Annotated in this window: 46 protein-coding genes (1 of these 46 running past the window's edge); 22 read left to right on the top strand and 24 right to left on the bottom strand. The window is 71.7% G+C overall.

Translation table 11 applies throughout. The features are described 5' to 3' along the window. A protein-coding gene (locus tag ACMXN5_RS34715) for a hypothetical protein (protein ID WP_439678870.1) crosses the window boundary here: on the bottom strand, nucleotides 1-636 show its 5' portion. It extends 498 nt beyond the left edge of the window; the window shows 636 of its 1,134 coding nt (coding positions 1-636); it begins with the start codon at nucleotides 634-636; its stop codon lies off the left edge, out of view. Next, nucleotides 633-1,706, bottom strand: a complete 1,074-nt coding sequence (locus ACMXN5_RS34710) for a hypothetical protein (RefSeq protein ID WP_439681344.1) — start codon at nucleotides 1,704-1,706, stop codon at nucleotides 633-635. The genes ACMXN5_RS34715 and ACMXN5_RS34710 overlap by 4 nt, the downstream gene beginning before the upstream one ends. Between ACMXN5_RS34710 and ACMXN5_RS34705 the strand changes: the two genes are divergently transcribed. Beyond that, nucleotides 1,615-1,908, top strand: a complete 294-nt coding sequence (locus ACMXN5_RS34705; RefSeq protein ID WP_439681451.1) for a hypothetical protein — start codon at nucleotides 1,615-1,617, stop codon at nucleotides 1,906-1,908. The genes ACMXN5_RS34710 and ACMXN5_RS34705 overlap by 92 nt on opposite strands. On the opposite strand, the gene ACMXN5_RS34700 is transcribed toward ACMXN5_RS34705, so the two are convergent. Together ACMXN5_RS34700 and ACMXN5_RS34695 are read right to left on the bottom strand one after the other, a co-directional pair. Beyond that, the gene (locus ACMXN5_RS34700; RefSeq protein WP_439678869.1) at nucleotides 1,869-4,439 is read right to left on the bottom strand and encodes a protein kinase domain-containing protein; all 2,571 of its coding nucleotides are present in this window, start codon (nucleotides 4,437-4,439) and stop codon (nucleotides 1,869-1,871) included. The genes ACMXN5_RS34705 and ACMXN5_RS34700 overlap by 40 nt on opposite strands. Nucleotides 4,440-4,561: 122 nt before the next feature. Beyond that, entirely contained in the window at nucleotides 4,562-6,805 is a 2,244-nt protein-coding gene (locus tag ACMXN5_RS34695; protein WP_439678868.1) for a protein kinase domain-containing protein, read from the bottom strand. Between the two features lie 215 nt (nucleotides 6,806-7,020). On the opposite strand from ACMXN5_RS34695, the gene ACMXN5_RS34690 reads away from it, so the two are divergent. Continuing rightward, entirely contained in the window at nucleotides 7,021-7,323 is a 303-nt protein-coding gene (locus tag ACMXN5_RS34690) for an SH3 domain-containing protein (protein WP_439678867.1), read from the top strand. 90 nt (nucleotides 7,324-7,413) lie between these two features. Here ACMXN5_RS34690 and ACMXN5_RS34685 read toward each other — a convergent pair whose 3' ends face one another. Beyond that, the gene (locus ACMXN5_RS34685) at nucleotides 7,414-8,187 is read right to left on the bottom strand and encodes a TIGR03084 family metal-binding protein (protein ID WP_439678866.1); all 774 of its coding nucleotides are present in this window, start codon (nucleotides 8,185-8,187) and stop codon (nucleotides 7,414-7,416) included. A gap of 261 nt (nucleotides 8,188-8,448) precedes the next feature. On the opposite strand from ACMXN5_RS34685, the gene car reads away from it, so the two are divergent. Together car and ACMXN5_RS34675 are read left to right on the top strand one after the other, a co-directional pair. Next, nucleotides 8,449-11,997, top strand: a complete 3,549-nt coding sequence (gene car, locus ACMXN5_RS34680) for a carboxylic acid reductase (protein WP_439678865.1) — start codon at nucleotides 8,449-8,451, stop codon at nucleotides 11,995-11,997. 198 nt (nucleotides 11,998-12,195) lie between these two features. Beyond that, the gene (locus tag ACMXN5_RS34675) at nucleotides 12,196-13,110 is read left to right on the top strand and encodes an aromatic prenyltransferase (protein WP_439678864.1); all 915 of its coding nucleotides are present in this window, start codon (nucleotides 12,196-12,198) and stop codon (nucleotides 13,108-13,110) included. Between the two features lie 45 nt (nucleotides 13,111-13,155). Here ACMXN5_RS34675 and ACMXN5_RS34670 read toward each other — a convergent pair whose 3' ends face one another. The 5 genes from ACMXN5_RS34670 to ACMXN5_RS34650 all read right to left on the bottom strand — a co-directional run bounded on the left by ACMXN5_RS34670 (nucleotide 13,156) and on the right by ACMXN5_RS34650 (nucleotide 18,157). Further along, nucleotides 13,156-14,412 carry an SLC13 family permease gene (locus ACMXN5_RS34670; RefSeq protein ID WP_439678863.1) on the bottom strand — a complete coding sequence of 419 codons (1,257 nt, stop codon included), beginning with the start codon at nucleotides 14,410-14,412 and terminating at the stop codon, nucleotides 13,156-13,158. Nucleotides 14,413-14,513: 101 nt separating this feature from the next. Beyond that, a complete protein-coding gene (locus ACMXN5_RS34665) occupies nucleotides 14,514-14,672 on the bottom strand; it encodes a hypothetical protein (RefSeq protein WP_439678862.1) in 159 nt (52 codons plus the stop codon). Nucleotides 14,673-14,754: 82 nt separating this feature from the next. Beyond that, nucleotides 14,755-16,074, bottom strand: a complete 1,320-nt coding sequence (locus ACMXN5_RS34660; RefSeq protein WP_439678861.1) for a serine/threonine-protein kinase — start codon at nucleotides 16,072-16,074, stop codon at nucleotides 14,755-14,757. A 152-nt stretch (nucleotides 16,075-16,226) separates the two neighbouring features. Next, a complete protein-coding gene (locus ACMXN5_RS34655) occupies nucleotides 16,227-16,691 on the bottom strand; it encodes a MarR family winged helix-turn-helix transcriptional regulator (RefSeq protein WP_439678860.1) in 465 nt (154 codons plus the stop codon). After that, nucleotides 16,688-18,157: an MFS transporter gene (locus ACMXN5_RS34650; protein ID WP_439678859.1), complete on the bottom strand. Its 1,470-nt coding sequence runs from the start codon at nucleotides 18,155-18,157 to the stop codon at nucleotides 16,688-16,690. The genes ACMXN5_RS34655 and ACMXN5_RS34650 overlap by 4 nt, the downstream gene beginning before the upstream one ends. 404 nt (nucleotides 18,158-18,561) lie before the next feature. On the opposite strand from ACMXN5_RS34650, the gene ACMXN5_RS34645 reads away from it, so the two are divergent. The 7 genes from ACMXN5_RS34645 to ACMXN5_RS34615 all read left to right on the top strand — a co-directional run bounded on the left by ACMXN5_RS34645 (nucleotide 18,562) and on the right by ACMXN5_RS34615 (nucleotide 29,247). Further along, on the top strand, nucleotides 18,562-19,959 hold the full coding sequence (locus ACMXN5_RS34645; RefSeq protein ID WP_439678858.1) for a cation:proton antiporter: 1,398 nt from the start codon (nucleotides 18,562-18,564) through the stop codon (nucleotides 19,957-19,959). A gap of 67 nt (nucleotides 19,960-20,026) precedes the next feature. Then, on the top strand, nucleotides 20,027-21,295 hold the full coding sequence (locus tag ACMXN5_RS34640; protein ID WP_439678857.1) for a cytochrome P450 family protein: 1,269 nt from the start codon (nucleotides 20,027-20,029) through the stop codon (nucleotides 21,293-21,295). 46 nt (nucleotides 21,296-21,341) lie between these two features. Beyond that, nucleotides 21,342-21,584 (top strand): acyl carrier protein, encoded by a 243-nt coding sequence (locus ACMXN5_RS34635; RefSeq protein ID WP_380027661.1) that lies wholly within the window; start codon nucleotides 21,342-21,344, stop codon nucleotides 21,582-21,584. A 25-nt stretch (nucleotides 21,585-21,609) separates the two neighbouring features. Next, on the top strand, nucleotides 21,610-22,854 hold the full coding sequence (locus tag ACMXN5_RS34630; protein ID WP_439678856.1) for a beta-ketoacyl-[acyl-carrier-protein] synthase family protein: 1,245 nt from the start codon (nucleotides 21,610-21,612) through the stop codon (nucleotides 22,852-22,854). A gap of 11 nt (nucleotides 22,855-22,865) precedes the next feature. Then, the gene (locus ACMXN5_RS34625; RefSeq protein WP_439678855.1) at nucleotides 22,866-23,960 is read left to right on the top strand and encodes a beta-ketoacyl synthase N-terminal-like domain-containing protein; all 1,095 of its coding nucleotides are present in this window, start codon (nucleotides 22,866-22,868) and stop codon (nucleotides 23,958-23,960) included. Between the two features lie 11 nt (nucleotides 23,961-23,971). Continuing rightward, entirely contained in the window at nucleotides 23,972-24,718 is a 747-nt protein-coding gene (gene fabG, locus ACMXN5_RS34620) for a 3-oxoacyl-ACP reductase FabG (protein ID WP_439678854.1), read from the top strand. Between the two features lie 41 nt (nucleotides 24,719-24,759). Next, nucleotides 24,760-29,247, top strand: a complete 4,488-nt coding sequence (locus tag ACMXN5_RS34615; RefSeq protein ID WP_439678853.1) for an amino acid adenylation domain-containing protein — start codon at nucleotides 24,760-24,762, stop codon at nucleotides 29,245-29,247. Here the strand turns inward: ACMXN5_RS34615 and ACMXN5_RS34610 are convergent. Genes ACMXN5_RS34610 through ACMXN5_RS34595 form a run of 4 tightly spaced genes read right to left on the bottom strand, consistent with a single transcriptional unit; the run spans nucleotide 29,219 to nucleotide 36,073 of the window. Next, nucleotides 29,219-30,739 carry a tryptophan 7-halogenase gene (locus ACMXN5_RS34610; RefSeq protein WP_439678852.1) on the bottom strand — a complete coding sequence of 507 codons (1,521 nt, stop codon included), beginning with the start codon at nucleotides 30,737-30,739 and terminating at the stop codon, nucleotides 29,219-29,221. The two genes, ACMXN5_RS34615 and ACMXN5_RS34610, sit on opposite strands and share 29 nt — an antisense overlap. A gap of 23 nt (nucleotides 30,740-30,762) precedes the next feature. Then, nucleotides 30,763-32,010, bottom strand: a complete 1,248-nt coding sequence (locus tag ACMXN5_RS34605) for a cytochrome P450 (protein ID WP_439678851.1) — start codon at nucleotides 32,008-32,010, stop codon at nucleotides 30,763-30,765. Beyond that, nucleotides 32,007-34,502 (bottom strand): non-ribosomal peptide synthetase, encoded by a 2,496-nt coding sequence (locus ACMXN5_RS34600; protein ID WP_439678850.1) that lies wholly within the window; start codon nucleotides 34,500-34,502, stop codon nucleotides 32,007-32,009. Before ACMXN5_RS34600 ends, ACMXN5_RS34605 begins: the two co-directional genes overlap by 4 nt. Beyond that, complete coding sequence (locus ACMXN5_RS34595) at nucleotides 34,499-36,073, bottom strand: AMP-binding protein (RefSeq protein WP_439678849.1); 1,575 nt, start codon at nucleotides 36,071-36,073, stop codon at nucleotides 34,499-34,501. The genes ACMXN5_RS34600 and ACMXN5_RS34595 overlap by 4 nt, the downstream gene beginning before the upstream one ends. A gap of 363 nt (nucleotides 36,074-36,436) precedes the next feature. On the opposite strand from ACMXN5_RS34595, the gene ACMXN5_RS34590 reads away from it, so the two are divergent. Next, a complete protein-coding gene (locus tag ACMXN5_RS34590; protein ID WP_439678848.1) occupies nucleotides 36,437-37,141 on the top strand; it encodes an SDR family NAD(P)-dependent oxidoreductase in 705 nt (234 codons plus the stop codon). A 90-nt stretch (nucleotides 37,142-37,231) separates the two neighbouring features. On the opposite strand, the gene ACMXN5_RS34585 is transcribed toward ACMXN5_RS34590, so the two are convergent. The 3 genes from ACMXN5_RS34585 to ACMXN5_RS34575 form a co-directional block, all read right to left on the bottom strand. Continuing rightward, nucleotides 37,232-39,133: an ABC transporter ATP-binding protein gene (locus ACMXN5_RS34585; protein ID WP_439681343.1), complete on the bottom strand. Its 1,902-nt coding sequence runs from the start codon at nucleotides 39,131-39,133 to the stop codon at nucleotides 37,232-37,234. Between the two features lie 80 nt (nucleotides 39,134-39,213). Then, on the bottom strand, nucleotides 39,214-40,947 hold the full coding sequence (locus tag ACMXN5_RS34580; protein WP_439678847.1) for an ABC transporter ATP-binding protein: 1,734 nt from the start codon (nucleotides 40,945-40,947) through the stop codon (nucleotides 39,214-39,216). Then, the gene (locus ACMXN5_RS34575) at nucleotides 40,947-41,657 is read right to left on the bottom strand and encodes a TetR/AcrR family transcriptional regulator (RefSeq protein WP_439678846.1); all 711 of its coding nucleotides are present in this window, start codon (nucleotides 41,655-41,657) and stop codon (nucleotides 40,947-40,949) included. Before ACMXN5_RS34575 ends, ACMXN5_RS34580 begins: the two co-directional genes overlap by 1 nt. Before the next feature lie 96 nt (nucleotides 41,658-41,753). Here ACMXN5_RS34575 and ACMXN5_RS34570 point away from each other — a divergent pair, with 96 nt between their 5' ends. Beyond that, a complete protein-coding gene (locus ACMXN5_RS34570) occupies nucleotides 41,754-42,962 on the top strand; it encodes an amidohydrolase (protein ID WP_439678845.1) in 1,209 nt (402 codons plus the stop codon). 69 nt (nucleotides 42,963-43,031) lie between these two features. Here ACMXN5_RS34570 and ACMXN5_RS34565 read toward each other — a convergent pair whose 3' ends face one another. Next, complete coding sequence (locus tag ACMXN5_RS34565) at nucleotides 43,032-44,258, bottom strand: tetratricopeptide repeat protein (protein WP_439678844.1); 1,227 nt, start codon at nucleotides 44,256-44,258, stop codon at nucleotides 43,032-43,034. Nucleotides 44,259-44,431: 173 nt separating this feature from the next. Here ACMXN5_RS34565 and ACMXN5_RS34560 point away from each other — a divergent pair, with 173 nt between their 5' ends. Both ACMXN5_RS34560 and ACMXN5_RS34555 read left to right on the top strand, forming a co-directional pair. Continuing rightward, the gene (locus ACMXN5_RS34560) at nucleotides 44,432-44,863 is read left to right on the top strand and encodes an ASCH domain-containing protein (protein WP_439678843.1); all 432 of its coding nucleotides are present in this window, start codon (nucleotides 44,432-44,434) and stop codon (nucleotides 44,861-44,863) included. 126 nt (nucleotides 44,864-44,989) lie between these two features. After that, nucleotides 44,990-45,634, top strand: coding sequence for a dihydrofolate reductase family protein (locus ACMXN5_RS34555; protein WP_439678842.1), 645 nt, complete (start codon nucleotides 44,990-44,992; stop codon nucleotides 45,632-45,634). Nucleotides 45,635-45,887: 253 nt separating this feature from the next. Here ACMXN5_RS34555 and ACMXN5_RS34550 read toward each other — a convergent pair whose 3' ends face one another. Continuing rightward, on the bottom strand, nucleotides 45,888-46,232 hold the full coding sequence (locus ACMXN5_RS34550) for a hypothetical protein (protein ID WP_439678841.1): 345 nt from the start codon (nucleotides 46,230-46,232) through the stop codon (nucleotides 45,888-45,890). 211 nt (nucleotides 46,233-46,443) lie between these two features. On the opposite strand from ACMXN5_RS34550, the gene ACMXN5_RS34545 reads away from it, so the two are divergent. Beyond that, complete coding sequence (locus ACMXN5_RS34545; RefSeq protein WP_439678840.1) at nucleotides 46,444-47,976, top strand: M1 family metallopeptidase; 1,533 nt, start codon at nucleotides 46,444-46,446, stop codon at nucleotides 47,974-47,976. A 101-nt stretch (nucleotides 47,977-48,077) separates the two neighbouring features. Here ACMXN5_RS34545 and ACMXN5_RS34540 read toward each other — a convergent pair whose 3' ends face one another. The 3 genes from ACMXN5_RS34540 to ACMXN5_RS34530 form a co-directional block, all read right to left on the bottom strand. After that, nucleotides 48,078-48,494 carry a DUF3052 domain-containing protein gene (locus ACMXN5_RS34540; RefSeq protein WP_439678839.1) on the bottom strand — a complete coding sequence of 139 codons (417 nt, stop codon included), beginning with the start codon at nucleotides 48,492-48,494 and terminating at the stop codon, nucleotides 48,078-48,080. Nucleotides 48,495-48,542: 48 nt separating this feature from the next. After that, nucleotides 48,543-48,677, bottom strand: a complete 135-nt coding sequence (locus tag ACMXN5_RS34535; protein ID WP_439678838.1) for a hypothetical protein — start codon at nucleotides 48,675-48,677, stop codon at nucleotides 48,543-48,545. Between the two features lie 156 nt (nucleotides 48,678-48,833). Then, nucleotides 48,834-50,246: a family 2B encapsulin nanocompartment shell protein gene (locus ACMXN5_RS34530; RefSeq protein WP_439678837.1), complete on the bottom strand. Its 1,413-nt coding sequence runs from the start codon at nucleotides 50,244-50,246 to the stop codon at nucleotides 48,834-48,836. A gap of 658 nt (nucleotides 50,247-50,904) precedes the next feature. On the opposite strand from ACMXN5_RS34530, the gene ACMXN5_RS34525 reads away from it, so the two are divergent. The 5 genes from ACMXN5_RS34525 (at nucleotide 50,905) to ACMXN5_RS34505 (ending at nucleotide 54,812) form a co-directional block, all read left to right on the top strand. Next, a complete protein-coding gene (locus ACMXN5_RS34525) occupies nucleotides 50,905-52,254 on the top strand; it encodes a family 2 encapsulin nanocompartment cargo protein terpene cyclase (protein ID WP_439678836.1) in 1,350 nt (449 codons plus the stop codon). A 17-nt stretch (nucleotides 52,255-52,271) separates the two neighbouring features. Then, complete coding sequence (locus tag ACMXN5_RS34520) at nucleotides 52,272-53,147, top strand: geranyl diphosphate 2-C-methyltransferase (RefSeq protein WP_439678835.1); 876 nt, start codon at nucleotides 52,272-52,274, stop codon at nucleotides 53,145-53,147. Between the two features lie 393 nt (nucleotides 53,148-53,540). After that, nucleotides 53,541-53,840: a hypothetical protein gene (locus ACMXN5_RS34515; RefSeq protein ID WP_439678834.1), complete on the top strand. Its 300-nt coding sequence runs from the start codon at nucleotides 53,541-53,543 to the stop codon at nucleotides 53,838-53,840. A 37-nt stretch (nucleotides 53,841-53,877) separates the two neighbouring features. Beyond that, entirely contained in the window at nucleotides 53,878-54,375 is a 498-nt protein-coding gene (locus ACMXN5_RS34510) for an IS5 family transposase (protein WP_439678833.1), read from the top strand. After that, on the top strand, nucleotides 54,372-54,812 hold the full coding sequence (locus ACMXN5_RS34505) for a transposase (RefSeq protein ID WP_439681342.1): 441 nt from the start codon (nucleotides 54,372-54,374) through the stop codon (nucleotides 54,810-54,812). The genes ACMXN5_RS34510 and ACMXN5_RS34505 overlap by 4 nt, the downstream gene beginning before the upstream one ends. Before the next feature lie 54 nt (nucleotides 54,813-54,866). On the opposite strand, the gene ACMXN5_RS34500 is transcribed toward ACMXN5_RS34505, so the two are convergent. Both ACMXN5_RS34500 and ACMXN5_RS34495 read right to left on the bottom strand, forming a co-directional pair. Beyond that, complete coding sequence (locus ACMXN5_RS34500; protein ID WP_439678832.1) at nucleotides 54,867-55,463, bottom strand: hypothetical protein; 597 nt, start codon at nucleotides 55,461-55,463, stop codon at nucleotides 54,867-54,869. 152 nt (nucleotides 55,464-55,615) lie between these two features. Continuing rightward, nucleotides 55,616-56,296, bottom strand: coding sequence for a TetR/AcrR family transcriptional regulator (locus ACMXN5_RS34495; protein ID WP_439678831.1), 681 nt, complete (start codon nucleotides 56,294-56,296; stop codon nucleotides 55,616-55,618). Nucleotides 56,297-56,447: 151 nt separating this feature from the next. Here ACMXN5_RS34495 and ACMXN5_RS34490 point away from each other — a divergent pair, with 151 nt between their 5' ends. Continuing rightward, nucleotides 56,448-57,374 carry an NADP-dependent oxidoreductase gene (locus ACMXN5_RS34490; RefSeq protein ID WP_439678830.1) on the top strand — a complete coding sequence of 309 codons (927 nt, stop codon included), beginning with the start codon at nucleotides 56,448-56,450 and terminating at the stop codon, nucleotides 57,372-57,374. Nucleotides 57,375-57,671 lie beyond the last annotated feature (297 nt).

Here is a 57,671-nt window from a genome sequence, read left to right as displayed (position 1 = left end):
GTGCGATACGGTCGCGCCCGAGGCGCCGGCGCCCGCGGCCCACACGTCGTCGGCCGCCAGGATGTGCAGGCCGTACACGGATCCGGGCGGCACCGGTAGGTCCCGCCAGGCGCGCCCGTCCCAACGCAGCAGCGCCTGCGCGTCGTTGCGCGTGCCGATCAGCCAGACCTGGCCGCCGCCGGTGACGACTCGGGTCGGCGCGACACCGCGCGGCGCCCGGCCCTCGTACCAGGCGGAGCCGTCGGAGCGGAGCACGTGGCCGCCGCCCGCCGCGTCGCGGCCGACCGCCCAGATCGCGGTCGGGGAGGTCGCGGCGATGGACGACAACTCGCCCTGCCAGGTGATCCCGGGCAGGCTGCGGCGCTGCCACGCGGCTCCGTCCCAGCGCAGCACCAGCGGGAATCCGGGCGCCTGACGCCCGACCGCGTCGGCGCCCACCGCCCACACCCGATCCGGCCCGAACGCCACGGCTTCGTTCAGGGTGGCCTGCGGGCGTACCTCCGCCGAGACCGGAACGTTCTGCCAGGACGGGAGTTCCGCCGAGGCCGAGGCCGACGCGGCGGTCGAGGTCGGAGGGACGAGGGTCATGCCCGTCATGGCGACGGCGACGGCCACGACCAGAAGTCGGCGGGTCATGGTCGACCTCCCAGTCGCTCGCTCATCAGGTTCGGTTTCGAGCCGTAGATCTCGACGGTGCCGAAGGACAGCAGCGCGGATCCGACGGTCGCCAGTGCGCGCGGTCTCACGTCGATCGCGTTCGGGCGCTCCGGGCCGTAGGAGAACGTGGTGCGGGGGCCGTCGATCCGCGCGTACTTGGACTGGAACGCCCGGTCGCTGCGCACCGGCAACCACAGCGCGCCGTCCGGGCCGCGCACCATGGCCTCGGTGGAGGTGTCCCCCAGCGGTGGGTAACGGGTATGCCAGGCACGGCCGTTCCGGGTCGTCAGGTAGGTGTGGGCCACGCCGTCGGTGTACCTGCTGCCGCCGATCGTGATCGCGCCGGACGGTTCGAGGAGGATCGTATGCACATTGCTGTTCGGCGGCAGCGGTACCTTCGCGTCCTGCCACGCACTGCCGTCCCAGTGCAGGATGGTGGTCCCCTCGGCGGTGTCCGCCCGGGCCCAGACGTCGTCGGCGGTGCGCGCGGTGATCCCCATCAGGAACAGCACGCCGTCCGGGGTGGACTGCGTGGTCCAGCCGGAACCGTCGAAGCGCAACACCTTCAGGCCGGTGTCGTCCTCGCCGACCACCCACGCGGCACCCGGTACGGCGGTGAAGTCCTGGTAGGTCCACAGGGTTTGCGGCAGCGGTACGGCACTCCACCCGGTTGCCGACCGGCGCAGGATCTCCGCGACCCCCGCGCGGTTGTGGAAGATCCACACCTCGTCGCCGACGAACCGCACCCGGCCGAGCGAGCCCGGCTCGTCGGCGCCGGGAAAGGAGGTGTCCCGGCTCCACGCCGTGCCGTTCCAGCGGTACAACGTCGGCCGGAATCCGTCGGCGGTGCTCTCGGATCCGGTCGCCCACGCGTCGCCCGGTCCGCGGGCGGCGAGATCGGCCACGCTCACGGGCGGAGCCGCCGCCGGCACGGGTAGCGCCGACCATCTCGCCGATGTGGATTCCGATGCCGATACCGATGTCGACGCCGGTGCGGCGGGCGTCGCGGCGGTCGCGGCGGGCGACACCACCGCCGTACACGCGATCACAAGGCAGACGACAACCGCACGAAGACCGTTCACGAGACCTCCCGAGAACGTGAGGACCGCTCAGCCTATGGGCATGAGTCCCGCCGTGAACAGACGGCATATGGCCGATCCGAAGCATCGTTTCGACGCGGTGATCGTGGCCATCGGTCCCGGCGTTCCGGCCTACCCGGCCGCGTCGATCGTGGTGAGTTGGAAGCCGTAACCGATCACCACGATGCCTGCCGCGGCGGTCAGGAGCGGGCCGGCGCGGTCACCGGGAGGCTGCACCGGGAACGGGTGTTTCCACCGGGTCGTTCCGGTGGCCGCCTCGACCGCCCACAGTGTTCCGGTGCTGTCCGCGACGTACACGTTGCCGAAGTCGTAGCGGACCATGGGGCCTTGCGTCCCGAACGTCGGTCGCTTCGCGGAATCGCCGGGTATCGAGCTGCGCCAACGCAGCGTGCCCTTCCTCGCGTCGAGGCAATAGAGCGTGGTCTGCGTGGTGGCGAAAACCGTGTCGCCGTCGGTGTTCGACGCGCAGTCCGTGAAGGTCTCGCCGGCGCCGGCGGCGGGGAAGTCCCACACCGGCTTTCCTCGTTCCGGTTCGACCAGGCGGACCCGGTCCGCGCAGTAGACGAAGCCACCGGCGGTCCAACAGACGGGGATCGGGGGCCGGGTCACGGGGACATACCCCTGCGTCGACACGGGCGGTACGTCGATGGTCCAGCCGCGGGCGCCCGCGCGCGTCGCGTCGAGCATCACGAGGCGCCCGTCCGAGCCCCGGTCGCGGTCGCCGTGCGACAGCAGGTTGGGGCCGCGCGGGGGGACGAACAACCCGTCGACGTCCGCACCCACGGTCTCCCACACGCCGGTTCGGGTGCGGACGTCGACGGCCCAGACGAACCCGAAGGAGGACAGCGTCGTCGTCTTACCGGTAATCCCTCGGCCGGTGACGAAGGCGATGTCGTCGACGACGCCGGCCACGCCCGTGGGGGCCCACTCGACATGTGGGAGCGGGAGCGTCCACAACTCCCTTCCGGTGCCGGGCTGGACGGCGCTCAGCACGTCCTGCCCGGCGGCCTTGGTGCCGGTGAGGTAGGCGACGCGGTCGTCCCCGGCGACCCTGCCGGCGTCGCTCCAACTCCCGGTCAGGGGGAGCGTCCACCGCGGTCGGCCCGCGCCGGCGTCGAACGCGTCCCGGCCGTTTTTGCTGGTGGCGATGACCGAACCCCCGTACACGGCCACGTCGGTGACGGGTCCACTCGCCTTGACCGTCCACGACGTCGCGGCCGGGGGGCCGTCGAGGACACCGTTGCGACCGGTCGGCGCGGGCAGCGGCGCATGCGGGGCGACCGGCGGCGGGGCCGGGACGGTGGCAGGCGGCGAGGATGCCGGTCCGCCGGCGGACGGCGTCGCGACCGCGCCCCGGGCCGAATCGGCGTCCCCCGGCAGCAGGACGGCCGCCACGCCGCCGGAGACGGACACCGCCGCGCCGGCGGCGAGGCCGAGGAACAGCCGCCTGCGCAAGAGCTGTTGCCGAGCCTGCTCCGGCGGGCGCGGGCTGTCGGGACGGGCGGACGCGCCGAGCGGCGACCCCGTCCAGGGCAGTGCGGAGGCCCCGGGCGGCGCCGATGTCCCGGGCGGCGCGGCGATCCCGGGTGATGCCGACGTGTCGGGCGGTGGACACGTCCCCGGCGACGCAGCGGTCCCGGGCAGCGCCGGCGACTCGGCTGATGCCGAAGTCTCGGGTGTCGCCGACGCTCCGGACCGGGTGGGCGTTCCGGACCCGGCGGGCGCCCGCGCCGGCGCGGGGGCGTCCATGCCCGTCGTGGGCGGGGCCTGGTGCCCACTCGCCGCATCCCGCGCCGCCGGCAGGCCCGTCAGGACGTCGGCCGCGCGGCTCACGTCGCGCGTCACCGCGTCCGGCAGCCAACTTCCCCCGCCCGAGCCGCCCTCGTCCCGGCTGACGAAGTCGATCAGCGCCCGCGGCGTCGGACGTCGTACGGGGTCCTTGTGCAGACACGCCGCCACCACGTCCCGGATGGAGGCCGGCAGCGCGCCGACATCGGCCGGATCACCGACGACGCGCCTGAGCACGGCGGCCGGCGGCCCATCCCCGAACGGCCGTTGCCCGGACGCCGCGTACAACATCGTCGAACCCAGCGCGAACACGTCGCTCGCCGCACTCACCGGCCGCCCCAGGGACTGCTCCGGCGACATGTACCCCGGCGATCCCACGATGGTGCCCTCCCGGGTGAAGGACGTGCCGTCCAGCGCGTGGGCGATGCCGAAGTCGATGACGTGGGGACCGTCCAGCGCCAACAGCACGTTGCCCGGCTTGAGATCGCGGTGGATCACCCCCGCCGTATGGATCCCGACCAGCGCCTCGGACACCCCGGCCAGCAACATCCGCAACGAAGCCTCGGGCAGCGGCCCGTGCCGCCGCACGGCGTCGTACAGCGACAGACCCGAGACGAACGCCGTCGCCATCCACGGCGGATCGCCGTCGGGGTCCGCGTCCACGACCGGCGCGGTGAAGGCCCCGGACACCCGCCGTGCGGCCGCGACTTCGGCCCGGAAGCGGTTGCGGAAGTGCTCGTCGGCGGCGAAGTCCGCGCGGATGACCTTCACCGCCACGGCGCGTCCGGCGGCGGAGCGGCCGAGGTAGACCTTTCCCATGCCGCCCGAGCCGAGCGGCAGGAGCAGGACGTACGGGCCGACCCGTCGAGGATCCGAGGCGTCGAGCTGTTCCATGGCCTGCTGCCGTTACCCTTTCGTTGGCGAACGCCCCTATTCGAAGCGGGAGTTCGGATATCGACCGGGCATCGTCCGGGCCGATCGCGCGCGTCGTGGCGATTGTGTGGGCGGTTCGGCGGCTACGCCCCGCTCGCGGCGACGACCACCAGCGAGGTGCGGTTGGCGCCCCACACCCGACCGCCGCCCACCGCCGTGAGCAGGACGTTCGTCGCGTCCTGGGTGGGGTCGCCGTACTTCCATCGGCCCCTGCCCGTCTCGGCGTCCACCGCCCAGAGGTTCGCCCTGTCGTCCGCCACGTAGACGTTGCCGTCCGCGATCCGGATCCCGGCCGAGTCGGATTCGCGGAGCGAACCCTCCTGCGGCGCGGTGGCCCACTTCGGCGCGCCGGTGGCCGCGTCGAGGGCGACCAGGCCGACGGCACAGGTGATGTACACCGTCCTTCCGTCCGGGCTCGCGACCGGTTCCCCGAAGGTGTCGCCGCCGTTGCGGCCGGTCCGGAACGTCCAACGCTGCCGGCCGTCGAGCGGGTCGACCGCGGTGACCGAGGATCCGGCGTACACGTACGCGCCGCCCGCGAAGCACGCCCGCGACCGTGCGAAGCTGCCGAAGGAGCCGCCGGGTACCGGGTTGCGCCAGCCGCGTCTGCCGGTCGCCGGATCGAGCACGACGACCTCGCCGTCTCGGCCGATTCCGCCGCCTCCCGCGAGGATCATCGACTCGGTCGTGGGCGGTACCAGCAGCACCGCCGCCACGTCCGTGCCGGTTTCCTGCCACAGCGTGGCGCGCTTTCGGACGTCCACGGCCCACACGAAACCCCGCATGGAGGTGCCACCGAGGAGGTCGCCGGAGACGATCACGGTGTCGCCCATGATTCCGGCCACGACCCGCAGGAGCCGATCGCCGGGCGGCTCCGCCACCGACCACAGGAGTTTTCCGGTCGAGACGTTCATGGCGTGCAGGCCCGTGACGGAGCCGGCACCGCCGCAGAAGTAGAGGACACCGTTGCGCACGATGCCCGGCCGATGCCTGGCCGACACGCCTTCGATCCTCGCCGCGGTCGGCCCCCAACGGGCCTTGGCGTCCAGGTCCAGGCCGTTCGCGTCGAGCAGGCCGAAGGTGACCAGGACGTCGCCGCTCAGGAGGAGACCCGAGCTCGGCTCGCCGAGGTCGCGCATCTTGCGGACGACGGCGTCGGGAGCGGTCAGGGGCGTGGTCGGGAGGGCGGCGGGGGCGGGTGGGGTACCGGTCGGACGGGGGCGGGCGGACTCGCTCTTGCGGCCGGCGTTCTCGACGTTGCCCCCGCCCCGGTTCGACAGCGCGACGGCCGCGGTGACGCCGCCGGCCACCGCGACGGTGCCCGCGACGCCGATGAGCAGGGCGCGGCGACCGATCGCGCGGGCGGTGGGTGGTGCCGGCGGCTCCGGCGGAGTGCGCGGGGACGGCAGGGTCGGGGGTATCGGCGCGGGCGGGGGAGCGGTGAGGGTGGACGCGCGGACCGCCATGATGTCGGCGGTCAGCGGCGCGGGCAGCCAGCTCCCGGCCGCGACGTCGACGCCCTGGCGTTCGATGTCCTCGACCACCTCGGCCGGTTCGGGCCGCTCGGCGGGGTCCTTGGCCAGGCAGCGCAGGATCAGCGCGCGCAGCGGCTCGTCGAGCCCGGCCAGCGGCGCGTGGTCCGGCTCGGTGCCGGCGACGCGGAACATCAGCGCGGCGGCGTTGCCGGTCCCGAACGGCGGCAGCCCGGTGGCGGCGAAATACGCGGTGGCGCCCAGCGAGAACACGTCGCTGATCGGGGTGAGCAGCCGCGCCAGGGCCTGTTCGGGCGACATGTACCCCGGTGAGCCGACCACCGCGCCGCTGCGGGTGTGCGAGGTTCCCTCCACCGCCCGGGAGATCCCGAAGTCGATGACGTGCGGCCCGTCGAGCGCGACCAGGACGTTCGAGGGTTTGAGGTCGCGATGGATCAGGCCGGCGGCGTGTACGTTGCCGAGCGCCTCCGCCAACCCGGCGACCAGCATGCGCAGCGCCGCCGCGGGCAGCGCCCCGTACCGGGCGACCGCGGTGGACAGGGGTACGCCGGGCACGAACACCGTCGCCATCCAGGGGACCGGGGCGTCGGGGTCGGCGTCCACGACGGGGGCGGTGAAGGCACCGGAGACGCGGCGGGCGGCGGCGACCTCCTGTCCGAAACGAGCCCGGAACACCGGGTCGTCGGCGAGTTCGGGACGGACGACCTTGACCGCGACGGTACGGCCGCCGGGCGAACGACCCAGGAACACCTTGCCCATGCCGCCCGCACCGAGCACGCCGAGCACGGCGTACGGTCCGACCCGCCGCGGATCGGCGGCGCCCGACAACTCCATGGTTCCCCTCTTCTGCGGCGATGGCCAGGATACCGACCCCAAGATCACGCCGCAGCGGGCCTCCGGCGGCCCATGGGAGGGGGCCGTGTCGCGCGAACCGGATATCCGCGCGAGTGGGGTAGCGGGAAGGATCGGTGTGTCTTGTTCCTCATGTCGATCAAGGGAATTTGCCAGTGAGCAAAATGGGTCGGAGCGCTGCGGCTGTACTGGCGTCGGTGTCGTTGTTCGCGGGTGTGGGCGTAGCGCTCGCGCCGTCGGCGTCCGCCGTGAGCAACCCGGGGTGCTACCGCGATCTCCGCGACCACACCGCCAAGATCACCGGCAACAACGTCAGCCTGCGCAAGGGCAAGGGCACCTGGACGCCGATCCTGCGGGTGCTCCAGAAGGGCGCGAAGGTCACCGTCTACTGCCAGGGCGTCGTGTACCGGGACGGTGACGCCGAGGCCAGCGAGTGGTACTACGTCAAGCACCAGGCGTCGGGCATCAAGGGTTGGGTGTCCATCAAGTACGTCAGCTGATCCGGGAGCTGCCGATCCACGGATCCACGGATCCGCGACCGGGAACCCCGGGCGGTGGTCGCCCGGGGTTCCCGGCGATCGGGGGCCTGCTCAGAGGAAGACGCGGGCGTTGTCCAGCCACGCCTGCGCGTCCCCACCGACTGCCGTGAGGTCCGTCTCGGCCGGGGACCTGCGCTGGGTGACTCGGAGGCAGAAATCGAGGGCGCCGCCCTCCACCCGCTGCGCCGCATCCGCCGGACCCCATGTCCAGGTTCGGCCGTCCGGGCCGGCCAGTTCGACCCGGAACGGCTCCGTCGGAAGCGGCAACCCGGCGGCATAGAAAGAGAGTTCGCGTCCGATCACGCCCAGGGCGGCGATCTGCCGGAGTCGATCCGTCGGACGGCGTGCGGCGCCCACCGCATCGAAGACGTCCTGCCCGTGGGCCCACACCTCCATGAGCCGAAGCGGCGCCATGAGCGTCGCGGTCAACTGTGAGCCGTACCAGGGAAATCCGTGCTCCGTCGGTAGGTCGCGGAGCGCCGCCGCCACCTCGCCGCGACCGGCGCGCCACTCGTCGAGCAGTACCGATCGTGGTTTGGCGGCTCCCGCGGCGGCTTCGAGATCGGCGTGTCGACTGCCCGCGGCTTCCGTCTGTTTCAGTACGGCGTCGAACGCCTCCGGGGTCCGTATGGCGATGAGGACGTTCGTATCGGCCGCGGCAAGATGCGCGATCTGGTGGGCGATCGTCCACCCCGCCGCAGGGGTGGGGTCGGACCAGTCGGCGTGCGCCGCTACGAGGGCGTCGAGTTCGTCTCCCTCGGCCACCAGGTCGGACAGGGCGACGTCGCGTTCCAGACCGGACACGTCAAGGCCGTAGTTCAGCATCCGACGTCGCCTTTCGGTTGTTGGCATGTGTCCACCGAAACATCGTAGATGGCGATCGTTTTCGTCCGGCGACGGCGACGGCGACGGCGACGGCGACGGTGGCGACGGCGTGTGCGTCCCGCGTCAACCCCGACGGGAGTCGTTTCGGGTGGTTCCGTTCGTCAGGTCGGGTGCATTCGGGGGTGGATCGGCGTGGCGACAGAGGCGTCGATGGGAGGCTTTCGGTGGAATCGACCCCCTCTCTCGAAAGGTTGGTGAGCCGTGTCCCCGTCCTCCGCGACGTGCGACCGGGACGCCGAAGCGCCCGGCTTCCCGAAGCCCGCCGATGTGGTGGCGGAGGACCCGCAGTTGCGCGCCGCCGTGCCCGTGCCCTCGGTCGGCACCGCGTTTCGGGACTCCGCCGACAGCCTGGTGCGGAGTGTCGCGCTGCTGATGGACGCCTACGCCCGGCGTCCCGCCCTCGGTCGGCGCGCGACACGCACGGTGCTCGATCCGGCATCGGGTCGCACCACACTGGAGCTGCTGCCGCGGTTCGACACGATCACCTACGCCCAGTTGTGGGAACGGGCCGGCGCGGTCGCGGCCGAGTGGACGCGGGACGCGGGGCGTGCGGTCGGTGCCGGGGATTTCGTGGCGGTGTACGGCTTCGTCGGCGTCGACTACACAGTGCTCGACCTGGCATGCCTGCGGTCGGCGGCGGTGTCCGTGCCGTTGCCGTCGAGCGCTCCCGTGGCCCGGTTGCGGTCGATCGTCGACGAGGCCGGGCCGCGGGTCCTGGCGGCCGGCATCGAAGTCCTGGACAGCGCCGTCGAGTTGGTGTTGGCAAGCACGTCGAAGCCCCGACTCGTGGTGTTCGACCACCACCCGGAGGTCGACGATCAGCGCGAGCGCTTCGAGGCGGCGCGCAGGCGCCTGGCCGAGGCCGGACTCACCGGGATCGACACGCTTACGGTCGTCACCGAGCGAGGGCGTACGCTCCCACCCGCCGCCCCGGCGCGCCGGCCGGCCGCTGCGGACGAGGACGCGGACACGAACGCGGACGCGGACACGATGCGGCTGCTCGTCTACACCTCCGGCAGCACGGGGGAGCCGAAGGGCGCCATCTACACGGAGCGGATGCTTCGACGCCTGTGGATGGGCAGCATTCCGGCGGACGACGGGCTGCCGTGGATCACCGTCCAGTACCTGCCGCTGAGCCATGTGGCGGGCCGTACCGTCCTCTTCCACACCCTGGGCCACGGCGGCACCGCGTACTTCCCCGCGAAGAGCGATGCGTCGACCCTCTTCGACGACATTTGGCTCGTCCGCCCGACCCAGCTGATGCTGGTGCCACGCATCTGCGACATGCTCTATCGGACGCATCGCCACGAACTTTCCGGTCAGGAAGAGGAGTTCGGCCGCGAGCCCCGCCTCGGCGGCCGGGTGTTGCGGGTGATGTGCGGCAGTGCGCCGTTGTCCCCGGAACTCGCGCGGTTCATGGAGTCGTACCTGGGCCGGACCGTGCACGACAGCTACGGATCGACCGAGGCCGGCGTCGTATTGTTCGACTCCCGCGTACAGCGGCCCGCGGTGTGCGACCACAAGCTCGTCGACGTACCGGAGTCGGGCCACCGCACCACCGATCTGCCGTATCCACGTGGCGAGTTGCTGATCAAGTCGGAGTTCGTCACCCCCGGTTACCACGGGCGGCCGGAGACGACCGCCGAGGTCTTCGACGAGGACGGGTTCTACCGAACCGGCGACATCATGGAGCAGACCGGCCCGGGCCGGCTGAGGTACGTGGGCCGCCGCAACGACGTGCTGAAGCTGGCACAGGGCGAGTTCGTCGCACTCTCGCGGCTGGAGAGCATCTTCGCCACCGCTTCGCTCGTGCGGCAGATCTACGTGTACGGCAACGGCGAGCGTGCCCATCTGCTCGCGGTGATCGTGCCCACCGAGGAGGCGATGGCGCGGGCCGAGGGCGACGAGTTGCGGCGGGCGCTGGGCGAGTCGCTGCAACGGGTCGCGCGGCAGGCCGAGTTGGAACCCTACGAGGTTCCCCGGGACTTCCTGGTGGAGACCGAGCCCTTCGGCATCGGGAACGGCCTGCTGTCGGAACTGCGCAAGAACGTCCGACCCCGGTTGAAGGAGCGCTACGGGGACCGTCTGGAACGGCTGTACGAGCAGACGGCGACCGGGCGGCCGGACGAACTGCGCGCCCTGCGCGAGGCCGGCGCCGAGCAACCGGTGCTCGCGGCCGTCCGCCGGGCCGCCGGCGCATTCCTGGGCTTGTCGGTGAGGGACCCCGATCCGGCCGCGCGTTTCACCGACCTGGGTATCGACTCGCTGTCCGCGCTGGCGTTCGCCGAACTGCTCCGGGACGTCTTCGGGGTCGAGGTCCCGGTCGGCATGCTGCTCGGTCCGGCGTGCTCGCTGTGGGCGATCGCGGAACATATCGAGGCGGTGCGCGAGTTCGGTGAGGCACGACCCTCGGCGGCTTCCGTGCACGGCGCCGGCGGCGAGGTGGTGCGGGCCGTCGACCTCACGCCGGACCGGTTCATCGACGCCGCCACGCTCAAGGCCGCCCGTGCGCCGGCGGCACCGGCACGGCCGACGGCACCGCTACGGCCGACGGCGACCGGGACCGTGTTGCTGACCGGCGCGAACGGCTACCTCGGCCGATTCGTATGCCTCGACCTGCTGGAGCGCCTGGCCGGTACCGGCGGCCGGCTGGTCTGCGTCGTGCGCGGCCGGGACGACGCCGAGGCCCGCCGCCGGCTCGATGCCGCCTTCGACGACGGTGGCGACGGGGAACTGTCGCGCCGCTACCGGGACCTGGCCGCCCGGCGGCTCGACGTGCTCGCCGGGGACATCGGCCGGGAGCGGCTCGGCCTCGACGCGGATACGTGGCGGCGGCTGACCGAGGACGTCGATCGGGTCTTCCACCTGGCCGCGCTGGTCAACCACGTGCTGCCGTACGACCAGCTCTTCGGCCCCAACGTGGCCGGCACCGCCGAGCTGATCAAACTGGCGCTCACCGGGCGGATCAAGCCGTTCACCTACCTGTCCAGCGCCGGCGTGGCCGCCGGAGTCGAACCGGCGCGGCTCGACGAGAGCGCCGACATCCGCGAGGCGAGCCCCGAGCGCCGCCTGTCGGACGCGTACGCCACCGGCTATGCGGCCGGCAAGTGGGCCGGTGAGGTGTTGCTGCGCGAGACCCACGAGCGGTACGGCCTGCCGGTGACCGTGCTGCGCTCGGACATGATCCTCGCCCATCCGCACCACGCCGGTCAGCTCAACGTGACCGACGTGTTCACCCGGCTGATGCTGAGCGTGGTCGCCACCAAAATCGCGCCGGCCTCCTTCTACCGGAGGGACGTCGGGGCCCAACGGCCGCGCGCGCACTACGACGGTCTGCCCGTCGACTTCGTGGCGCGGGCCGTCGACACCCTCGGCGCCCGCGACGGGGACGGCTTCCGGACGTACAACGTCGTCAACCCCCACGACGACGGCATCTCGCTGGACACCTTCGTCGACCGGCTCGTCGCGACCGGCCACGACATCGAACGCGTCGACGACCACGGCGTCTGGTTCACCCGCTTCGAGGCGGCGCTGCGGGCGCTGCCACAGACGCGGCGTCGGTACTCGGTACTGCCCCTGCTGCACGCCTTCCGGCAACCGGCCGAACCCGTGGCCGGTTCGCGCCTCCCGGCCGGACGGTTCGCGCGGGCCGTCCGGGCGACGGGGATCGGCGAGCCGGGGATTCCCCACCTGTCCGCCGGGCTGATCGACAAGTATGCGGCGGATCTGCGCCGGCTCGGGTTGATCTGATTTCACGTCGATAATCGTCCGGCCCGGCCCGGCCCGGAACTCGGCCATTCGGGGGCCTTTTTGCACTCGATACTCTGAATGTGATTCGGGTTCCGCGACATACCGACATGTCCTTGCAGAGATTTATGGGATCGTGAGTGAATAGCCGCTCCGCGGTTTCGTCAATTCCTGTGCAAGGACCGGGAGCGCATCCTGATTATGTCTACCATCGAATTTTCTCCGTCCCGATTCCTCGCGGACATCGAAACGACCGCCGACCTCCTGGGCGCCGACTACTCCGCACCGATGACCCGCCGGGTGCTGGACGTGTTCGAGGAGAGCTTCCACCGGGGGGCGGTGCTGTGGCGCACCACCGACCGGCCCGGCGGCGCGCTGAACTATCGCTTCTACGAGCGCCGGTCCGTCGACACCGTGCACATCGCCGAGCGGGCCGGATTCATCCCCGCCCGCAGCCCGGCCGCCGGCCTGATCCGCGCCTGGAGCGCGCTGTACGCGGGGTCGAGGGAGCTGTGCGACTTCGATTCGGCGCAGGGCCTGGCCAAGACCTGGGTGTACCTGGACGGGAGGCGGCCCGTGGAGGAGGTCCTCGGGGCGCGCGGGATCCCGGACTCGATCCGCCGGCACGAGAGCCGTTTTCGCGAACTGGGCCTGACGGTGGTGCGGAATGTGGCGGTGGATTATCAACAGGGCACCGCGAACCTGTACTTCCGTACCGAGGAAGGCATCGACGCGAAGTCGACGAAGCGACTGCTCGCGCTGTCCGGGAGCGTCGGGCCGGACGCGCTGACTTTCGGCGACATGCGCGCCTTCACGGCGCCGAGCGGGTATACGTTCTCGGTGACGCTGCGGATCGACACCGGACGGATCGAGCGCGTCGGCGTCTATGCTCTTCGGCTTCCCGTCGGGCGATTCCCGCACATCGCCGGCCGACTGGCCACGTTCTTCGAGCGGGTTCCCTCCCACGACGAGGCGGAGATGAATGCCGTGGCCTGGTCGTTCGGGGCGGGAAATCGCCGCTATATGAAGGCCGAGCGCAGCTATTGCGGCCGGCTGGTCGCACTGATGCACGCCTGCGACAGCCCGATGACCGTCCCCGTCATCATGGGTGTATGACCGAGCGTGAGACCTCCACCCGTCCCATCGCCACGCCGTAGCGGATCAGGCGCCGATGACGGTGAGGGAGAGCCACAGCGCCGGCACCGACACGAGCAGGCCGGTGGGTACGGTCCACAGGCCGAGTCGGGTGAATCTGCCGAGTTCGACCTCGCTGTCGTGTTCGTGCACGATGCGCCGCCACAGCAGGGTGGCCAGGGAGCCGGCGTACGTGAGGTTGGGTCCGAGGTTGACGCCGAGCAACACCGCGAGCACCGCGCCGGGCCCGGACGGCGCGGTCAGCGGCAGCAGTACCAGCACGGCGGGCAGGTTGTTGACGATGTTCGCGAGCAGCGCGGCCAGTGCCGCGATGGCGAACAGGGCCGCGAGGCCCGTGCCGTCCGGGATCAGCCGGCCCAGGGCGTCGGCGAGGCCGTTGTCCACGACGGCGCGGACCACGATGCCCAGGGCCAGGACGAAGGCCAGAAACGGGATCGCGGCGGCGCGCACGATGGCGGTGGGCGTGGTGCGCCGCCGGACCAGGGCCCGCACGGCCAGCACGACGGCGCCGGCGAGGGCCGCCCAGGCGGGGTCGACGCCGACCGCGGAGGTCAGTACGAACCCGGCCAGCGTGCAGGCCACGGTGACCAGGGCGAACAGCGGCACCTCACGGGGTTCGGAGGTGGGCGGCGCCTCCGCGCCGGCGTCCAGGTCGGCGGCGAAGAAGCGCCGGAAGACCAGGTACTCGGCGGCGATGGCGACCAGCCAGGGCAGGACCATCAGGGCGGCGAAGCGGGTGAAGCTCAATCCGCTGGCCGCGAACGCGAGCAGGTTGGTGAGGTTGGAAACCGGCAGCAGCAGCGAGGCGGTGTTCGCCAGGTGGGTGCAGGCGTAGATGTGGGGTTCGGAGCGGGCGCCGAGCCGGGCGGCGGTGGCGAACACCACGGGGGTGAGCAGCACGATCGTGGTGTCCAGACTGAGCACCGCGGTGATCCCCGAGGCGGCGACGAACACCTGCACCAACAGATGACGCGGGCGTCCTGCCGCGGTTCGGGCCATCCACGCCCCGCAGGCGTGAAACAGGCCCTCGTCGTCGCACAGCCGGGCCAGGACCAGCACGGCGGCGAGGAACCCGATCACCGGCCCGAGCCGCGCCGCCTCGTCACCGGCATGCGCGGGCGAGATCGCCCCGACGGCGACCACCAGCCCGGCGGCCGGCACGGCGACAACCGCCTCGGTTATGCCGAACGGGCGAACGACGGCGCACGCGAGCACGCCCAGAAGCAGCACGACGGAGACGACCTCCGCCAACGAGGAATCCACCGCCCGATCTTCCCCCACCCGAACCAACCGACATCCGGCACGTCCGCGCAATCGGGACACCCCACCGGCTCGGCCCCTCGCCCTCCAGCCGAACCCGGGGGTCAGTCCACGACGTACCACGCGTTGTCGATGAAGCGCGGGGTGGAATCGCCAAGGTCGCCGCTGGTGAACGTGGTGCCGGCCTTGATCGCGCGGGCCGGGATGTCGACTCGGTCGGTTCCGCGCACGGAGACCAGCTTCGGGTCCACGGATACGGTCACGCCCACGATTGCCCGCACGCGGTTCTCCCATCGATGATCACGAACGGCCGATGGTACTTGCGCCGGCGGTCGTCGGGTGGATTCACCGGTTGGGTTTGCCGGGGGGTTCGGTGGGCTTGGTGCGCTTTTCTCCCTTGGGCTTGGTGTCGCCTCTCGGTTCCCTGTCCGGGGGTGGGGCGTCGGCGGCGGACGAGGGGGCTTGGGCGGGGACGGTGACGGCGACGGTGACTGTCGTGGCCGGTGGTGGAGGGGGAGTGGTTGCGCGTGTGGGGGGTGTCGAGGGCGGCAGGGTGGCCGTGGCGGGCGGCGGGGTGGCCGTGGTGGGCGGTGGTACGACCGGTGGGGGCGTGGGCTGGGTGAGGGGTGGGAGGGGGGCGGTGGTCGGTGCGGGGCGGCTGTTGTCCGCGTCCGGGCCGGCCTGGTGGTGGAGGACCGCCAGGGTCGCGCCGGACGCGCCCAGGATGATGCCGGCGACCAGGCCCGCGGTCGGCAGGCGGCGTCGTCTCCGGCGCAGCACCTGGGTATCCGAAGTGGCGGGGGCCGCGACGACCGGCGGGCCCGAAGCGGGCGCGCACGATGCCGCGGCCGCGTCGAGCAGGCGGGCGCACTCGGCGGCGTCGGGCCTGGTGGCCGGGTCGACACGTGTCATGGCCTCGATCGTGGCGGCCAGTTCGCCCGGCACGTGGGACGGGATGTACGGCGCTCGCCGCGAGCGGTCCAGGGCGGCGTCGAGCGAGGATCCCGGATATTCGCGTCCGCCCTTCAGCGCCTCCAACAGGACCAGGCCGAGGGCATGGACGTCGCACGCGGGCCCCGAGCCGTGCCCGAGGATCTGCTCGGGCGCGAGGTAGGAGACGGTGCCGACGATCGTGCCGGGTGAGGAGCGGGTGGGCTCGTCGACGAGACGCGAGATGCCGAAGTCCGCCAGGTACGGGGTGTCGCCGGGGCCGATCAGCACATTGGACGGCTTCACGTCCCGATGCACGATGCCGGCCGCGTGTACGTGCGCCAACGCCGAGGCCAGTCGCGCACCGATCCTCGCCACCCGGTCGGCGGTCAGGGGGCCGTCCACGATGTGCTGCCGCAGGGTGACGCCCCGGATCAGGCGCATCACCACATACGTGCAACTCTCGTGCCAACCCACGTCGTGCACCGTGACCAGGGCCGGATGGGTCAACCGGCCCAGCAACACCGCCTCCTGGCAGAACCGTTCCGCCGTCACCGCGGGCACGCCGGGTCGGAAGATCTTGACCGCGACCTCGCGCCGCAGCCGCAGATCGACGGCCCGGAAGACATCGGCGGTGCCGCCCGCGCCCAGCAGTTGCCCCAGGCGGTATCGACCGTCGAGGATGCCGCCGCTCCGCGGAAGCGGACGCCGTATTCGGCGCGGCAATGCCGTCATGCACTCTCCCCGATCGGTCCCGACAATGCCCGGGTTCCTACCCACCGTTCGCCCCGCCATACCGGCGCCCGCACGCCGAAAACGGAGGTATTCCGGCTGCGCGCATACGACTTGGGCTTCGGGGGGTCGGCCGACGCGCCGCGGGCGCGCCCCTACCGCGCCGGCTCGTCCGCGTCGACCAGCGCCGTGATCACCCGGTCCAGCACCGCCAGGTCCGCCGCCGGCAGGTCGCGCAACGACGCCGGGGGCTCGTCCAGGATGTCGCGCGCGATTCGGGCGAGGCGCTGGCCCTCCGGGGTCGCCGCCAGCATGCGTTGCCTGCGGTCGGTGGGGTGGACGGTGCGTTCGATCAGGCCGCGCCGTTCGAGGTCGTCGACGACCAGCGTCGTGTACGGCTTGTCGGTGGCGAGCCGGCCGGCCAGTTCGCGCATCGACATCGGACCGGCGGCGATCCGCCGCAGTGCCTTGACCCGGACGAAGCTCAGCCCGGTCGCCTCGGTCACCGCGCGGCGGCGATCGTGCCGCTCCACGACGAGCACGCGCATCCCCCGCCAGATTCGCCCGGCGGCATCCGAAGGGGCGTCGCTCGTGGCGTCGTGCGCGGGGGATGGGGTCATTGCCTCACGTCCGTCGTCTCCTGCGTACCGGCGGGCGGCGCCGCGGGCATGAGTTCCGCGCCCGTACGCTCGGCCGTGCGCAGGGCCCGGCGGCCCGTGGTGAGCATACCGAGGACGGCGACGGCGCCCGCGCAGCCCAGCACGATCCACCACCCGGTGTGCGTCGCGGCGGCCAGGTCGGCGCCGCCGGGTGTGCCCGGCACGGAGGCGATCGTGGTGCCGACCACCGCGACCCCGAGGCACTGGCCGAACTGGCGGCTGGTCGAGGCGATCGCGGAGGCGACACCCGCCTGGGCACGCGGCATTCCGGACACGGCGGTATTGGTGATCGGCGCGTTGACCAGCCCGAAGCCGACGCCGAAGACGCCGTACGCGGCGACCATGCGCAAGGTCGAGGTGTCCTCGGCCAGCCCGACCAGCAACGCCGCGCCCGCCGCCATGGCGACACCGGCCCCGACCAGCGGTATGCGCGGGCCGACCCGCGCCACCAACCGCCCGGAGATCGGCGCGAACACGACCGTCATCACCGCCATCGGCAGCGTACGCAGACCCGCCTCGGTCGGCGACCAGCCGCGCGCGTCCTGGAGGTAGAGCGTGTTCAGGAACAGGAATCCGGACATCGCGGCGAACGTGCACACGGCCGTCACGGTCGCCCCCGCGAACGGCACGCTGCGGAAGAACCGCAGATCGATCAGCGGTTCCACGCGCCGTGGCGACCGGTACACCAGACCCCCCAGGCAGCCGGCGGCGAGGGCGAACAGGCCGAGGATGAGCGGCGAGGTCCACCCCTGGGCACGGCCCTCGATGATCGTGTAGGTGAGCGACAGCAGGAACACCAACACCAGTACCTGGCCGACCGGATCCGCCCGCCGGGGACGCGCGGCCTTGGATTCGGGCACGTACAGCGCGGTGAGCACGATGGCGACGAGCGCGACCGGCAGGTTCATCCAGAACACCGACCGCCAGCCGGCCGAGTCGACCAGCGCACCGCCCACGATCGGCCCGAGCGCCATGGCGACGCCGATCACGGCGCTCCACGCGCCGATCGCGCGGGCCCGTTCGCGGGGTTCGGTGAAGGTGTTGGTGATGATCGACATCGCGACCGGGTTGAGCATCGACCCGCCGACCGCCTGCACCACGCGAAACGCGATCAACCACCCGAGCCCCGGCGCCACGGCGCACAACGCCGAGCCCACGGCGAACACCACCAGTCCGGTCTGGAACACCCGACGCCGGCCGATGCGATCGGCCGTCGAGCCGGCCACCATCAGCAGTGCGGCCAGCACCAACGTGTAGGCGTCGATGGTCCATTGGAGCTGCGACACCGAGGCGTGCAGATCGCCCCGGATCGACGGCAGCGCCACGTTCAGGATCGTGTTGTCGAGCCCGACGATGAACAGGCTCAGGCAACAGGTCGACAGGACGAGGAGCTTCTCGCGGCGGCCGATCCCGGTGGGCGACGACATGTACCACCCCATCAATCGTTACTGATCTACAACCGTTATAGTTGTACAACGATCCGGGTCGACGGTCAACCGCTCCACCGCGGCCCATTACCGCAGGGCCCGAGTCGGGGCGAGTGCGGCGTTGTCCTGTCGGCAGGACGATGAAATCGCGTCACGCGGTGAATTCCGGGTCCTTGAAAGGGCCCGTCGACCGCTCTACGTTGATGCGGTGGCGCTCGACGACCCGATATCGACGGCGTTTCTCCCGCATGGCCGGTCGAGAAGTGCGCGATACGAGGTATGAGGTACGAGGTACGAGCATCGGGATTCGCCACGCCGGATATTCCCGGCCGTAGTCAACCCGTGTCGGAGGCGAATCGTCGTTCCTGTCGTTCAGTGGATTCAGAATCGGGGGAGAGCCGACCTTGTCCGAAACCCATTTCCTCGCCGCCCGTTCCGCGGACGCGATCACCGGGAGCATGTTCGCGGGGCTCGCCCTGATCCTCGCGGCGGCCTTCGTCTTCGGCCGACTGGCCGGCCGGGTCGGACAACCGGCGGTGGTCGGGGAGATCGTCGCGGGGCTCGCCCTGGGGCCGAGCGTGTTGGGCCTGCTCCCGGGCGATCCCACCGACACGCTGTTCCCGGCGGACACCCGGCCGCTTCTCCAGGCGCTGTCGCAACTGGGCCTGGTGCTCTTCATGTTCGGCATCGGCCATCGGCTGGACGCATCGCACCTGCGCGGGACCGGTCGCCGGGTCACCGCGGTGTCGCTCGCCTCCGTGACGCTGCCGTTCCTGCTGGGAGCCGGGCTGGCGGTGTTGCTCTACCCCTGGTACGACACGTCCCGCCTCGACACCGACGGCATGCTCGCACCGGCCCTGTTCCTCGGCACGGCGATGTCCATCACCGCCTTCCCCGTGCTCGCCAGGATCATCGAGGAACGGGGTATGCAGCACAGCCGCATCGGCGCGATGTCGCTCGCCTGCGCCGCCATCCAGGACTTCCTCGCGTGGTGCGTACTGGCCGTGATCGTCATGGTCGCGACCGCCGGCGGGTCCTGGCCGCTGATCCGAATGGCGCTGGAGACGGCGCTGTTCCTGCTGGTCCTCGGCTACATCGTGCGCCCCGGACTGCGCCGGCTGACGGCATCCGGGCACGGTTCGGCCGGCGGCGCGCTCCTGCACGCCGTGCTGGTCACCGGCGTGCTGCTGTCCGCCTGGGCCGGCAACGTGATCGGGCTGCACGCCGTCTTCGGCGCCTTCGCCTTCGGGGTGGTGGTACCGCGCCGCGAGGTCGAGGAGCGGGCCCCCGAGGTCGCCCAACGCATCGACCAGACCGGCCTGTTCCTGCTGCCGGTCTTCTTCGCCGTCACCGGTCTGTCGGTGGATCTCGGCAGCCTCGGCCGGCGCGGCCTCGTGATGGTCGTCGCCGTCGTCCTGGTGGCGTGTGCGGGCAAGTTCGTGGGAGCGGCCGTCGCCGCCCGGCTGTCCGGCGCGTCGGGGCACGAGGCGCTCACGTTCGGCGTGCTGCTGAACGCCCGCGGACTCACCGAACTGGTCATCCTGAACGTGGGTCTCGGGCTGGGCGTGCTCGACACGCGCATGTTCACCGCCATGGTGATCATGGCCCTGGTGACCACGCTCATGACCGGACCGCTGCTGGGACGCCTGGGCTTTCGACCGGATCCACGACCGGTCGGCGTCCGTCCGACCGTGGACATTGTCAATGTCGATACCGTCCCGTACGGTCGATCCCCATCACCGGAGGACACGCCATTGTCCGGCCGTTTTCACTCCCCGGGGAAAATCGAACCCGAGCGATGAGACGCGTAATTCGGCGGCGCCCAGAAGACGGCGACCGAAGACGGCAACCGGAGGAAAGGAGGGCGTCGTGACGATCGAATCGGTGCACGAGCACGGTCTATTCAGCGACCGCTATATGCAGGATCCCTACCGCGTATTCGCCGAGCTGCGCCGGGTGGGTCCGATACATCGCGCGAATACTCCGAGCGGTATTCCGGTGTGGGTCGTCACGGGCCATGCGGAGGTCTCCGCCGCGCTCGCCGACCGGCGCCTGTGCAAGGACTCGGCCCGGCTGCGGGCGATCATCGACCGGGCCACACCGCCCGGGCTCGACGGATCGCACGTGGGCGAGATGGTCGCCACCGACATGCTCAACAGCGACCCGCCCGAGCACACCAGGCTGCGCAAGCTGGTGGCGCAGGGCTTCAGCGCGCGCCGCATCGAACGGTTGCGCCCGCTCGTCCGGCAACTCACCGACGAACTGCTGGACGCCATGGTCGTGCGGGCCGCGGACGGGAGCGTCGACTTCATCGACGCCTTCGCCTTCCCGCTGCCCCTCACGGTCATCTGCGAACTGCTCGGCATTCCGCGCGCCGACCAGCGCTCCTTCCGCGCCTGGTCGACCGTCGTCGTGGGCTCCTCCTCGCGCGACCAACTGCGCCGGGCCACCACGGCCATGGGCGGCTACCTCGCGCAGACGATGGCCGCCAAACGCTCCGCGCCGGGCGACGACCTGCTCTCCGACCTGGTCGAGGCCAGTGACACCGGCGACCGGCTCACCCCGCTGGAACTGGTGTCGATGGCCTGCCTGTTGCTGATCGCCGGCCACGAGACGACGGTGAACCTGCTCGGCAGCGCGCTGCTGGCACTCCTGGAGCACCCGGACCAGTTCGCGCGACTGCGCGAGCGGCCGGAACTGGTGGACGCGGCGGTGGAGGAAACACTGCGCTACGACTCGCCGGCCCCGGTCACCACCTGGCGATACGCGGCGGAACCGATGAGCATCCACGGCTCCCCGATCGCGACGAACGACCTCGTGCTGCTGGCGCTGGGCGCGGCCAACCACGACGCGCACATCCCGGACCCGGACGCCTTCGACATCGAACGGCGGATCACCGGCCACCTCAGCTTCGGGCACGGCATGCACTTCTGCCTGGGAGCCGCGCTGGCCCGCATGGAGGCGCAGGTCGCCCTCGGCCGGCTGGTCGAACGTTTCCCCGACATCACGCTCGCGGTCCCCGTCGGCGAACTGCGCCGGCGCCCGAGCGTGGTCATGCACGGCCTGGTGGACCTGCCCGTACGCCTGGGGCGGCAACCCACGACGAGCGCCGTACCGGGCTCCGGTACGGCCGGATGACGGCAAACCCGCCCGCATCGGGGGTCGGGACGGAAGAGGGGCACACATGGACGACGAACGCCGGGGCCAGGTCGCGGACCTCGTTTGCGAACTATTGGAGCTGGACCGGTCCGAGGTCACCGAAACGAGCAGATTCGTCGACGACCACGAGGCCGACTCGCTGAATCTGATCGAGATCCTCGCCGGACTGGAGAAGCGATTCGACGTGGTGATCGCCCAGTCCGAAGTGCCGCGCATGGTCAACCTGCGCGGTGTGTACGAGGTACTCGACGCGACGCCGGGCTGGTAGCGGCCGGCCGACCGAGGGGGCGCACATGGCAACAGGAGCAGCGGCGGACCACCCGCCCGCCGGGCGGCGGCGCGTGGTCGTCACCGGCGTCGGGGTGCTGTCCAGCATCGGCATCGGCGCCGACGAATTCGCCCGGGCACTGCGGGAGGGGCGCAGCGGGGTCCGACCGATCACCGTGTTCGACACCGACGGCTTCGAGCACCGCAACGGGTGTGAGGTGGTCGGATTCGATCCGGCCGAGTGGATCCGCAATCTGGACATCGACACGCTGGGCAAGGCGACCGGGTTCTCGGTCGCGGCCGCCCGGATGGCCGTCGAGGACGCGGGCCTGCCGCTCGACCGGTTGCGGGACGAACCCGTCCTGGTCGCGATCGGAACCACCGACGGCGAGGCGTACGACCTGGACCGGCTCGTGGAGAGCGAACTCGCCGACGGACCCGAGAAGTACGACCCGGTCGCGGTGCGGCGGGTGTCCGCGATCCGGCTCTCCACCGCGGTCGCCCAGGAACTCGCGCTGAACCGCGCGGAGGCGTCCACCGTGGCCACCGCCTGCTCGGCGGGCAACTACGCGATCGGGACGGGCCTGGACGCGATCCGCTCCGGAGAGGTGGACGTGGCCCTGTGCGGCGGCGCGGACGCCATGTGCCGCAAGACGTTCGCCGGCTTCTACCGCCTGGGCACGATCGCGCCCGACCGGTGCCAACCGTTCGACGTGGACCGCAAGGGGATCCTCACCGGCGAGGGCGCCGGGGTGCTGGTCCTGGAGGAACTGGGCGCGGCGCTGCGCCGCGGCGCCCGGATCTACGCGGAGATCCTCGGATTCGGGCTCAGCTGCGACGCCTTCCACCCGGTCGCGCCGAACCAGGCGGGCGTCGCCCGCTGCATCGACCTGGCGCTGCGCGACGCCGGCGTCACCCCCGACCAGGTCGACCTGATCTCGGCGCACGGCACCGGCACGATCCCCAACGACGTCACCGAGAGCATGGCCATCCGCGAGGTGTACGGCGAACACCCGCCCCGCACCGTGGCATTGAAGTCGATGCTGGGGCACTCCATGGGCGCGGCCAGCGCGCTGGGCGCCATCGGATGCGCGCTGGCGATCACCCACGGCTTCATCCCGCCCACCATCAACCACGAACGCACCGACCCCGAATGCGCGATCGACTGCGTTCCCAACACGTCGGTCGAGGCGGACCTGCGGATCGTACAGAACAACGGGATGGCCTTCGGCGGCAACAACGCCGTGGTGGTCCTCGGCAGATACCAGTGAGGAAACGTCGCATGGGCATCGCCATCACGGCGTGGGACGCCGTATCACCGTTCGGCGTGGGTCGGGACGCCTTCACCGAGGGCCTGTGGTCCGGCGCCCGGCCCGCCGCCGCGCCGACCCCCACACCCCCGCCGGCACCGGGCTCGCGGGCCTGCCTGGTGCCCGACTTCTCGCCGCGGGAAGCGCTCCGCGGCAAAACCCGGTCCATGGACCGGGTCACCGCGCTGGCCGCGGTCGCCGTCGGACGGCTGCTGGCGGAGGCCGACCCCGACCCGGCGCCGGACGCGCCGGAGCAGACCGGACTCGTGCTCGGCACCGCCACCGGCAGCGTGCAGAGCATGACCGACTTCACCCGCGAATCATTCCAGGGCGCGCGCCCGTATCACGTCGACCCCGCACGCACCCCCAACACCGTGATGAACTGCGCCGCCGGGCAATGCGCGATCCGCTACCGGTTGCGCGGACCCAACGCCACCATCGCCGGCGGGCGCGCGGCCGGCCTGCTGGCGCTGAGCTACCAGCGGCGACTGCTGTCCTGCGGTCGGGCGCGGCGGGTGGTGTGCGGCGCGGCGGAGGAGTATTCGGTGACCCGCTCCTGGCTGGAACACCACGCCCGGGCGGACGACGCGGATCCGATGCCGCTCGGCGAGGGGTGCGCGGTGATCCTGGGCGAGGGCGCGGCCGGCGCTCCCGTGCTCGCCGAAGTGCTCTCGGTACGCAGCCGGGTCCACCACGGCGATGATCCGGCCGATGCGATTCGGCACGTGGCGCTGGAGACGCTGGCCTCGGCGGGAGTGGCCGCGGACGAGGTCTGGGCGGTGTCGCCGAGCCGGCCGCCGGGGCCCGCGGGCGATCGGGAATGGGCGGCGCTGACACGGCTGTTCGCCCCGGACGCGCTCGACCGGCTCCCGCGCCTGCCGTTCGGCGACACCGGCGCGGCCTCCGCCGCCTTCCAACTCGTGTCCGTGCTCAGCGCATCGGACCGGCTGCCCTCGGCCGCCGGGCGGGCGGCGCTGGTCAGCTCCGTCGACCGCGACGGCACCGTCGCCTGCGCGCTGCTGCGGCTGGGCGAGCATTACTCGGCCGCCCGCCGGCCACGAGCCTGAGGGGAAAGACGATGCCGGACGACGATCGCCGGGTGGCGCTGGTCAGCGGCGGCTCGCGCGGGATCGGCCGCGCCACCGTGTTGCACCTGGCCCGGGAGGGTTTCGACACCAGCTTTTGCTACCGCTCCGACGCGGCCGCGGCGCACGAGGTCGAGGCGCTGGTCGAGGAGGCGGGCGCGCGCTGCCTGGCCGTACCGGTCGACGTGGCGGACGGGGACGCGGTCCGGGCCTGGCTGGCCGAGACCGAGGCCCGCCTCGGTCCGGTCGAGGTGGCGGTCACGTGCGCCGGCGTGACCCGCGACCAGCCGCTCGTGCTGATGTCCGACCAGGAGTGGCACAGCGTCCTGGAGACCAACCTCACCGGCGTGTTCGAGGTCTGCCGGGCCGCGGTGTTCGCGATGATGAAGCGGCGACGGGGCAGCGTGGTCACGCTGTCCTCGGTCGCCGGCGTGCATGGCAACCCCTCGCAGACGAACTACTCCGCGTCCAAGGCTGGCATCATCGGCTTCTCCAAGGCGCTGGCCAAGGAGGTCGGCCGGTTCGGGATCCGGGTGAACACGGTGGCGCCGGGACTCGTCGACACCGACATGATCCGGGCGATGCCCGAACGCGCGCGCAAGAAGCTGCTCGACGCGGTACCGCTGGGCCGGTTCGGCCGCGCCGAGGAGGTCGCGGACCTCATCGGCTACCTCGCCTCCGACCGCGCCGCGTACATCACCGCCTCCGTCTTCGAGATCGACGGCGGAATCACCGTCTGACCGCAACCCCAGGGAACCGAAGGAACAGGAAACGGAGCGAGATGGAACCGGGTGCCACGGCCGCGACACTGCCCCTCACCGCGGCGCAGCGGGAAATCTGGCTCGCACAACAGTCGGCCCCCGCGAACCCCGTCTACACCATCGGCGGCTACGTCGAGATCCTCGGCCCGGTCCGGCCCGAGGTGTTCGAATCCGCGCTGCGGCACGTGGTCGACGAGATCGACGCGCTGCGACTGCGGTTCGTCGAGGTCGACGGCGAGCCGCGCCAGATCGTCGGCGCGCAGCCGGACTGGTCGCTGCCGTATCTCGACATCGGCGCCGCGCCCGACCCGCGCGCCACGGCCCTGGAGCGGATGCGCGCCGACCTGCGCGAGCCGCGCGTGATCGAGCGGGCGCCGCTGTTCTCGTTCGCGCTGTTCCGCGAGGGGCCCGACCGGTTCCTGTGGTATCTGGCCAACCACCACCTCCTGCTCGACGCGTACAGCGTCGGGCTGCTGGTGCGCCGCGTCGCCGAGGTGTACCCGGCGCTGCACGACGGCGCGCCGATACCGCCGTGCGGCTTCGGCACGCTTGCCGAACTCCTGGCCGACGAAGCGGAGTTCCGCGCCTCGGCGGCGTTCGGGCGGTGTCGGGGCTTCTGGCTGGAGCGCATGCGCGACGCCCCCGAGCCGGTGCGACTGGGCGAACCCCCCGCCGCGCTGCCCACCGATTTCCTGCGCGAGACCCGACGGCTCTCGCACGCCGCGCTGCGCGGAACCGCGGCGCCGAACCGGCCGCCGGCGCCGGGCGCGCCGGCCCACCTGGTCGCCGCCGCGGCGGCCTACCTGCACCGGATCACCGGCGCGTCGGACGTCGTGATCGGACTCGCCGTCGGCGGGCGGGACAGTCGGCAACTGCGGCGGATCCCGGGGATGTTGGCCCAGGCGGTGCCGCTGCGCATGACGGTGACCCCCGCGACGACGGTGGCCGAGCTGCGCGCACAGGCGGCCGAGCGACTGCTGGAGGCGCTGCGCTACCAGCGGCACGGCAGCGGCGAACTGAGCCGAACCCTGCGACGCGGCACCGGCGACCGGGAGTTGTTCGGCCTGGTGGTCAACGTGACGTCCTTCCCGCGAAGTCTGCGCTCCGGCGGGCGGACCTGGCGCGTACACAGCCTGACCAACGGGCCCGTGGCCGACTTCGCCGTGGCGGCCGAGGACCTCGGTGAGGGCGAGGGATACGAGCTGAACTTCGACGCCAACCCGGCCCTGTACGGGCGCCCGGAGGTGGCCGCGCACGGCGACCGGTTGTTCCGGGTGTTGCGCCAAGTGGTCGATGCCGAGCCGGAACTGGCGGTCGTGGGACTTGAGTTGACCACACCCGCCGAGCGTGATCGGCTGCGGGCCCTGGCCGCCGGGCCGGTGGACGACGACACCCCGATCGCCACGGTGCCCGAGTTGCTGGCGCCGTGGGCGCACGCCGACGCCCCGGCCGTGCACTGCGGCACGGAGACGGTCACCTACCGGGAGCTGCACGGCCGCGCCAATCGGCTGGCCCGCCACCTGATGCGCCGCGGGGTCGGCCCGGAGCGGCTGGTGGCGGTGGCGCTGCCGCCCTCGGTGGAGCTGATCGTGGCACTGCTCGCGATCCTCAAGGCCGGCGGCGCCTTCGTGCCCCTGGACGTCGAACTCCCGGTGGAGCGGCTGCGGTTCCTGCTCGCGGACGCCGCGCCGCACTTGGTGCTGACCGACCACGAGCACCACGCCGCGCTCCCGGACGGCTCGGCCGCGTCCACCCTCGTACTCGACGACGCGCACCCCGCCCGCCGGTGGGCGGCCCTGCCCGACCACGAGCCGGCCGACACCGAGCGCAGCCGGCCGCTGTGCCCGGCGCACCCCGCCTACCTGATCCACACCTCGGGCTCGACCGGCACGCCCAAGGGTGTGCTCGTCACCCACGCCGGTGTGCCGAGCCTGGCCCGATGGCAGCGCGAGACGCTGGGCGCCGGCCCCGGCAGCCGGGTGCTCCAGGCGGCGTCGATGGGTTTCGACGCGATGTTCTGGGAACTGTGCCAGGCGCTGACCTCGGGCGCGGCGCTCGTCCTGCCCGAACCCGGGCGCCCGCGCATCGACGCCATCGTCGAAGCCCTGGCCGGCCGGCCGGCGGTGACCCACGTGACGTTGACCCCGGCGGTGCTCGCGAGCATCCCCGCCGACACGATCCCCCCGAGCACCACGGTGGTCGTCGCCGGGGAGGCGGTCTCCGGCACGCTGGTGGCCGAGTGGTCGCCGGGACGGACCCTCGTCAACGCCTACGGGCCCACCGAGTACACCGTCTGCGCCACCGCGAGCGCCGCGCTGCACGGCGACCAGGCACCGCCGATCGGGACGCCGATTCGCGGCGCGCAGGCGCATGTGCTCTCGCCGGGCCTGTCCTTCGCGCCGATCGCGGTGCCCGGCGAGCTGTACCTCGCGGGGCCCGGAGTGGCCCGCGGCTATCGGGGCCGGCCGGGGCCGACCGCCACGCGGTTCGTGGCGAATCCGTTCGGGCCGCCCGGCTCGCGCATGTACCGCACCGGGGACCTGGCGTGCCGGCACGACGACGGCACCCTGCGGTTCCTGGGCCGTGCGGACGACCAGGTGAAGGTGCGGGGGTTCCGGGTCGAACCCGCCGAGGTGGAGGCGGCCGTCGCGGAACAGCCCGAGGTCGGCGTCGCGGTGGTGATCCTGCGCGAGGACCGGCCCGGTGACCGCAGGCTCGTCGCCTACGTCGTCCCCGAGCCCGGACACACCGTCGAACCGGTGGCGCTGCGCCGCTCGCTCGCCGCCCGACTGCCGCAACACATGGTGCCGGCGGCCGTGGTGGTGCTCGACGCGCTGCCGCTGACCGGCAACGGCAAGCTCGACCGCGGCGCGCTGCCGGCGCCCGAGACCCCCGGCGCGGGCGGCGGACGGCGACCCGGCTCGCCGACCGAGCAGACCCTGTGCGAACTGGTCGCCGAGGTGCTCGGGGTCGAGGCGGTCGGGGTCGACGACGACTTCTTCGACCTCGGCGGCCACTCGTTGCTGGCCACCCGACTGCTCGGCCGCGTGCGTGAGGTGCTCGGCGTCGAACTGTCGGTCCGGCATGTGTTCGAGTCGCCCACCGTGGCCGGCCTGGCGGCGCGATTGGCCCTGGGCGAGCCGGCCGGCGGCGAGGACACCCCGCCCGACGCGATCGATCCGGCCGACCTGGCGGAGTTGGGGCCGATCCTGGCCGAGCATCCCGACGTGGCCCGCGCCGCCGTCACGTTCACCGACGGCCGGCTGGTCGGCTACGCCGTCCCGGCGCCGGACCGCCGGATCGACCCGGGAGCGCTGCGGGCGTACCTGGCCGGCGCCGCCTATCTGGGCGGAACCCTGCGCGAGCGGCCCGTGCCGACCGCCGTGGTCGTCCTCGACGACCTGCCGTCGACCGCCGACGGCGAACCCGACCGGCGGGCGCTGCCGGCCCCTCGCGTCGAGCCGAACCCGGCCGGTCGTGGCCCCCGCACACCCCGCGAGGAGGTGCTGTGCCGGCTCTTCGCCGAGGCGCTGGTGTTGCCGTCGGTGGGCATCGACGACTCGTTCCTGGACCTCGGCGGCCACTCGCTCCTCGCGGCGCACCTCGTCGAGCGGGTGCGCGACGTCCTGGGCGCCGAACCGTCGGTGCGGGACGTGTACGAGGCGCCGACCGTGGCCGAATTGGGCAAGCGGCTCGGCGAGGGCGACCGGCGCGACGCGCTGGGCGTACTGCTGCCGCTGCGCACCCGGGGCGAGCGGCCACCGCTGTTCTGCGTGCATCCGGGCATCGGGCTGAGCTGGTGTTACGCCGGGCTGTTGCACCACCTCGGCAACGACCAGCCCGTGCACGGCATCCAGGCACGCGGCCTGGACGGTCGCGAGGCGCTGCCGGCGACCGTGGCGGAGATGGCCGCCGACTATCTGGAACAGATCCTGAAGGTGCAGCCGAACGGCCCGTACCACCTGATGGGTTGGTCCTTCGGCGGGCACGTCGCACACACCCTCGCGACCATGCTGCGGGCGCGCGGCGAGGCCGTCGCGTTGCTGGCCGTGCTCGACAGCTTCCCGGGCGTCGGTCCGGCGAACGGCCGCGTACCGTCGGAGCCGTCGGAGCCGGAACTGCTCGCCGATTTGGTGGACTTCGTCGGCGGTGCCCCGGACCCGGCGCACGCGCCGCCGGACCGGGCCCGGGCGGCGGCGGCCCTCGGCGTCGAGGGCGGCCCGTTGTCCGCGCTCGACGCGGCGAGCCGGCACGCCGTCGTGGACGTCTTCCTCAACAACGCCCGACTGATCCGCCGACCGCCCGAGGCGGTGTTCGACGGTGACCTGCTGCTGTTCCGTGCGACGAAGGGCCGCCGGACCGACTCGGCGAACCGAGAGGTCTGGCGGCCCTGGGTCACCGGGCCGATCGAGGTGCACGACATCGGGTGTGAACACCGGGAGATGACTCAGCCGGAGCCGCTGGCCCGGTTCGCCGAGGTCATCCGGCCTCGGCTGCGGGCTCGCTGAGCGCGGGCGCCGGCGCGGGCTCCTCCCAGTACATGCCGTCCGTCGACACGGTCAGCCGATCGGGTCGATCCCGCCACCCGGCGGCGATGGTGTCGAGCAACCGCCGGTGGTTGTCGCCCTCCAGCCGCAGGTGGTTGGGGTCCGGGTGGTTCTCGGTGGTGAACTCCTGGGTCCGACCCTCCCAGAACGCCCGCATCCCGGCGTCCTCGTCGGGCCCGCGCCCCCGCGTGCGCGGCGCCGGGGTCGCGGACCCACCGTCCAGCGGCGTGTACTCGCCGGCGCCCAGACCCGCGGTGAGGTAGCTGAACGAATCGGCCTCGGAGGCCGCGGCGCCGGTCAGCTTCTTCGCGGTCCAGAAGTACGAGGTCTCGTCCTGGTGCGTGTCGTAGACCGCCTTGAGGAACTCGTAGTACAGCTCGTACTCGCGGCGGTGGCGGAACTCGGCCTCGGCGAACGCGCGTTGCTCGTCGAGCCGGCCCGCCAGCACGCTGTTGATCGAGCGGGCCGCCAGCAGTCCGCTGTAGGTGGCCAGGTAGACGCCGGTGGAGAACAGCGGGTCCACGAAGCAGGCGGCGTCGCCGACCAGGGCCATGCCGGGCCGCCAGAAGCGGGTGTTGCTGTACGAGTAGTCCTTGCGCACCCGCACCTGTCCGTACGGACCCTCGGTCACCCGGCGCGCGTCGCCGAGGAAGTCGCTGATCATCGGCGACTCGGCGATGAACCGCTCGAGCGCGCCCTCGCGGTCCTGCCGGATCTTGTCGGCCATCTCGGCCGGGACCACGGCACCCACGCTCGTCAACTCGTCGGTCAGCGGGATGTACCAGAACCAGCCGCCGCCGAACGCCGCGCACAGGATGTTCCCCCGCCGGGGCGGGTCCATGCGCTTGCCGCCCTCGAAGTACCCGAACACGGCGATGTTGCGGAAGTACTCGGCGAGTTCGCGGGTACCGCCGACATGCCGGCGGATCCGACTGGTGTTGCCGGAGGCGTCGACGACGAACTTCGCGGTGACCTCGTGCTCCACCCCGTCGGCGTCGGTGTACCGCACGCCGCGCACCCGCTCCGGATCGCCGAGGACATCGCGTACCGAACACCGCTCGCGCACGTCCACGCCGACCCGGCGGGCGTTGTCCAGCAGTATCTTGTCGAACTTCATCCGCTCGACCTGGAACGCGTGGCGGCCGCGGTGGGTGTCGGTCGCGAAGGTGAACGACCACGGCTCGGGACTGGCGCCCCACAGGAAGGTGCCGCCCGTCTTGGTCTGGAAGCCGGCCGCCTCCACCTCGTCGGCCACGCCGAGCAGCCCGCAGATCCACTCCGTGGTCGACGGCAGCAGCGACTCGCCGATCTGATACCGGGGGAAGCTCTCCTTCTCCAGCAGCAGCACCCGGCCGCCCTGCATCGCGACGAAAGAGGCGACGGTCGAGCCGCCCGGTCCACCGCCGACCACGACGACGTCCACGTCCGTGGAGTCCCGATCGGTTGTGTTCATGTTGGTCTCCGTTTCGAGATGGGTCAGGCCGCGGCGGTCGCGTGCGGTTCCGGGATCAGGCGTACCGGCAGGGACTGCACGCCGGAGAGGATGCTGGAGTAGATCGGCTGCGGCGGCCCGAGCGGCTCGATGTCGGCCACCAGGCGCCGCAGTCCGTCGAGCACTGCCTCGACCTCCAGCCGCGCCAGGTAGTGGCCGAGGCAGAAGTGCGAGCCGTACGCGAAGGTCAGGTGTTTGTTGGGGGAGCGGTTGAGGTCGAAGCGGTCCGGATCGGCGAAGACCTCGCCGTCGAAGTTGGCCGAGGAGATCCACACGCTGACCGCGTCGCCGGCGGCGAAACGATGGCCGCCGACCGTCACGTCGGAGGTGACCGTACGGCCGCCGTGCAGCGACGGGTGGGTCCAGCGCAACACCTCCTCCACCGCCGTGGACATGTCCACCTCGCCCTTCTTCAGGGCCGCCCACTGGTCGGGGTTCTCGACGAGGGCGAGCAGCCCGCCGGTGATGGCGTGCCGGCCGGTCTCGTCGCCGCCGATCATCAGGCCGTAGCAGTTGGCCATCAGCTCGGCGTCGGACAGGTGTTCCCCGTCGATGCGGCTGCCGGCCAGCAGGCTCACCACGTCGTCGTGCCCGCTGTCCCGGCGGGTCTCGGCCAGGTCGGAGAAATACAGCAGGATCTCGTTCTTCGCCGTCCAACTGTCCTGGTACGGGGCGTCGGCGTAGTCGGAACTCCACGCGTGCGAGGTCAGATCCAGCAGCTGCCGCCGGTCCTCCCGGGGAATGGCGAGCAGGTCGCAGATGGCGCCAAGCGGTACGTTCCCCGACACGTCGTGGGCGAAGTCGCAGCTGCCCTTGCGGATCGCCTCGACCAGCAGCTGATCCACCGTCACCCGCAGCGCCTGCTTGATCTCCTCCAACATCCGGGGGGAGAAGGCCCGCATCAGGATGTTGCGGATCTGCGCGTGCCGCTTGCCGTCGGTCACCGCCAGCATGGTTCCCGACGCCGAGTCGCCGCCGGTGAGGATCGTGGCCAGCGCGTTGCCGCCCTCGGTGGTGAAGCAGTCCTTGCCGCGATAGACGGTCATCGCGTCGGCGTAGCGGCTCACCACCCAAAAGCCGGGGCGCGACTCGCGCGGGGTGTGCCAGTGGATCGGCCGGTGCGCGCGCAGGTGGCGCCACACCTCGCGCAGGTCGTACTCGGCGTGCAGCCGCGCGTCGGCCAGGTCGATGTCGTCGATGTCGTCGGGGGAGATCACGGGTCGGGTGTTCACGCCTGGCTCCTCTGGTGCCCGTTCGCGCGGTTCAGCCGGTTGGTTTCGGCGACCGCGGCGAGGGCCTCGATCGTGGGGTGGTCGATCAGGTCCCGTGGTGAGATCGACAGTCCCGCCCGGCGGGCCTCGCGGATCAGCACGATGGTGAGCATGCTGTTGCCGCCGAGCTTGAAGAAGTCGCCGTCGATGTCCACCGCGGACAGGTTGAGCGCCTTCGCGAAACACGCGACGAGGGCGGCCTCGGCCGGGTTGCGCGGCGCCCGGCCCGGGGTCGAGGGGGCCTCCTGCGGCGCCGGCAGCGCGGCCCGGTCGAGCTTGCCACCGGGCGTGAGCGGGAACTCGGCGACCTCCACGAAGGCGGCGGGCACCATGTACGCCGGCAGGAACCGCTCGACATGCTCGCGCAGGGCGGCGGGATCGAGCGCGGCCTCGCCCGCCGGTACCGCGTAGGCCACGATCCGCGGGCCGGCCGGCGTGTCGTCGCGGACGACGGCGACCGCGCGGGCGACATCCGGGTGTTCGGCCACCGCGGCGGCCACCTCGCCCGGTTCGACGCGATACCCGCGGACCTTGACCTGGTCGTCGGCCCGACCGTGAAAGGTAAGGCTTCCGTCCCGTCGCCAGGACATCAGGTCCCCGGTCCGGTACATGCGCTCCCCGGGCGCGAACGGGTCGGCCACGAACCGCGCGGCGGTCAGGCCCGGTCGCCGCAGGTAGCCCCGGGCCAGACCGGGACCGGCGATGTACAGCTCGCCGACCACACCCGGCGGCACCGGGCGCAGCCCGTCCGCGAGCACGTAGACCGACCGGCCGGCGATCGGCCCGCCCACCGACGGCCGTCCCGAACCCGACAGCGGCTCGCTCATGGTCGCGCACACGGTGGCCTCGGTCGGGCCGTAGGCATTGATCGTCCGGTGGTTGCCCGACCAGGTCGCGGCCAGTTCGGCCGGGCACGCCTCGCCCGCCATCACCAGGGTGCGCAGGCCCGACAGCCGGGGTTCGGCGAGGCCGGCCACCGCGACCGGCGGCAGGACCGCGTGGCTGATCCGCTCGTCGACGAGCACCCGTTCCAACTCCTCGCCGACCAGCGGCCCGGCGGGCGGGACGACGAGGGTGGCGCCGGCGGTGAAGGCGGCCAGCAGTTCGGTGACCGACGCGTCGAAGCTCGGGGAGGCGAACTGCAGGACACGGCTGTCCGGCGCGACGGCCATGCGCGCCACCTTCGCCGCCGCGAGCGAGGCCAGGCCGGCGTGGGTGACCACGACTCCCTTGGGGCGTCCGGTCGTTCCGGAGGTGTAGATGACGTACGCCGGATCGGCCGTCCGGTACGGGGGTCGGCCGTTCCCGGCCTCGGATTCGGATTCGGCCTCGGATTCGGCCTTGGTGTCGGCGTCGGGCGTGTCGAGCGCGGTGGCCGTCTCGGCCTCGTCCAGCACGATCCGCTCCGGCCCGACACCGGCCGGCGGCGCCGACCCCGTGGTCGTCACCAGTAGCGCGGGCCGCGCGTCGCCGAGCATGAACGCGACGCGGTCGGCCGGGTATTCGGGATCCACGGGCAGGTAGGCGGCGCCGGCCCGGCCGACCGCGACGATCGCGACGACCATCGCCACCGAGCGGGGCAACACGAGCGCGACGATGTCCTCGGGACCGAGACCCCGGCGCCGGATCAATCGGCCCAACCGGTCGGCGCGGCGGTCGAGTTGGGCGTAGGTGAGGGTTTCCCCGCCACCGACCAGCGCGGTCCGGTGCGGGTTGGCCCGGGCCTGGCGCCGCACCACCTCCGCGAGCGAGATCGCGGGCGGGTCCGCGCCGTTGTCGTTCCACTCGGTCAACATCCGGTGGTGCTCGTCGCCGGTCAGCAGGGCGATCGTGCCGAGTGGGCGATCCGGGTCGTCGGTGAACGCGTCCAGGAGCCGGACGAGCAGGTTCGCCGGCAACTCGGTGGCCGTACCGTCCGCCGCGCGCACGCACAGCCGCACCCGCCGGCCCGGATGCACGGTGCAGCGGATCGGCACCCCGCCGGCGGCCGAGCCCACGGGGTCGGTGCCGGCCATGTACACCGCGCTGTCGAACAACTCGCCCGCCGAGTGGTCCCGGTACGGCTCGCCCTCGACGGGTCCGGGCGGAGCCTCGGCCTGCCGGGCCGTCGCGGCGAGCGAGGCGGCCGGCCGGTACCGCAGGTGGACGGGACGTATCGCCCCGCCGAAGACCACGTGTTCGTTGCCGGTCAGCAGGCTCGACACCGCGCCCCAGGCGGCCCGTACCACCGATTCCAGGGTCAGGCCCCGGGCCTCGCAGTGGGCGCTCAGCCGAGCGCTCGTCGCCTCGGACAACTCCCGCTCGGTGCTCGCCGGCGCACCGGTCTCGGCGGCCCCCGCGAGCGCCGGCACCAGCAGGGTCGGTTCCGCCGGAGCGGGCGGGTACGCGCCGCCCCGGGCGTGCTCGGCGGGAGGGGTGTCCAGGTCGCCGACGTATGTGGTGGGCAGGGTCATCTCGTCTCCGATGCGTTGTGGGCCGGCGCTGCGCCGGCGGCCTCGGCCTCCGCGCGCAGCCGCATCCGGTCGGGTTTGCCGAGGCCGAGCAGCGGCAACTCCGCGCGGAACGTCACGACGGTGGGGGACTGGTTCGGTGACAGGACCGCGGCGACGTGCTCGCGCAGTTCCTCGGCGGTGACGTGCCGGCCGTCGCGCACGACCACGGCGGCGTGCACGCGCTCCATGCGGTCGGCGTCGGCGACCCCGAACACCGCGGCCTGCGCCACCGCGGGGTGCCCGGACAGGGCCTTCTCCACGGCCGCCGGATACACCTTGATGCCCTTGGTCTTGACGACATCCGCGAGCCGGCCGCGCAGGTGCAGATATCCGTCCTCGTCCAGGTGTCCGATGTCGCCGGTGTGCAGTCGACCGCCGCGCAGGGTCCGCGCGGTCGCCTCCGGGTCCCGCCAATACCCGGCCATCACCAGCGGCGTATGCACACACACCTCGCCCACCTCGCCGATGGGCAGTTCACGCTCGTCGAGCGGGTCCCGGATGCTCAGCGTCACCGGCGTGACCGGCCGGCCCACGGTGCTCAGCAGCTCCGGACGGGTGTGGTCGTCGCCGGTGAGCCGGCAGATCAGGCCGCACTCGCTGCTGCCGTAGATCTGGCCGAGCACCGGGCCGAAGACCTTCACCGCCTCGGCGAGTCGGTCGGCGGAGGCCGGGCTGCCGGTGTAGCCGAGGTCGCGCAGGCTGGACAGGTCGGTGGCGCCGACGTCCGGATGGTCCGCCAGGGCGTACACCTGCGGGGCGGACAACATCACCCGGGATATCCGGTGCCGGCCCACCGCGCGCAACACCGCCGCCGCGTCGAACCCCTGGTGCAACACGACCGTGCCGCCGGACACCAGGACGTTGTCCGAGGTGAACGCGGCCGTATGGGTCAGCGGCGCGGTGACCAACATCGTCTGCCGATGCCCCAGGGCGGCCATCCGCGCGGTGATGTCGTTGCGCACCTCGAACGACCAGCACACACCCTTCGGTCGACCCGTCGAGCCGCTGGTGTAGGTGACGACGGCCAGTTCGCCCTGGGCGGCGTCGGCCGGATCGAAGGCGTCGGGCGACGGCAGGCTCAGGTCCGTGACATCGGGACCGAGGTCGCCCAATCCCACCAGGAGCACGGGCCGTTCGAACCGGGCGCGCAACTCGCGGGCCCGGGCGGCGTTGTCCGCGTCGATCGCGAACACGGTCGCCCCGGTGCTCGCGACCATCTCGAACTGCTCGCCGGCGCGCAGTACATCGCCGGGATCGACCGCGTTCACCGTGCCGACGTGCACCACGAGGGCGCCGACGAGGCCGGCGGCGTAGCGCAGGACAAGCGTCGCGGGGGTGTTGTTGACCGTCATCACCGCGACCACGTCGCCGACGCCGACGTCGTGCGCGCGCAACCCGGCGGCGGCCGAGCGGACCGCGGCGGCCAACTCGCCGGCGCGGGTCGGGATGTCCTCGTGGACCAGGCTGATCCGGTCCTCGTCGACGGATAACGACTCCAGGATCTGTCGGACGTAGTGGTCGTTGCCGGGCATGGCGTACTCCCATCCGATGTACGGCTGCGGGGTGCGGCGCCGCCGCGCGGTCGCGGGCGGGCCTGCGGGATTCGTGGGTATTCCGTCGTGGCGCCGGGCTTCGGGCCGGCAGGCGGCGCCGGGCCGGGTTGCGGCGGCGGGCAGGGCAGAGACTGTCGGATCGGCGCTGGAAGCGGAACCGTGCCGCTGCGGGATCCCGATGGAATTCGCCGAGTCTAGGCAGGGTCGGCGACGGGGTCCAGAGCGATGCGGCCCGTAGGCGTCGCGGTGCGCACGGCGGGTCGGTCGGTGGGGAAATCACCGATGAACAGGGCCATTTGCGCTGCTAGGCTCCCGCCTCCGAACTGTTGGGGGGAGGCCGCCGTGGCCGCAGTTGGCATCATTTCCGGGGCGGGCCGGGCCGGCGACTCGCTCGCCGCACGGCTGGCGGACGCGGGATTCGATCTCGCGGTGTTGGGTCTGTCCGCGGATGCCTGTGCCGGGGCCGTGGAGTGCGCGCGGCGATCGGGTCGCCGGGCGCTGGCCGTGGAGGTACGCGCGGGTGAGGCCGATTCGGTGCAGGGGGCGGTGGATCACGTCGACGTGCACCTGGGGCCGCCCGCCGTGCTGGTGCACGTCGTCCGGGCGCTGCCGGGCGGGCCGCCGGGCGCGGTGGCGGACTGGGACGGGGAAGTGGGCGGACCGCTGCGGGAGACGTTCCTGATCAGCCGGGCGGTGCTGGACCCGATGATCCGGGAGGGGTACGGGCGCATCGTCACCGTGGTCGACATGCCGGACGCCGCCGACGGGCGGGGGAACGCCACCGTGCGGGCCGCGCTGGAGGGGTTCACCCGGACGCTGGCGCTGGAGGCCGACGCGTTCGGCGTCACCGCCCACCTCGTCGTCGTGGGTCGGGGCATGTGGGCGGCGGCGGGGGAGATCCTGCCGCCGGCGCCCGGTCCGCCCGCGCCGGGCGGGCGTGCGCCGGCGGCCGAACTCGCGGCCACCGTGGCGTTCCTGGCCGGCGACGGGGCCGGCATCGCCTCGGGGGAGGTCGTCCACGTGGCGGCCGCCGGTGGGATGCCCTGAGCGGGGCTCCGAACAGGGCCCCGCGCAGGGCTCCGAACAGAGCCCTGAGCAGGGCCCTGAGCAGGGCCCCGAGCGAAGCCCCGAACGGCCTCAGTCGCGCCGCCGATCCGCCCCGGCGAACTGCGCCGCGTGCAGCCGCGCATAGGCGCCGCCGGCCGCGCACAGTGCCTCGTGCGTGCCCTGTTCGACGAGCCGACCCGACTCCATCACCAGGATCAGGTCCGCGTCGCGGATCGTGGACAACCGGTGCGCGATGACGAAACTGGTCCGCCCGGTGCGCAACGTGTTCATCGCCCGCTGGATCAGCACTTCGGTACGGGTGTCCACCGAACTGGTCGCCTCGTCCAGGATGAGGATGCCCGACCCGCCCAGGAACGCGCGTGCGATGGTGACCAGTTGCCGTTCGCCGACACTGAGATTGGTACCCGCCTCGTCCAGCATCGTGCGGTAGCCGTCGGGCATGGCGCGCACGAAGTGGTCGACGTGTGCCGCGCGCGCCGCCTCCTCGATCTGTTCGGCCGTCGGGCGGTCCGCGCCGTACCCGATGTTGTCGGCGACGGTTCCCCGGAACAGCCAGGTGTCCTGCAACACCATCCCGATGTTGCGCCGTACGTCCTCGCGGGTCATCGTCGCGATGTCCACGCCGTCGATGGTGATCCGGCCCGAGGTGAGGTCGTAGAAGCGCATCAGGAGGTTGACCAGGGTCGTCTTCCCGGCGCCCGTGGGGCCCACGATCGCCACCGTTCGCCCCGGCTCGGCGGTGAACGACAGGTGCTCGATCAGCGGTTCGTCCGGCGTGTACCGGAAGCAGACGTCCTCGAAGACGATGCGGCCCCCGAGCGGCCCCGGCCGCACCGGCCGCGCCGGATCCGGCAACTGCTCCTCCGCGTCCAGGAGTTGGAAGATGCGCTCCGCCGAGGCGATGCCGGACTGGAGCAGATTGCTCATGGTCGCCATCTGGGTGATCGGCTGGCTCATCTGGCGGGAGTACTGGACGAAGGCCTGGACGCCGCCCAGGGTGACCATGCCGGCGGTGGCGAACAACCCGCCGCTCACCGCGACCAGGACGAAGTTGGCGTTGGCCAGGAACAGCATGGTGGGTTGGATCGTCCCGGAGACGAACTGCGCCCGGAAGCCGACCCGACGCAACTCCCGGTTGTGCCGGTCGAAATCCTGCCGCACCTCCTCCCGCAGCCCGAAGGTCCGAACCACCGAGTGGCCCGCGTAGGTCTCCTCGATGTGCCCGTTCAGCCGGCCGGTCGTGGCCCACTGCTCGACGAAGTGGGGTTGTGCCCGGCGGCCGATCCGGGCGGCGCCGATCAGGCACAGCGGGACCGTGGTCAGCGCGACCAGGGCGAGCAGCCACGACACCCAGAACATCACCGCCACCACCCCGGCGATGGTCAGCACCGACGTGAGCAACTGACTCAGCGTCTGCTGGAGGGTCTGGGTGAGGTTGTCCATGTCGTTGGTCGCGCGGCTGAGCACGTCCCCGCGCGACTGCCGGTCGAAGTAACTCAGCGGCAATCGGGAGAGTTTCGCCTCGACGTCCTCGCGGAGCCGGAAGCCGATGCGCTGCACCAGCCGGGCGGTGCACCGGGCCTGCACGATGCCGAACACCCCGGAGAAGAGGTACAGCAGCAGGGCCGCGAGCAGAACCCAGCCCAGCCGGGTGAAGTCGATGCCGTGGCCGGGCGACACCGGCAGCGGGGACACCAGGTCCGCGAGCCGGTCGTGCCCGGTCGCCCGCAGGTGGGCGACGGCGTCGGCCTTGCTGACGCCGGGCTGCAATTCGGCGCCGATGTGCCCGGTGACGATGACGTCGGTGGCCTTGCCGAGCATGAGCGGTCCGAGCACCGCCAGGGTGACGGCGACCACCGCGCAGCCGGCGGTCGCGGCGATGAGCAGACGGTCCGGACGCAGGGTGCGCGCCAGGCGGCGGATCGAGCCGCGCAGGTCGAGGACCTTGGCCGGCGGCATCCCGCCACCCATTGCCCGTCCGGCGCCGACCGCACCGGCCAGGGGCGCGCGCGGCACGGTGGGCCGCGCCGGGTCGCCGGGCTTCCCGATACTCACGCCGCCTCCTGGTCGTTGGTCTGGGACAGGGCGATCTCCCGGTAGGTGGCGTTGTGTTCGAGCAGTTCGGCATGCGTACCGGCGCCGACCACACGTCCCTCGTCCAGCACGAGGATGTGGTCCGCGTCGCGGATGGTGCCGACGCGCTGCGCCACGACGAGCACGGTCGCCTCGGCGGTCTCGTCGGCGAGCGCGGTACGCAGCGCCGCCTCGGTGGCGTGGTCGAGGGCGGAGAACGAGTCGTCGAACAGGTAGATCGCCGGCCGGCGGATGAGCGCCCGGGCGATGGCCAGCCGTTGGCGCTGCCCACCGGACAGGTTCGAGCCGCCCTGGGTGACCGCGGCTTCCAGTCCCCGCGGGAGCCGTTCGACGAACTCCCGGGCCTGCGCGACCTCCAGGGCATGCCACATCTCGGCCTCGCCGGCATCGTGCCGGCCGTGCCGGAGGTTGTCGGCGATGGTGCCGGAGAACAGGAACGGCCGCTGCGGTACGTACCCGACCTGTGCCGCGAGCAGCGCCGGTGCCAACTGCCGTACGTCGGCGCCGCCGACGCGGACCGTGCCCGCGCTCGCCCCGATCAGCCTCGGCACCAGGTCGAGCAGGGTCGTCTTCCCGCTGCCCGTTCCGCCGACGATCGCGGTGACGGTGCCCGGTCGGGCCACCAGGTCGATGCCCTGGAGGACGGCCGAATCGGCACCGGGATAGCGGAACTCCACGGCGGACAGCTCGACTTCGCCGGGGCGGGGCAGCGCGGTCAGGGGGTGCTCCGGCGCCCGCAACATCGGTTCGGTGCCGAGTACGCCCTGGATGCGTTCGGCACTCACCTCGGCCCGGGGAATCATGGTGAACATGAAGGTGGCCGACAGAATCGACATCAGGATCTGCATCAGATACGACAGGTAGGCGGGCAGCGCGCCGATCTGCATCGACCCGCCGGCGATCCGGTGCCCGCCGAACCACAACACGGCGACACTGGACACGTAGATGACCAGCATCAGCATCGGGAACATCACCGCCGTGAGCCGGCTGACGCGCAGCGACACCTCGGTGAGTTTCTCGTTGGCGGCGGTGTACCTGCGGCGCTCGCGGTCGTCGCGGACGAACGCCCGGATCACCCGGACGCCGGTGATCTGTTCGCGCAGGATGCCGTTGGTGCGGTCGAGCCGCCGCTGGGCCACCCGGTGCAGCGGAAGCATTCGGCCGACCAGGACACCCACGATGACGACCAGTACCGGGATGACGACCGCGAACAGGCCGGACAGCGGCCCGTCCAGGCGCAGCGCCATGACCACGCCGCCGACGCACACGATCGGCGCGGGCACCAGCAGGGTGCCGGTGAGCAGCGCGAGGAGTTGCACCTGTTGCACGTCGTTGGTGGTGCGGTTGAAGAGCGACGCGGTGCCGATCCGGTTCACTTCCTGGGCGGAGAAGGACAACACCCGGTCGAAGACCGCCGCCCGCAGGTCGTAGCCGAGGGCGGTGGCGATCCGGGCGGCGAGATAGGCAGCCGTGATCGAGCAGAGGATCTGGCCCAGCGCGACGGCCGCCATCACGCCGCCGATGCTCAGGATGTATCCGTTGTCGCCTTCGAGCACGCCGTTGTCGATCAAATCGGCGTTGAGGCTGGGCAGTTGCAGTGCGGCGACGGCCTGACCGACCTGTAGGAAGAGGAGCAGGGTCAGGGAACGGCGGTAGGGGCGCAGGTGGTTGCGTAACAGGCGCAATAACATCAGCGTCGCGCCCGCTTGGTCGACCGGGGTGGTTGGCGCGCCGGGTCGAGGGTCGGGGCGGGTGCGGGGGGCGGCTCGGGGGTTCGATCGGGGGCTTGCTCGCGCACGAGCAGGCCGTCGAGGAGCAGCGTGGCGATCTCGTCGGTGTCGAGCGCGTCGCCGAGGCCGAACGTACCGCGGGTGGTGGCGAATACCATCGCCACCACCAGTTGCGCGACCATGGTCGGTGGACGGCGCAGCGTGTCGCGGTCGGGCTCGACCACCTCGGCGACCGCCGCGACGAGGCGTTGCCGGTAGCGCGCCACCTCCGCCAGGAACGGTTCCCTGACCTCCGCCGGCACGCTCTGGGTGCGCAGCGCGGCCACGAGCGGTTCGGTGGCGACGAGTTGGTCGGCGATCACGCGGATCACCGCGCTCAGCCGGTCGCGCAGGTCCGGATTCGGATCGATCGCGGCGATCGCGGCGACGATGGGCGTCGGTTCGAAACTGCTCAGCACGGCGGCGTGGACGAGCGAATGTTTGTCCGGGAACACGCTGAAGATCGTGCCCTCGGCGACTCCCGCGGCTCGGGCGATCTGCTGCGTGGTCACCGAGACGCCGCGTTCGAGGAGGAGGGGGAGGGTGGCGGCGATGATGGCGGCGCGCCGCTCCTCGGGTTCGAGGGAGGGCGCGCGCCGCCGCCGAGTAGCCCTGCTTGTGGTGTCCGTCACGCACCCGAAGCTAATGAATGAGTGCTCACTCAGTCAAACGGCGCTGCACGCCCTAGCATCGGGACCGTGCCCCGCCGACCGGACGGAAGGAATACGATGATCTCCACCCCACCCGACCTGCTGAACGAACTCACCGAGGTGTACCGGGACTTGCACCGGCATCCCGAGTTGGCCTTCGAGGAGCACCGCACCGCGTCCCTGGTCGCCACACACCTGCGCGCGCTCGGCTGCGACACGGTGGAAGGGGTGGGCGGCACCGGCGTGGTGGGCGTGTTGGCCCGGGGGGAGGGGCCGACCGTGCTGCTCCGCGCCGACATGGACGCGCTGCCGGTCACCGAGAAGACCGGCCTGCCGTACGCGTCGACGAGGGACGGGGTCGCCCATGCCTGCGGCCACGATCTGCACACCACGTGGCTGATCGGCGCGGCGACCGAGCTGGCCGGTCGGTTCGCCGACTGGTCGGGCCGGGTGTTACTGGTCTTCCAGCCCGCGGAGGAGATCGGCCGCGGGGCCCGGGCGATGCTCGACGACGGCCTGTACGCACGATTCGGCACGCCGGCGGTCGCGTTGGGGCAACACGTGGGTCCCGGGCCGGCCGGCCGGATCGGGTACCGCGACGGGGTCACCATGGCCGCCGGCGATGCCATCCGGGTCCGGCTGCGTGGCAAGGGCGGTCACGGCTCGCGGCCGGAGGCGACGGTGGACCCGGTGGTCCTGGCCGCCGCGACGGTGATGCGCCTGCAGACCGTGGTGTCCCGGGAGGTGGCGGCGACCGACCCGGTGGTGCTGACCGTGGGATCGATGCACGCGGGCACCAAGGAGAACATCATTCCCGACGAGGCCGAACTGGGCCTGACCCTGCGCTCGTTCGACGCCGCGGTCCGCGACCGGGCACTGGCGGCGATCGAACGGATCGTGCGGGGCGAGGCGGCCACGTCCGGGGCGCCGGACCCGGAGGTCGAACTGCTCTACAGCTTTCCGGCGTTGGTCAACGACGAGCGGGTCGGCGAGGCGGTACTCGCGGCGTTCCGGGCGCAGTTCGACCCGGCGCGCGTGGTCGCGGCGCCGCTGATCCCGGCGAGCGAGGACTTCGGCCTGCTGACCGACGGCGGCCGCATTCCCTCCGCGTACTGGTTCGTCCGAGGCACCGACCCGGCGCTGTACGCAGAGGCCGAGGCGGCAGGCCGGATCGCGGAAGACATCCCCACCAACCACTCCCCCCACTTCGCCCCAATCCTCGACCCCACACTGTCCACCGGAATACAAACCCTGGTAACCGCCGCCCGCACCTGGCTCACGCGTTAGCGCCCCGATTCCAGCCGCCGCGGCCGTGCGAACCTCCGAGCCCGGCCCCGGACAGGTGCTGCGGTTGGCTCAGTCCGGGTCGGGTTGCGGCGGAATCTGCGGTAGTTCCGCAAGTACCTTGCGGACGGCGGCCGTTCGTGGGTGCTCCGGGCCGAAGTGGGTCCGCCAGGCCGCCTCGGCCATCCGGAGCCGGTCCCGGGCCTCGGCGTGGCGCCGTGGCTCGTGGGCGAGTGCCGTGCCCAGGGCGGTGCCCGCCTCGAGGGTGCGGTGGTGGAAGGGTCCGAGTTCGCGGGCACCCAGGGACAGCGCGGCGTCGGATTCGGCCTGCGCGTCGGCGTATCGGCCCAGGCCGATCAGCACGCCGGCGGCGGCGTTCGCGATCAGCGCCGTGCTGCCGTCCCGGTCGGCCGGTCCGGTGCGTGCGAACACCGCCCTGGCTGCGGTGATCTGCGCCAGGGCCTCGTCGTGGCGAGCGTCCGCGTCCAGGCACACGGCCAGGTTCGCGTGCGCGACCGGCAACTCGCGCCAGGTCGCGGTATGCGACGCGGCACGATCGACCGTCGATCGAGCGCACGCCTCGGCCTCGGTCCGACGCCCCAGGGCGAGCAACGCCGGAACCAGCACGTGCCCGACCTCCACGGAAGTCCGCGTCGTCGTACGTTCGTCGGCGCCGTCCAACGAACCCAGGGCGGCCCGGCACTCCCGCTCGGCGTCCGAGTAGCGACCCAGATATCCCAACTGTTCCGCACGCAGAATTCGCGCGCCCCGCTCCCAATGGCGCACCGTGGGACGCCGAACGGCGTAGGCGATCACGCGCTCGGCGATCTCCAGTGCCTCGCCGGGACGGCCGAGCGAGGCCAACGTCCGGGCCCGGAGCTGCCGGTTGGCGACGTACCACCACGGTGAGGGGTGCCCGACCGGCAGTCCGATCACGGTGCGCGATTCGGCCTCCGCCACCTTCGGTCGCCCGGCGACGACGAGCGCATGGACGAGATACGCGCGGGCACGCATCTCCTCGTCCCCCGACGGCTGCGCCGCCTGCGCGTACGCCAACGATTCGCGGATCAGCGCCTCGGCCTCCTCGTGTCGGCCGAGCTTGGACAACGCGCTGCCCAGATCCAATCTGCACACGAACGTGGTGTGCGCCGTCGGTCCGTCGCGCTCGACCGTCAAGCGCACGGCCTCGCGCAACAACGGCTCCGCCTCCGTGTCCCGTCGATCCGCCAACAGGCCCAGCCCGCTCCGGTACAACGCACCGGCCTCGCCCCCGGTACGCTCCCGCCAACGATCCGCCAACCGACCCACCCGAGTTGCCCCCTCACGCGCACCCCACCCAACCGCCGAACCGGATGATCCCACAGCAGGTGTGACATCCGCCCGAACGGGGCCGGGCCACCCCGTCGCGCTTGGTACCAATGGCTGCGCGCGGCGGGACTGCGCCCGTGAACGTCCTGTCGTAGCGTGGGGGCATGGTCGACGTGTTCGAGTATCCGCCCATGGAGTTCGGCTTTCCCGGGGCGTTGCGGGATGCGCTTGTTGCCGCGGTGCTCGATGGGACGAAGACCAGTACCACCGGGGTGCTCGCGGACTACGAGCATGCGGGTGAGGAACTTCCGCGGGTCGGGGATCGCTACACGGTCGTCGATTCGGAGGGATGTGGTGTCGGCGTCATCGAGATCACCGAGGTCCGCGTGTTGCCGCTGGCGGATGTCGACTGGCCGCATGTTCGCGACGAGGGTGAGGGCGATACCTCGATCGCGCAATGGCGGGCCAACCACGAGAAGTTCTGGCACGGACCCGAGATGCGGGCGGCGATGGACGATCCCGGGTTCACCGTCGATGACGACACTCGGGTTGTCGCCCAGCGCTTCGGACTCCTCCCGCGCGGCGAAGGCGTGTAGGCGCGATCGCGAGGCGGGTTCGGAAGATTTTTCGGAGAATCCGTGGCTCGATGTCGAGAAGGGGATGTGGGCTCCGATCCATCCGTGAAACCGACGCGCAGCCCGAAGGCATCACAGGAGGAAGACGTGGCTCAGCTGTTGAGAGTTCAGAATTTCGGCGTGTCGAGTGACGGCGTGGGTGCCGGTGAGGATCAGAGTCTCGAACGACCGTTCGGATATGATCATCCCGAAAGACTGTTCGCCTGGGCGGGGGCGACCGCCAGTTGGCGGATGCGTACCAAGCCCGGGGGCAGTCGGGGGCTCGATGACTACTTCACGCGGGACTACGACCGCAATATCGGTGCCGAGATCATGGGCCGCAACAAGTTCGGGCCCCAGCGCGGGCCCTGGCGGGACCACGAGTGGCGTGGTTGGTGGGGGGACGAGCCGCCGTTCCGGACGCCGGTGTTCGTCATGACGCACCATGAGCGTCCCTCGTTCACGCTCTCCGACACCACGTTCCACTTCGTCGACGGCGACCCGGCCACCGTTCTCGACAAGGCGCGCGAGGCGGCGCAGGGCAAGGATGTGCGACTGGGCGGTGGGGTCACCGTCATTCGGAAATTCCTGGAGGCCGACCTCGTCGACACGATGCATGTGGCGGTCTCGCCGCTGAAGCTGGGGGGCGGACTGCGCCTGTGGGAATCCCCCGACGAGCTGCTCGACCGGTTCCACCTCGATGTCGTGCCCAGCCCGAGCGGCGTGGTGCACCACCTCTTCTGGCGTAAGTAGCCACGGCCGCCGACCGCGCTTGGGGGGTGGGGAATGATTCCGGGGCGGTGTCGGTTGTGATGGTCGTCGGTGAGGGTGTGCCCCCGGGCCCAACCATTGCCTCCGTGGAATACCGCTCGGCTGGAGCCACGGTGTGCCTTCCGCCGTGAGGCGGCCCCCTCACCGGCCTCGACGTGACGCACGGCGCCGCTTCCCGTTACCGGGAGCGGCGCCGTCGTGCTTCGACGCGGACGACGACTACCCTGAGTCGGCCCTACCCGACGCCACGGGGCATGGCCAGGATTTCGCGGCCGCGGGCCGGGGTGATCAGTTCGGCCAGGACGGGGTCGGCGAGCAGGGAGATCGGGGCGATGTGGTCCTCGCATACCGGCCGCCACAGGCGCAGGGCCGCCCGAAGTCGGGGCCAGGCTTCGTCGCAGAGGGCCGCGCGAGCGATCCTGAAACCGTACGCCGCCGCGTCGGTGGACAGCGAACCGCCGCCCGCCAGAGCGACGTTCGCGAATGCCGACAGGGTCGCCAACACCGCGAAGCCGAGCATCGCCAACTCGGTGCCACGCCGATTCGGTACGAGTTCGTCACCCTCCCGCCGATCCGTCATGTCGTGCCCCGTCGGTTGGCCGTGATCGTTCCAAGGAACGAGGAGGACGTTGGCGGCCCGGTTCCGCGCCACCGAAATCGCCTGCGCCCCGGCGCCGGCATTTCGCATTGCTTTCTTCCCGTGAACATCCGGGCGTTCGGGCGTAGGACGGGGTCCGGCGGGACAAGGATCGATCCGACCCGTTTTCCCAGTGACCCTGTGGAGGACCACTGTGCGCACGAGGCTGACCGTCTCTGCCGCCGCAGGCGCGCTCGCCCTGCTCCTGTCCGTCCCCGCCTCCGCCTCGGCCGCCGCCCAGGCCGGCCCGGGAGCCCCGGGCATCGGCGACCCCTACTACCCGACCGCCGGCAACGGCGGCTACGACGTCTCGCACTACGACATCCGGCTCAAGTACCAGCCCGCCACCGACGACTTAGAGGGCACCACCACCATCCTGGCCACCGCCGGTCAGGACCTCACCCGCTTCGACCTCGACTTCGTGCTGAAGGTGAGCGAGGTGCTGGTCAACGGCCGCCCCGCCACGTTCGCCGCCACCGGTGAGCACGAACTGGAGATCACCCCCGCCCGGGTGATCACCAAGGGCAGCCCGATCACCGTCGTCGTCCGCTACGCCGACCGCCCCGGCACGGTCCTGCGCGGTGGCGTGTCGGGCTGGTTGCGCACCCCCGACGGCGGCATCGCCGCCAACGAGCCCGAGGGCGCGGCCTGGTGGTACCCGAGCAACGACCACCCGACCGACAAGGCCACGTTCGATGTCTCCGTACTGGTCCCTGACGGCACCCAGGTGATCAGCAACGGCACCTCGACGCAGAGTTCGCGGGCCGGCTGGACCCGCTACAACTACCGGCAGACCAAGCCGCAGGCCACCTACCTGGCCACGGTGGCGATCGGCAAGTTCGACATCCGCACCGACACCACCCCCGGCGGACTGCCCGTCATCACCGCGTACAGCAGGGACCTCGGCGACAACGCCGGCGCGGCGCAGGCCAGTGTCGAGCGGACCGGCGAGCTGGTCGACTGGCTCAGCGGCCGATTCGGCCCGTACCCGTTCGGCACCGTCGGCGGCTATGTGCCCAACGTGCCCACCGGCTACGCGTTGGAGACGCAGGGTCAGATCTTCTACAGCCCGGCGCAGTTCGCCCGCGGGGCCAACACCTCCGTCGTGGTGCACGAACTGGCCCACCAGTGGTACGGGGACAGCGTGTCCGTGCGGCGCTGGAGCGACATCTGGCTCAACGAGGGCTTCGCCCGGTACTCGCAGTGGTTGTGGTCCGAGCACGAAAACGAGGGCACGGCCCAGGAGTTGGCCGACTACGTCTACAACCTCTACCCGGCCGACAACGTATTCTGGACCATCAAGCCGGGCGACCCGGGGCCGGACCAGCAGTTCGCCGGCGCGGTCTACGACCGGGGCGCGGTGGCGGTGCAGGCGCTGCGCAACGCCGTCGGGGACGAGAAGTTCTTCCAGATCCTGAAGGGCTGGCCGACCGAGCGCAGGTACGGCAACGCCACCGTCCAGGACTTCCAGGCGTACGCGGAGCGGATCTCCGGCAAGCCGCTGGCCGAACTGTTCACCACCTGGCTGTTCACGCCGTCGAAGCCCGCAGCGGGATCGGCCGGAGTGGCGGCGCCGGGCACGGCGAAGCCGGGCCTGACGCCGAGGGCCACGGCGGACGTGGCGCCGGAGCCGAAGTCCTGGAAGAAGATCCAGGAGACCAACACGGTGCACGATCACAAGGATTGACGATCCATCGGATGTGAATCCCGCAAACGGCCCGGCCGGCCGCCCCGAGCGGCCGGCCGGGCCGTGGCGCGAGCCGCACACCCGGAGGCGACGAACCAGCGCTATGCGGAGGCTGGTTCGGGTCGGGCGAGGTGGTTGCCGGACCACGCTCCGAGAGCGACGGTAGCCACGCGGACGAGGCCGGCCGCGTGCGCTTCCTCGGCGACCTCGCTCCGGTCGACGTGGCCGGGCTTGCCCGTCATGGGGGTGAGGACCCAGATCGCGCCCGGGTCGGCCAAGGCCCGTACCACATCGGTGAGTTCGCAGGCCAGGTCGCCGTCACCGGCTCGCCACCACAGCAGGACGGCGTCCACGGCATCTTCGGTTTCGTCGTCCACCATCGCGTCGCCGATCGTGTCCTCGATCTCGGCGCGGATCTGGTCGTCGGTGTCGTCGTCCCAGCCCAGTTCCCGAACCACCATGGCCGGCACGATGCCCATCCGCTGCGCGTGGTTCGGCGCATCCTCGGCAGCCCCCATCACAACCTCCGCTCTCGACACGCGTCCGTACACCCGTGCACGCGGGCGCTACCAGCCGATCGTCGGGTGGAAGCCGATGCAGTCGGGGTCTTGCAGCGGGCAACTCGGATGCGGCTTGCGCTCCTCCTGCGGGGGCTGCGCGGCCGGCATGCGTGACCGCGCGACGGCTTCGGCCGCGTACACGTACTCCGCACACGTGCAGTTCCGGCACCCGCCCCGGCGTTCGGGCGGCCCACTGTGCCGGGAACGTCCGTGACCACACAGGCATTCGAACCCGGCCATCCGGACCTCCGCGCCTCGGCATCACTGCGCTCACCACGATAGCGCCACCCTCCCCGGTCAGCGGCGGCGACCGACCTCGACGTTCTCCAGAATGCCGAGCGCGTCCGGGACCAGGATCGCGGCCGAGTAGTAGGCGCTGACCAGATACGAGATGATCGCCTGCTCGTTGATGCCCATGAAGCGCACCGACAGGCTCGGTTCGATCTCGTCGGGGATGCCCTCCTGCCGCAGGCCGACGACGCCTTGTTCATCCTCGCCGGTGCGCATGCAGAGGATCGACGTCGTGCGCTGCTCGGTGAGCGGGATCTTTCCGCACGGGAAGATGGGAACACCGCGCCAGGCCGGAAGCCGGTGTCCGTTGAAGTCCACCGAATCCGGGACCAGACCGCGCGCGTTGCACTCGCGTCCGAAGGCGGCGATCGCCTTGGGGTGGGCGAGGAAGAACTTGTTGCCGCGGCGACGGGAGAGCAGTTCGTCCATGTCGTCGGGACTGGGGACGCCGTCGTGGGGTTGGATGCGCTGGCTGTGGTCGCAGTTGGCGAGCAGGCCGAACTCGCTGTTGTTGACCAGCTCGTACTCCTGGCGCTCGCGCAGCGCCTCCACCGTCAGGCGCAACTGCTGTTCCGTCTGGTTCATCGGCTCGTTGTAGAGGTCCGCGACCCGGGTGTGGACCTTGAGCACGGTCTGGGCCACGGAGAGTTCGTACTCGCGCGGCGCGAGTTCGTAGTCCACAAACGTGTGCGGGAGGACCGCCTCACCGACATGGCCGGCGATCAGATCGATCGCCGCCTCGCCGTACTTGTTGGTCCGCTGCTTCGGGATCCGCGCCACGCCGTCGAGATGCGCGCGCAGCGACTCGGCCCGCTCGGCGAGGCTCCGCACGTCGGCGCGGGTCAGTTCCAACACCGTGCACGGCGTGCTCGCCCGGAACGTGCACGGCCAGGTCGGCTCCGCCGCGGTCAGACACTCGTCGCCGAAGTACGCGCCGTCCGCCAGCGCGCCCAGAACGGTTTCACCGCCGTACGGCCCCGACCCCACTCGGTCGACGCGTCCGTGCGCCAGCAGGAACACCCGCTCGACGCTCGCCCCGGACTCGGCCAGCACCGCGCCCGCCGGGTATTCACGCTGCTCGCAACGCCGGGCCAGCTCCGTCAGCACGGCCTCGTCGGGGTAGTTCCGCAGCGCCGGCAGGTCACCCAGTTCGGCCGGGATCACCTCGACCCGGCCCGCGGTCTGCACGAAGGTGACCCGCCCGTCGCCCACCGCGTAGCTCAGCCTCCGGTTCACCCGGTACGTACCGCCCTGCACCCGCACCCACGGCAACATCCGCAGCAGCCACCGGGAGCTGATCTCCCGCATCTGCGGGACGGACTTGGTCGTCGTCGCCAGATTCCGCGCCGCTGCGGTGTCCAGGCTCTGTTGTTCCCATTCCCGATCCGCGGATGGCTGCGGATTTGCGTCGACCGACATGAAACGCCTCTTCCTCCGAGCTTGGAGCGGACGGGAACAGCCTGACAACAACGAGGGTGAATCTGCTATTACACGATAGAGTGAATGACGTGCCCGACGTGCGGTAATTGAACGGGGTTTCGGCCGATCAAACACGACGGCGCCGTTCCTGGAAAGGGATTCGGGTTTCGCCTCGGCGCGAAGCAGGAAAGCGGAATCACTCGTCGCACTTCCGGATTGCGGCGCATCACCCGTTTTCCACCGGATCGAAACCGGTTGATCCCCGACGGCCATCAGGGTCCGCCCGTGCGCCCGCCGAGGCTCCGTCGGCCCGGGCGCCACCCGCTCGTAGGCGCGTGAGGCACAGGTCGGCCATTGTGTGCGCCCGGCAAACACGCAACCGGAAGTTCACTACATCGAATGACAATCGACCTCTCCTCCTCGCCGAATCGGGGAGTCGACCTAACCTGTTCCCGGATGTGAAAAGCACGCCCTCCGCCCATCCGCCATTTCGACCCCCCGCAGACGAGACACGACGCGCACAATCACATCGCCCCGACGCCACGGGCGGCCCCACCGACCGGATACGAGAATTTGCTCTCCGCCGTTTTCCCGGACCGCCGGCCGTGTATTCCCGACTTTCGGCAACCCCCCCATCCGATCACCCAAGGAGTCACGGATGCCCGATCACTCGCTCCATCCGGTGCCGACACCGGGCCCACGGGCCGTGGCGGCGCCCGCCGCACTCCGTGCCGCGCCCGAGGACGGCGTCCGGGGTGATCCGGAGCCGGCTCGCGAGGTCCTGGACCGGGTGCTGCGCGGCCCGAGCGGCCTGGGTACGTCCGCCCTGTACGCGGCGCGGCGCCCGGGACCGCCGGAGCCGCCCCGGGAGAGCCCGGCCCTCCACCACCCCGTGGCCGAGCCCGAAGTTCCCGAAGCCGGCGCCCGCGACGTCGCGGCCCGCGACGGTTGGGAGCACGCGTTGCGCGGTCCGAGCGGCCTGGGTACGGCGGGTCTGTACCTGGCGCAGCGCGCGCAGCCATCGAGGCCCTGTCGGGAGGTTCCGGGTTTGTATTACCACCCGGTGGCCGAGCCGGACGAGGTGCGGGTGGCGGAGGTCGGTCGTCGGATCAAGGACTGGGCGGTGGACGAGGTCGCGTTGTTCCCGCCGGAGTGGGAGGACCAGTTCGACGGCTTTTCGCTGGGCAGGTACATGGTCGCCTGCCATCCCGATGCGCCCACGATCGAGCATCTGATGGTCGCCACCCGGTTGATGGCCGCGGAGAACGTGCTCGACGACTGTTACTGCGAGGACCATGGCGGCTCACCGGTCGGCCTCGGCGGGCGTCTGCTCATGGCGCACACCGCGCTTGACGCGGTGCACACCACGTCGGAGTACCAAGGGCCGTGGGAACGCTCGCTCGAAGGCGACGCGCCGAGGCGGGCGTACCGCTCGGCGATGGACTACTTCCTGCGGCTCGCCGCCGGCTCCCGGGCGGATCGGTTCCGGCACGACATGGCCCGCCTGCACCTGGGATATCTCGCCGAGGCGGCGTGGGCGCAGACGGAGTACGTGCCCGAGGTGTGGGAGTACCTGGCGATGCGGCAGTTCAACAACTTCCGCCCCTGTCCCACCATCACCGACACCGTCGGCGGGTACGAACTGCCCGCCGACCTGCACGCCCGGCCGGACATGCAGCGTGTCATCGCGCTGGCGTCCAATGCCACCACGATCGTCAACGACCTGTACTCGTACACCAAGGAACTCGCCGCCCCGGTGCGGCACATGAACCTGCCCGTGGTGCTCGCCGAACGTGAAGGTCTCGACGAGCGCGAGGCGTTCCTCAAGGCCATCGAGGTGCACAACGACCTGATGCGCGCCTTCGAGGCCGAGGCCGCCGCGCTGGCGCTCGCGTGTCCCGTGCCGCAGGTGTCCCGCTTCCTGCGCGGGGTGGCGGTGTGGGTCGACGGCAACCACCACTGGCACCAGACCAATACCTACCGCTACGGCCTGCCCGACTTCTGGTAACCAAGAGGAGATCCATCGTGACCCAGACAGCCCAACCCGCCATCTCGGTGACCATCCCCGGTCCGGCGACGCCCTACCAGGGCGACATCGCCCACTACTGGGATCACGAGGCGCGGCCGGTGAACCTGCGCCTCGGTGACGTGGACGGCCTCTACCACCACCACTACGGCATCGGGGCCGTCGACGACGCCGCGTTCGCCGACTCCCACGGCAGCGACCGCGAGACCAAGCTCATCGCCGAACTGCACCGACTGGAGTCCGCGCAGGCCGATCTGCTTCTGGATCACCTCGGGCCGATTCGGCGCGACGCCCGGCTGGTGGACGCCGGTTGTGGTCGCGGCGGCTCCATGGTGATGGCCCACCACCGCTTCGGATGCTCGGTCGACGGGGTGACCCTGTCCGCCAAGCAGGCCGAGTTCGCCAACCGGCGCGCCCGCGAACTCGACATCGACGCCTCCGTGCGCGCCCACGTGTGCAACATGCTCGACATGCCCTTCGCGAGCGGGCAGGCGCGGGCCTCGTGGAACAACGAGTCGAGCATGTACGTCGACCTGCACGACCTGTTCGCCGAACACGCCCGCATCCTCGCCCCCGGCGGACGCTACGTGACCATCACCGGCTGCTGGAACCCCGTCTACGGGCAACCCTCCAAGTGGGTGTCCCAGATCAACGCCCACTTCGAATGCAACATCCACTCGCGCCGCGAATACCTGCGGGCCATGGCCGACAACCGCTTCGTGCCCCAGGCCATCATCGACCTCACCCCCGCCACCCTGCCCTACTGGGAACTGCGCGCCACGTCCACGCTCACCACCGGCATCGAGGACGCCTTCCTCAACTCCTACCGCAACGGCTCGTTCCAATACCTCCTGATCGCCGCCGACCGCATCTGACCGCATCCGACCGCCGGGCGGTGATCACCGCCCGGTCCCGGAACCGTTCCCACGCCTGACGGCACGTCTGGTGCCGCGAGCGCTCGTGCACCCCGCACGACGTCTACGACCGCTGGGTCGAGGTGTTCGGCGACGGTCGAGATCCATCGCGCCACCATTCGCCGCCTGATCGATCGTGGCTCCTACACCCCGCCCGCACACGCCGCCCCGGGCGCGCGGTACATCCCACCGCCCGGCGGAGACGACCCGGCGACGCTCCTGGACCGGTGGGCGGACGCGGACGGGTGAACGTCGGCCCGGTGAACCCGTGCCACCGGCCGTCCGTGTAGGTGACAAAGACTCCAGGGCCCGGCCCACCGTCGGGGCCCTGCCGGAATCAGGAGGGGATCGACGATGGCGACAACTTCCACGCGGCTGACCCGGGGCGCACTGTTCGTGGCCGGGTTGGCCGCCGCCCTGCTGTCCGCCGCCGCGCCGGCGATGGCGAGCGGGACGGCACTGTACTGCGGCGCGGGCATGGGCCCGACCGCCGACATCGCGGTTCGCGCCGCGATCGAGGACGCCCAGGGCTCGGCGCGCACGGACGGCCGCTACTCCTGCGAACCGGCCGACGCGCCACAGGTCTCCGAGGTCTTCGACGACCCGTACCGAGGCCACGTGTTCTACGCGAGCGTGACGATGAACTGCGGTTAGGCCGTGTCCTGCGGATCATCTGATCGTTGTACTAATCGTGGATGGCCGGGGTGATCTGACGGACGAGGAGTGGGAGCGGTTGCGGCCGCTTCTGCCCGAGGTGGGGCGTCGTGGTGGTCGGTGGCGTGATCATCGGCAGGTGATCGACGGGGTGTTGTTCCGGACGCGGACGGGGATCCACTGGCGGGATCTGCCGGAGCGTTTCGGGCCCTGGAAGACAGTGCACGAGCGGCATCGTCGCTGGTCGGCGGACGGCACGTGGACGCGGCTGCTGGTCGCCGTCCAGGCGAGGGCGGACGCGGTCGGTGGGATCGACTGGGACGTCTCGGTCGACTCCTCGACCGTGCGCGCGCACCCCCACGCGGCGGGTGCGCGGGGCGCCCCGCCGCCGATCCCGGCCCAAAAGGGGGTCCGCGTTCGGAGCGAACGAGACGCGACGGTGCTGCGGGGCCTGGCCGACCGCCTGGCGGAGGTGGTGCGGAAAGCGAGCAACTCGGACGTTCCCGGGGCGGGTTCACCACCAAGTTCCATCTGAGCGCCGACGGGCGATGCCGTCTCCTCTCCCTCGTCCTGACGCCCGGTCAAAGCGGCGACAGTCCGCAGTTCGAGGCGGTCCTGGAGGGGATACGCGTGCCGCGGATCGGGCCGGGCCGACCCCGCACCCGGCCCGACAGTGTCAGCGCGGACAAGGCCTACAGCTCGCGCGACAACCGCCTCTACCTGCGAAGACGCCACATCCGGCACACGATTCCCGAGCCCGACGACCAGATCGCGAATCGCCTCCGGCGAGGTTCCGCCGGAGGCCGCCCGACCGGATTCGACCCCGAGCGATACCGCCAACGCAACACCGTCGAGCGGGCGATCGGCCGCCTCAAACAGTTCCGCGCCGTCGCGACCCGATACGACAAACGCGGCTACGTCTTCCACGGAACCATCATCCTCGCGGCCCTCGCCATCTGGCTCCGAACATGATCCGCAGGACACGGCCTAGGTCTCGCGCCGTGGGGCGTTGCCGCCCCATGGCGTTCAACAGCGGCCGGCATCCCGGCAGTTGGACACCGCGCCGGTCTGCCCCTTGGTCTTCAGCTCCTCGAGGTGCCGCTGGTACTCCTCGGCCGTCACGACCTTCGTCCTGAGACGCATACGGTTGTGGTCCGCGCCGCACAACTCCGCGCACTGGCCGTCGAATTCGCCCAGGGTCGTGGGCACGATCTCGGCAACGGTCATCCGGTCGGGAAGGACGTCCACCTTCAGGAGGAACGACGGCACCCAGAACGCGTGGATGACGTCCAGCGAGGTCAACTCGAACCGCACGTTCCCGCCCTGGGGGAGGTACAGCGTGGGAGTGTTCCCGGGCGTCCCGACGTCGTAGACCGCACCGGCCCGGTTCGCCGGACCCTCCTGGTAATTGAAGGCCCACTGCCACTGCGATCCGACGACCGCGACCCGGACGACGCCGACCGGCGCGGGCGCCCCGCTCTCCGGGGTCCTGCCCGCGTCGCCGGCGCCCCCGCCGGGGGAGTGCACGGCGGACGCCGTGGCGTCGGCGCGAGGCATACCCGGTAGCCCGTCGCCCCCGGACGAACACGCCGCCAACAGCAGCGGCAGGACCGCGAGGCCCATGGCCGACCGACCCGCAAACGAAGCTCGCCCGAAGCGGCGCACGCCTTCCCACCCTCTGTCGTTCCCACCGGTCCCCTGCGACCCTGCCACTCATCCTGTCAGCTCGAACAGCCCTGGGAACGCCGGATATCCAGCGCTCCGACGCGGGGCGCTCACTCCGCTCGACGCGCCGGCCGGTGGAGGTCGTCGAGGTGGAGTGGGGCCGGGGCGGGCAGGGGTGTGTCGGGCGATGGCCGGCAGGACTGGAGGAAGTAGGCGAGCAGGCGGCGGGATGCGGCGACGGAGTCCGCCGGGGAGTCGCGCAGGACGCCGTTGTTGGCCAGCAGCAGGAGGGTGACGTCGCTGGTGTCGAAGTCCCGGCGCAGTTGTCCGGCGTCCTTCGCCCGCTGTACCAGCCGGGCCAGGCCCGCCTCGGCGCGGACACGTTCGCGCCGGACGTCGGGCGCGTCGGGGAATTCGGCCAGGAACGCGGCGCTGAACCCTCGGTCGTGGGCCTGCATCATGCAGACCTTGGTGAGGGCGGTGCGCAGTCCGCGCCAGGGATCGTCGTCCCGGAGGGCCTCGTCGAGGGCGGCGACGCACTGGGCGAGTTGTTCGGAGAACGCGGCGGCGATCAGCGAGCCGCGGGTGGGGAAGTGCCGGTAGAGGGTGGCGGCGCCCACGCCCGCTCGGCGGGCGATCGCGCCGGAGGACACGCCGGGGCCGTCCAGGGCGTACGCCTCGCGGGCGGCTCGGAGGAGTCGGGCGCGGTTGTTCCGGGCGTCGGCCCGCCGGCCCGTGGCGGGGGCGCCGGAGGCGCTGCGAGGGGGGTTCCGAGACAGTGGGGCAGGCATGTCTCCCACTTAAGCACAAACGGAAGGGGTCGTCCGTTTGGCGGGTTAGCGTGACGGGGTGCCGCGGTGTTTCGCGGCCGACCGTCGGCCGCGAAGGTGCGCGGCCACCAATTCTCCCGCCGAACGACGGGCGTGTGTACGGAGGTTGACCGTGTTTGCTGTGCAGTACCACCGCTATGGCGGTTCCGAGGTTCTCGCGGTCGAGGAGGTCGAGGAGCCGCACGCGGGGCCCGGGCGGGTCCGCATCGCGGTGCGCGCCACCGGTGTCACCCCTGCCGACTGGTACCTGCGTTCGGGGAGGCTGCGGGACCTCGTCTCCCTGGACTTCCCGCATACGCCGGGCATGGATGCCGCGGGAATCGTCGACGAGGTGGGGGAGGGGGTGATCGGCACCGCCGTGGGAGACGCGGTGTTCGGTCTTGTTCCGTTCGTGGATCAGGGCGGCGCCGCGGCCGAGTACGCCGTACTGGAGGCGTGGGCGCCCAAGCCTCGGTCGTGGTCCTTCGAGGAGGCGGGTGGCGCCGCGGGCAACATCGACACGGCCACGCGGGTATTGGCGGCGCTGGCCGCCGCCGAGGGCATGACGCTGTTGATCGAGGGCGCCGCCGGGGGCGTCGGCACCATCACGGCGCAACTCGCCCGGGCCCGGGGCCTCGCGGTGATCGGCACCGCGAGCGAGGGAAACCACGGTTTCCTGGAGCGGTTGGGCGTCGTACCGGTCACCTACGGGGCGGGGTTGGCCGATCGGGTTGCCGCGCTCGCTCCGCGCGGGGTCGATGTGGTTCTGGACGCGGCCGGCAAGGGCTCGCTCGCCGACCTTGTGGCCATCGCCGGTGACCCGGACCGTGTGGTGACCATCGCGGACTTCGACGCCGCTCGGCACGGTGTGCGGTTCTGCCGCTCCGAGGCGGGGGAGTCGCCGGGCTGGCCCGGACTGCCACTGGCGGCCGAACTGGCCGACGCGGGCCGCCTCACCGTTCCGCTGCACGCGGTGTTCCCGCTGAAGGAGATTGCCACGGCGCACGACGTCAGCGCCCTCGGCCACGCACGCGGCAAGATCGTCGTCACGGTGCCTTGACGCTCGGCGGCGGGTTCGCGGTCGTTCCCACCGGGCCCGGATGGGCTTCGCTGCCCGGTGCTTCCCTCCCGGGCATGAGGACGAGCACGGCTCCGGGCCGAGGCATGGGTGGTGCCCCGGCCCGGGCGGCGGCCCCGCGGATCGGGCGCGGCATCACACGAGGTGGCGATTCGTGTCTGCCGCGGGTCGAGGACCCGGGCGCGTCCGAGGGCGTCTTGGTGTTCACGACCGGTCGCGAGCGCCGGGTCCGCTCGCCGGGGAGGCCGGACCGGCGACACGGGCGCGGGCAGCGCCCTC

The sequence above is a fragment of the Embleya australiensis genome (assembly GCF_051903075.1).
In the GTDB taxonomy this organism is placed as follows: Bacteria; Actinomycetota; Actinomycetes; order Streptomycetales; family Streptomycetaceae; genus Embleya.
This window is presented reverse-complemented; position numbering and strand designations above follow the sequence as displayed.

Coding starts and splice junctions, on each gene's coding strand:
- ACMXN5_RS34700 (WP_439678869.1), bottom strand. CDS start 4,439: ATGGAACAGCTCGACGCCTCGGATCCTCGACGGGTCGGCCCGTACGTC.
- ACMXN5_RS34695 (WP_439678868.1), bottom strand. CDS start 6,805: ATGGAGTTGTCGGGCGCCGCCGATCCGCGGCGGGTCGGACCGTACGCC.
- ACMXN5_RS34685 (WP_439678866.1), bottom strand. CDS start 8,187: ATGCTGAACTACGGCCTTGACGTGTCCGGTCTGGAACGCGACGTCGCC.
- ACMXN5_RS34675 (WP_439678864.1), top strand. CDS start 12,196: ATGTCTACCATCGAATTTTCTCCGTCCCGATTCCTCGCGGACATCGAA.
- ACMXN5_RS34660 (WP_439678861.1), bottom strand. CDS start 16,074: ATGACGGCATTGCCGCGCCGAATACGGCGTCCGCTTCCGCGGAGCGGC.
- ACMXN5_RS34655 (WP_439678860.1), bottom strand. CDS start 16,691: ATGACCCCATCCCCCGCGCACGACGCCACGAGCGACGCCCCTTCGGAT.
- ACMXN5_RS34650 (WP_439678859.1), bottom strand. CDS start 18,157: ATGTCGTCGCCCACCGGGATCGGCCGCCGCGAGAAGCTCCTCGTCCTG.
- ACMXN5_RS34635 (WP_380027661.1), top strand. CDS start 21,342: ATGGACGACGAACGCCGGGGCCAGGTCGCGGACCTCGTTTGCGAACTA.
- ACMXN5_RS34630 (WP_439678856.1), top strand. CDS start 21,610: ATGGCAACAGGAGCAGCGGCGGACCACCCGCCCGCCGGGCGGCGGCGC.
- ACMXN5_RS34625 (WP_439678855.1), top strand. CDS start 22,866: ATGGGCATCGCCATCACGGCGTGGGACGCCGTATCACCGTTCGGCGTG.
- fabG (WP_439678854.1), top strand. CDS start 23,972: ATGCCGGACGACGATCGCCGGGTGGCGCTGGTCAGCGGCGGCTCGCGC.
- ACMXN5_RS34615 (WP_439678853.1), top strand. CDS start 24,760: ATGGAACCGGGTGCCACGGCCGCGACACTGCCCCTCACCGCGGCGCAG.
- ACMXN5_RS34610 (WP_439678852.1), bottom strand. CDS start 30,739: ATGAACACAACCGATCGGGACTCCACGGACGTGGACGTCGTCGTGGTC.
- ACMXN5_RS34600 (WP_439678850.1), bottom strand. CDS start 34,502: ATGACCCTGCCCACCACATACGTCGGCGACCTGGACACCCCTCCCGCC.
- ACMXN5_RS34595 (WP_439678849.1), bottom strand. CDS start 36,073: ATGCCCGGCAACGACCACTACGTCCGACAGATCCTGGAGTCGTTATCC.
- ACMXN5_RS34585 (WP_439681343.1), bottom strand. CDS start 39,133: ATGGGTGGCGGGATGCCGCCGGCCAAGGTCCTCGACCTGCGCGGCTCG.
- ACMXN5_RS34580 (WP_439678847.1), bottom strand. CDS start 40,947: ATGTTATTGCGCCTGTTACGCAACCACCTGCGCCCCTACCGCCGTTCC.
- ACMXN5_RS34570 (WP_439678845.1), top strand. CDS start 41,754: ATGATCTCCACCCCACCCGACCTGCTGAACGAACTCACCGAGGTGTAC.
- ACMXN5_RS34560 (WP_439678843.1), top strand. CDS start 44,432: ATGGTCGACGTGTTCGAGTATCCGCCCATGGAGTTCGGCTTTCCCGGG.
- ACMXN5_RS34550 (WP_439678841.1), bottom strand. CDS start 46,232: ATGACGGATCGGCGGGAGGGTGACGAACTCGTACCGAATCGGCGTGGC.
- ACMXN5_RS34540 (WP_439678839.1), bottom strand. CDS start 48,494: ATGGGGGCTGCCGAGGATGCGCCGAACCACGCGCAGCGGATGGGCATC.
- ACMXN5_RS34530 (WP_439678837.1), bottom strand. CDS start 50,246: ATGTCGGTCGACGCAAATCCGCAGCCATCCGCGGATCGGGAATGGGAA.
- ACMXN5_RS34525 (WP_439678836.1), top strand. CDS start 50,905: ATGCCCGATCACTCGCTCCATCCGGTGCCGACACCGGGCCCACGGGCC.
- ACMXN5_RS34515 (WP_439678834.1), top strand. CDS start 53,541: ATGGCGACAACTTCCACGCGGCTGACCCGGGGCGCACTGTTCGTGGCC.
- ACMXN5_RS34500 (WP_439678832.1), bottom strand. CDS start 55,463: ATGGGCCTCGCGGTCCTGCCGCTGCTGTTGGCGGCGTGTTCGTCCGGG.
- ACMXN5_RS34495 (WP_439678831.1), bottom strand. CDS start 56,296: ATGCCTGCCCCACTGTCTCGGAACCCCCCTCGCAGCGCCTCCGGCGCC.